At 66.4% G+C, this 55420-nt stretch carries 56 protein-coding genes (2 of these 56 running past the window's edge); 34 read left to right on the top strand and 22 right to left on the bottom strand.

The genetic code is table 11. From position 1 onward, the window contains the following. A protein-coding gene (locus ACPTTF_RS20925) for a patatin-like phospholipase family protein (RefSeq protein ID WP_423368033.1) crosses the window boundary here: on the top strand, positions 1–774 show its 3' end. It extends 1620 nt beyond the left edge of the window; the window shows 774 of its 2394 coding nt (coding positions 1621–2394); the start codon falls outside the window, past its left edge; its stop codon occupies positions 772–774. Positions 775–831: 57 nt separating this feature from the next. Here ACPTTF_RS20925 and ACPTTF_RS20920 read toward each other — a convergent pair whose 3' ends face one another. The 3 genes from ACPTTF_RS20920 to ACPTTF_RS20910 all read right to left on the bottom strand — a co-directional run bounded on the left by ACPTTF_RS20920 (position 832) and on the right by ACPTTF_RS20910 (position 3681). Beyond that, positions 832–1467 carry an FMN-dependent NADH-azoreductase gene (locus ACPTTF_RS20920; RefSeq protein ID WP_423368032.1) on the bottom strand — a complete coding sequence of 212 codons (636 nt, stop codon included), beginning with the start codon at positions 1465–1467 and terminating at the stop codon, positions 832–834. A gap of 308 nt (positions 1468–1775) precedes the next feature. Continuing rightward, positions 1776–2906, bottom strand: a complete 1131-nt coding sequence (locus tag ACPTTF_RS20915) for an ATP-binding protein (RefSeq protein WP_423368031.1) — start codon at positions 2904–2906, stop codon at positions 1776–1778. A gap of 64 nt (positions 2907–2970) precedes the next feature. Continuing rightward, a complete protein-coding gene (locus tag ACPTTF_RS20910) occupies positions 2971–3681 on the bottom strand; it encodes a response regulator (RefSeq protein WP_166961862.1) in 711 nt (236 codons plus the stop codon). Between the two features lie 218 nt (positions 3682–3899). Between ACPTTF_RS20910 and ACPTTF_RS20905 the strand changes: the two genes are divergently transcribed. From ACPTTF_RS20905 to ACPTTF_RS20885, 5 genes are all read left to right on the top strand, one after another. Continuing rightward, positions 3900–4814: a glutaminase gene (locus ACPTTF_RS20905; RefSeq protein ID WP_423368030.1), complete on the top strand. Its 915-nt coding sequence runs from the start codon at positions 3900–3902 to the stop codon at positions 4812–4814. A gap of 304 nt (positions 4815–5118) precedes the next feature. Continuing rightward, positions 5119–5925, top strand: coding sequence for a hypothetical protein (locus tag ACPTTF_RS20900; protein WP_423368029.1), 807 nt, complete (start codon positions 5119–5121; stop codon positions 5923–5925). Between the two features lie 557 nt (positions 5926–6482). Then, complete coding sequence (locus ACPTTF_RS20895; protein ID WP_423368028.1) at positions 6483–7613, top strand: DegT/DnrJ/EryC1/StrS family aminotransferase; 1131 nt, start codon at positions 6483–6485, stop codon at positions 7611–7613. 159 nt (positions 7614–7772) lie between these two features. Further along, complete coding sequence (locus tag ACPTTF_RS20890) at positions 7773–8588, top strand: hypothetical protein (RefSeq protein WP_423368027.1); 816 nt, start codon at positions 7773–7775, stop codon at positions 8586–8588. Positions 8589–8810: 222 nt separating this feature from the next. Further along, positions 8811–9341, top strand: coding sequence for a hypothetical protein (locus ACPTTF_RS20885; protein ID WP_423368026.1), 531 nt, complete (start codon positions 8811–8813; stop codon positions 9339–9341). 175 nt (positions 9342–9516) lie between these two features. Here the strand turns inward: ACPTTF_RS20885 and ACPTTF_RS20880 are convergent, their stop codons facing one another. Together ACPTTF_RS20880 and ACPTTF_RS20875 are read right to left on the bottom strand one after the other, a co-directional pair. Then, the gene (locus ACPTTF_RS20880; protein ID WP_166961845.1) at positions 9517–10026 is read right to left on the bottom strand and encodes an AAA family ATPase; all 510 of its coding nucleotides are present in this window, start codon (positions 10024–10026) and stop codon (positions 9517–9519) included. A 241-nt stretch (positions 10027–10267) separates the two neighbouring features. Further along, the gene (locus ACPTTF_RS20875) at positions 10268–10654 is read right to left on the bottom strand and encodes a VOC family protein (protein WP_423369852.1); all 387 of its coding nucleotides are present in this window, start codon (positions 10652–10654) and stop codon (positions 10268–10270) included. 340 nt (positions 10655–10994) lie between these two features. Between ACPTTF_RS20875 and ACPTTF_RS20870 the strand changes: the two genes are divergently transcribed. Continuing rightward, positions 10995–11630, top strand: coding sequence for an isochorismatase family cysteine hydrolase (locus ACPTTF_RS20870; RefSeq protein WP_423368025.1), 636 nt, complete (start codon positions 10995–10997; stop codon positions 11628–11630). A 139-nt stretch (positions 11631–11769) separates the two neighbouring features. Here ACPTTF_RS20870 and ACPTTF_RS20865 read toward each other — a convergent pair whose 3' ends face one another. From ACPTTF_RS20865 to ACPTTF_RS20855, 3 genes are all read right to left on the bottom strand, one after another. After that, positions 11770–12501: a ribonuclease T2 gene (locus ACPTTF_RS20865; protein ID WP_423368024.1), complete on the bottom strand. Its 732-nt coding sequence runs from the start codon at positions 12499–12501 to the stop codon at positions 11770–11772. Between the two features lie 204 nt (positions 12502–12705). Then, on the bottom strand, positions 12706–13284 hold the full coding sequence (locus tag ACPTTF_RS20860; RefSeq protein WP_166961836.1) for a hypothetical protein: 579 nt from the start codon (positions 13282–13284) through the stop codon (positions 12706–12708). A gap of 96 nt (positions 13285–13380) precedes the next feature. Further along, positions 13381–14784: an HdeD family acid-resistance protein gene (locus ACPTTF_RS20855; protein WP_423368023.1), complete on the bottom strand. Its 1404-nt coding sequence runs from the start codon at positions 14782–14784 to the stop codon at positions 13381–13383. 360 nt (positions 14785–15144) lie between these two features. Between ACPTTF_RS20855 and ACPTTF_RS20850 the strand changes: the two genes are divergently transcribed. From ACPTTF_RS20850 to ACPTTF_RS20815, 8 genes are all read left to right on the top strand, one after another. After that, complete coding sequence (locus ACPTTF_RS20850) at positions 15145–15783, top strand: hypothetical protein (protein WP_423368022.1); 639 nt, start codon at positions 15145–15147, stop codon at positions 15781–15783. Positions 15784–15867: 84 nt separating this feature from the next. After that, a complete protein-coding gene (locus ACPTTF_RS20845) occupies positions 15868–16434 on the top strand; it encodes a helix-turn-helix domain-containing protein (RefSeq protein WP_423368021.1) in 567 nt (188 codons plus the stop codon). 117 nt (positions 16435–16551) lie between these two features. After that, a complete protein-coding gene (locus ACPTTF_RS20840) occupies positions 16552–16761 on the top strand; it encodes a hypothetical protein (RefSeq protein ID WP_423368020.1) in 210 nt (69 codons plus the stop codon). Positions 16762–16870: 109 nt separating this feature from the next. Beyond that, entirely contained in the window at positions 16871–17452 is a 582-nt protein-coding gene (locus ACPTTF_RS20835; RefSeq protein ID WP_423368019.1) for an HD domain-containing protein, read from the top strand. Positions 17453–17507: 55 nt separating this feature from the next. Then, positions 17508–18236 carry a class I SAM-dependent methyltransferase gene (locus tag ACPTTF_RS20830; RefSeq protein WP_423368018.1) on the top strand — a complete coding sequence of 243 codons (729 nt, stop codon included), beginning with the start codon at positions 17508–17510 and terminating at the stop codon, positions 18234–18236. 286 nt (positions 18237–18522) lie between these two features. Next, positions 18523–19716: an efflux RND transporter periplasmic adaptor subunit gene (locus ACPTTF_RS20825; protein WP_423368017.1), complete on the top strand. Its 1194-nt coding sequence runs from the start codon at positions 18523–18525 to the stop codon at positions 19714–19716. 2 nt (positions 19717–19718) lie between these two features. Continuing rightward, on the top strand, positions 19719–21776 hold the full coding sequence (locus ACPTTF_RS20820; protein WP_423368016.1) for a MacB family efflux pump subunit: 2058 nt from the start codon (positions 19719–19721) through the stop codon (positions 21774–21776). 13 nt (positions 21777–21789) lie between these two features. Then, entirely contained in the window at positions 21790–23163 is a 1374-nt protein-coding gene (locus ACPTTF_RS20815; RefSeq protein ID WP_423368015.1) for an efflux transporter outer membrane subunit, read from the top strand. 51 nt (positions 23164–23214) lie between these two features. Here the strand turns inward: ACPTTF_RS20815 and ACPTTF_RS20810 are convergent, their stop codons facing one another. Further along, complete coding sequence (locus tag ACPTTF_RS20810; RefSeq protein WP_423368014.1) at positions 23215–24753, bottom strand: MFS transporter; 1539 nt, start codon at positions 24751–24753, stop codon at positions 23215–23217. A gap of 178 nt (positions 24754–24931) precedes the next feature. Between ACPTTF_RS20810 and ACPTTF_RS20805 the strand changes: the two genes are divergently transcribed. Further along, on the top strand, positions 24932–25837 hold the full coding sequence (locus ACPTTF_RS20805; protein WP_166961804.1) for a LysR family transcriptional regulator: 906 nt from the start codon (positions 24932–24934) through the stop codon (positions 25835–25837). 163 nt (positions 25838–26000) lie between these two features. Here ACPTTF_RS20805 and ACPTTF_RS20800 read toward each other — a convergent pair whose 3' ends face one another. The 7 genes from ACPTTF_RS20800 to ACPTTF_RS20770 form a co-directional block, all read right to left on the bottom strand. Continuing rightward, positions 26001–27044, bottom strand: a complete 1044-nt coding sequence (locus ACPTTF_RS20800) for an AbrB family transcriptional regulator (RefSeq protein ID WP_423368013.1) — start codon at positions 27042–27044, stop codon at positions 26001–26003. Positions 27045–27069: 25 nt separating this feature from the next. Further along, complete coding sequence (locus ACPTTF_RS20795; protein WP_423368012.1) at positions 27070–28209, bottom strand: enoyl-CoA hydratase/isomerase family protein; 1140 nt, start codon at positions 28207–28209, stop codon at positions 27070–27072. Continuing rightward, positions 28206–28997, bottom strand: a complete 792-nt coding sequence (locus tag ACPTTF_RS20790; RefSeq protein ID WP_423368011.1) for an enoyl-CoA hydratase — start codon at positions 28995–28997, stop codon at positions 28206–28208. The genes ACPTTF_RS20795 and ACPTTF_RS20790 overlap by 4 nt, the downstream gene beginning before the upstream one ends. Next, on the bottom strand, positions 28994–29896 hold the full coding sequence (mmsB, locus tag ACPTTF_RS20785) for a 3-hydroxyisobutyrate dehydrogenase (protein WP_089475353.1): 903 nt from the start codon (positions 29894–29896) through the stop codon (positions 28994–28996). The genes ACPTTF_RS20790 and mmsB overlap by 4 nt, the downstream gene beginning before the upstream one ends. Positions 29897–29914: 18 nt before the next feature. Beyond that, positions 29915–31429, bottom strand: coding sequence for a CoA-acylating methylmalonate-semialdehyde dehydrogenase (locus ACPTTF_RS20780; RefSeq protein ID WP_166961792.1), 1515 nt, complete (start codon positions 31427–31429; stop codon positions 29915–29917). Between the two features lie 110 nt (positions 31430–31539). Beyond that, on the bottom strand, positions 31540–33246 hold the full coding sequence (locus tag ACPTTF_RS20775) for an AMP-binding protein (protein WP_423368010.1): 1707 nt from the start codon (positions 33244–33246) through the stop codon (positions 31540–31542). Between the two features lie 160 nt (positions 33247–33406). After that, the gene (locus tag ACPTTF_RS20770) at positions 33407–34540 is read right to left on the bottom strand and encodes an acyl-CoA dehydrogenase family protein (protein ID WP_423368009.1); all 1134 of its coding nucleotides are present in this window, start codon (positions 34538–34540) and stop codon (positions 33407–33409) included. A gap of 137 nt (positions 34541–34677) precedes the next feature. Here ACPTTF_RS20770 and ACPTTF_RS20765 point away from each other — a divergent pair, with 137 nt between their 5' ends. The 3 genes from ACPTTF_RS20765 (at position 34678) to ACPTTF_RS20755 (ending at position 38169) form a co-directional block, all read left to right on the top strand. After that, complete coding sequence (locus ACPTTF_RS20765; protein WP_166961785.1) at positions 34678–35712, top strand: AraC family transcriptional regulator; 1035 nt, start codon at positions 34678–34680, stop codon at positions 35710–35712. A gap of 121 nt (positions 35713–35833) precedes the next feature. After that, positions 35834–37399 carry an NfeD family protein gene (locus ACPTTF_RS20760; protein WP_423368008.1) on the top strand — a complete coding sequence of 522 codons (1566 nt, stop codon included), beginning with the start codon at positions 35834–35836 and terminating at the stop codon, positions 37397–37399. Continuing rightward, entirely contained in the window at positions 37396–38169 is a 774-nt protein-coding gene (locus tag ACPTTF_RS20755) for a slipin family protein (protein ID WP_176048263.1), read from the top strand. Before ACPTTF_RS20760 ends, ACPTTF_RS20755 begins: the two co-directional genes overlap by 4 nt. A 683-nt stretch (positions 38170–38852) precedes the next feature. Here the strand turns inward: ACPTTF_RS20755 and ACPTTF_RS20750 are convergent. Together ACPTTF_RS20750 and ACPTTF_RS20745 are read right to left on the bottom strand one after the other, a co-directional pair. After that, positions 38853–39083: a hypothetical protein gene (locus tag ACPTTF_RS20750; protein ID WP_423368007.1), complete on the bottom strand. Its 231-nt coding sequence runs from the start codon at positions 39081–39083 to the stop codon at positions 38853–38855. An 8-nt stretch (positions 39084–39091) separates the two neighbouring features. Then, positions 39092–39856: a hypothetical protein gene (locus ACPTTF_RS20745; protein ID WP_423368006.1), complete on the bottom strand. Its 765-nt coding sequence runs from the start codon at positions 39854–39856 to the stop codon at positions 39092–39094. 467 nt (positions 39857–40323) lie between these two features. Here ACPTTF_RS20745 and ACPTTF_RS20740 point away from each other — a divergent pair, with 467 nt between their 5' ends. From ACPTTF_RS20740 to ACPTTF_RS20715, 6 genes are all read left to right on the top strand, one after another. Next, the gene (locus ACPTTF_RS20740; protein WP_423368005.1) at positions 40324–41220 is read left to right on the top strand and encodes a M24 family metallopeptidase; all 897 of its coding nucleotides are present in this window, start codon (positions 40324–40326) and stop codon (positions 41218–41220) included. A 45-nt stretch (positions 41221–41265) separates the two neighbouring features. Next, positions 41266–43053: an SDR family oxidoreductase gene (locus ACPTTF_RS20735; protein ID WP_423368004.1), complete on the top strand. Its 1788-nt coding sequence runs from the start codon at positions 41266–41268 to the stop codon at positions 43051–43053. 30 nt (positions 43054–43083) lie between these two features. Further along, positions 43084–43989 (top strand): metal-dependent hydrolase, encoded by a 906-nt coding sequence (locus ACPTTF_RS20730; protein WP_166961765.1) that lies wholly within the window; start codon positions 43084–43086, stop codon positions 43987–43989. A gap of 79 nt (positions 43990–44068) precedes the next feature. Continuing rightward, positions 44069–44356 (top strand): hypothetical protein, encoded by a 288-nt coding sequence (locus tag ACPTTF_RS20725; protein ID WP_166961762.1) that lies wholly within the window; start codon positions 44069–44071, stop codon positions 44354–44356. Positions 44357–44607: 251 nt separating this feature from the next. Further along, on the top strand, positions 44608–44985 hold the full coding sequence (locus ACPTTF_RS20720; RefSeq protein ID WP_423368003.1) for a DUF2917 domain-containing protein: 378 nt from the start codon (positions 44608–44610) through the stop codon (positions 44983–44985). A 317-nt stretch (positions 44986–45302) separates the two neighbouring features. Further along, positions 45303–45677, top strand: coding sequence for a DUF2917 domain-containing protein (locus ACPTTF_RS20715; RefSeq protein ID WP_166961756.1), 375 nt, complete (start codon positions 45303–45305; stop codon positions 45675–45677). 149 nt (positions 45678–45826) lie between these two features. Here ACPTTF_RS20715 and ACPTTF_RS20710 read toward each other — a convergent pair whose 3' ends face one another. Next, entirely contained in the window at positions 45827–46105 is a 279-nt protein-coding gene (locus tag ACPTTF_RS20710) for a hypothetical protein (protein WP_129515545.1), read from the bottom strand. Positions 46106–46903: 798 nt separating this feature from the next. Here ACPTTF_RS20710 and ACPTTF_RS20705 point away from each other — a divergent pair. Next, positions 46904–48205: an NCS2 family permease gene (locus ACPTTF_RS20705; protein WP_166961753.1), complete on the top strand. Its 1302-nt coding sequence runs from the start codon at positions 46904–46906 to the stop codon at positions 48203–48205. Positions 48206–48448: 243 nt separating this feature from the next. On the opposite strand, the gene ACPTTF_RS20700 is transcribed toward ACPTTF_RS20705, so the two are convergent. Together ACPTTF_RS20700 and ACPTTF_RS20695 are read right to left on the bottom strand one after the other, a co-directional pair. Then, on the bottom strand, positions 48449–48736 hold the full coding sequence (locus tag ACPTTF_RS20700) for a DUF1488 domain-containing protein (RefSeq protein WP_166961748.1): 288 nt from the start codon (positions 48734–48736) through the stop codon (positions 48449–48451). A 226-nt stretch (positions 48737–48962) separates the two neighbouring features. Continuing rightward, a complete protein-coding gene (locus tag ACPTTF_RS20695; protein WP_240674446.1) occupies positions 48963–49238 on the bottom strand; it encodes a DUF2964 family protein in 276 nt (91 codons plus the stop codon). A 336-nt stretch (positions 49239–49574) separates the two neighbouring features. Between ACPTTF_RS20695 and ACPTTF_RS20690 the strand changes: the two genes are divergently transcribed. The 8 genes from ACPTTF_RS20690 (at position 49575) to ACPTTF_RS20655 (ending at position 55014) form a co-directional block, all read left to right on the top strand. Next, on the top strand, positions 49575–51485 hold the full coding sequence (locus ACPTTF_RS20690; RefSeq protein ID WP_423368002.1) for a sigma-54-dependent Fis family transcriptional regulator: 1911 nt from the start codon (positions 49575–49577) through the stop codon (positions 51483–51485). Positions 51486–51567: 82 nt separating this feature from the next. Beyond that, on the top strand, positions 51568–51870 hold the full coding sequence (locus ACPTTF_RS20685; RefSeq protein ID WP_423368001.1) for a 2Fe-2S iron-sulfur cluster-binding protein: 303 nt from the start codon (positions 51568–51570) through the stop codon (positions 51868–51870). A 58-nt stretch (positions 51871–51928) separates the two neighbouring features. Continuing rightward, complete coding sequence (locus ACPTTF_RS20680) at positions 51929–52423, top strand: SRPBCC family protein (RefSeq protein ID WP_423368000.1); 495 nt, start codon at positions 51929–51931, stop codon at positions 52421–52423. A 92-nt stretch (positions 52424–52515) separates the two neighbouring features. Then, positions 52516–52893 (top strand): DUF2946 domain-containing protein, encoded by a 378-nt coding sequence (locus ACPTTF_RS20675; RefSeq protein WP_423367999.1) that lies wholly within the window; start codon positions 52516–52518, stop codon positions 52891–52893. Positions 52894–53195: 302 nt separating this feature from the next. Then, positions 53196–53561: a copper homeostasis periplasmic binding protein CopC gene (gene copC / locus ACPTTF_RS20670; RefSeq protein ID WP_423367998.1), complete on the top strand. Its 366-nt coding sequence runs from the start codon at positions 53196–53198 to the stop codon at positions 53559–53561. A gap of 81 nt (positions 53562–53642) precedes the next feature. Further along, on the top strand, positions 53643–54089 hold the full coding sequence (locus ACPTTF_RS20665; RefSeq protein WP_423367997.1) for a copper chaperone PCu(A)C: 447 nt from the start codon (positions 53643–53645) through the stop codon (positions 54087–54089). Between the two features lie 32 nt (positions 54090–54121). Beyond that, the gene (locus ACPTTF_RS20660) at positions 54122–54295 is read left to right on the top strand and encodes a hypothetical protein (protein ID WP_423367996.1); all 174 of its coding nucleotides are present in this window, start codon (positions 54122–54124) and stop codon (positions 54293–54295) included. Positions 54296–54384: 89 nt separating this feature from the next. Beyond that, complete coding sequence (locus ACPTTF_RS20655) at positions 54385–55014, top strand: LysE family translocator (RefSeq protein WP_166961729.1); 630 nt, start codon at positions 54385–54387, stop codon at positions 55012–55014. A gap of 39 nt (positions 55015–55053) precedes the next feature. Here the strand turns inward: ACPTTF_RS20655 and ACPTTF_RS20650 are convergent, their stop codons facing one another. Continuing rightward, a protein-coding gene (locus tag ACPTTF_RS20650) for a leucine-rich repeat-containing protein kinase family protein (protein WP_423367995.1) crosses the window boundary here: on the bottom strand, positions 55054–55420 show its 3' end. 968 nt of this gene lie beyond the right edge of the window; only the last 367 of its 1335 coding nucleotides appear in the window; its start codon lies off the right edge, out of view — the gene reads right to left on this strand; the stop codon is at positions 55054–55056.

The raw sequence follows: 55420 nt of genomic DNA, 5'->3' as shown, positions 1-55420 counted from the left end.
ATCACGCAGTACCTGATGCAGACCGCACGCGCCGGGCTCGATCTCGGCCTGCCGCTCGCGCGGCTCGGCGATTTCCGGATCGGCGTCGGGTACGTGACCGGGCACGGCTCGCCGACCTACAACCTGCCGTTCGACGACGGCAGCGGCCAGACGCTGCTGTGGTCGAGCTTCACGTCGCAGGCGCTGATCGCGCGTGCGCGGCTCGTCATCGACCAGCTCGACGATCCGCTGTTCCCGCGCAAGGGCTATTTCACCGAGTTGCGCGTCGAGCGCTCGCTGGTATCGCGCAACGGGGGCTCGGCGAACCAATTCGACGACAGCATCAACAACGCGCCCTACACCGAGATCTACGGCAAGGCGATGGTGGCGCAGCAGTTCGGCCGCCACAGCATCAGCGCGACGATCGAAGGCGGCAAGAGCATCGGTGGCACCAACCTGATCAACGCGTTCAACTTCACGCTCGGCGGCTTCCAGCACCTGTCCGCGTATGCGGCCGACCAGTTGAACGGCAACGAGCTCGCGTACGCGCAGGTGACCTACATGAACCAGTTGATGACGTTCAACGCGTCGCCGATCAAGGCGCTGTCGGTGGGTGCCAGCGCGGAAGTCGGCAACGTCTGGTCGAGCGGGCAGCAGATCGGTGGCGGCGCGCTCAAGCAGAGCTATACGTTCTTCACGAGCCTGTCGACCGCGTTCGGGCCCGTCTACATCGGCGTGGCGCTCGCGCCCAGCGGCCGTCGCAACTTCTACCTGCAGCTCGGCCGCACCTACTGAGCGTGCGCGGGTGCCGCTTCGGCGGCATCCGCGACTCCGTCGCGCCGCACGCCCGGATCAGAACGCCGCGGCCATCGCGACCGCCCGGGCTTGCGCCCGCTCGATGCTGTCGCTCGCCCGCGCACCCCACGTGTGTTCGACGGTCAGGCTCCTGACGTCGCTCACGCCAATGAACCGCAACCAGAATTCGAGGTAGTCGGCCTGATGCCGGAACCCCGGATTGTCGGCGCCCGCGCCGGTCTCCCGGCTCTGTCCGCGAACATGGATGACCAGCGCGCGCGGAATCTCCAGCAACGGGGCGTAGGCCTTCCCGTCGAACGTGAACAGCATGTTCCGCTGGCTGACGAGATCGATCAGTTGCTTGAGCTTGTACGGATAGCCGAAATTCCACATCGGCACGCCTACGACGATCCGGTCCGCGTCCTGAAAGCGCTTCACGAGCGACTGGATGCGCCGCCAGACCGACTGCTCCGCGTCATCCATCGGCGCGTTCGCGACGCCTTTGTACTTCGCGCCGATCGCGTCGCTGCCGAAGTCCGGCAAGTCTTCTTCCCAGACATTCAGCGTATCGACGTCGATCGTTACGCCCGAAGTTACGCCCGAATCCCGGAGCGCATCGACAAAGGCATTGGCGACCGCGATCGACGCCGACCTCGCGCCGCGGGGAGAAGACACGATATTCAAAAGCCGCATGTTGTATGACCCGGACAGGAATGCATGAACAAGGGGGCGGCCATCGCGGCTGCCCCGGCTTCACTGCTGCGTCGCGGGCCGCCCGCCTCCGCTGTCACGACTCGACCCGCCCACATAGTTGCAATTGCAATCGTAATGCAAAGCGCGCACGCGCGGCAAACGAATCGTCATGCGATTGCGGTGCGAGGAGGCATCGAAACGGGAAAGGTACGGCATGAAAAGCCGGCGACGCGCTCGAATCCGGCGCGCGCGGCTGTCGTTTGATCGTGTTGGGTTGCTGTCGAGGCCGGGGCCCGTGTTGCGGATCGCTAGACCGGCCAGCTGATCTCGAAGCGTGCGCCGCCGAGTTCGACCGGATCGACGACCGCGATCCGGCCGTTGTGCGCATGGAGCACCTGCCGCGTGATCGACAGGCCGAGGCCATAGCCGCCGGTGCGGCGGTCGAGACGCACGAATGCGTCGAAGATCCGCTCGCGCTCGCTCTCCGGCACGCCGGGGCCGTCGTCCTCGACGAAGATCCCGATATTGCCGTGCACGAGCGAGATCCCGACGACGATCTGCGATTTCGCGTACTTGCTCGCGTTGCGCAACAGGTTTCGCATTGCGTACGACATCAGCCGCCGGTCCATCTTCACCCGCAGGTCCGACGCGATCGCGATGCGCGACTCGATCGCGCGCTCCGGATACAGCAGCTGCGCATCGCTGACCTGATGTTCGAACCACGCGACGGGGGCCGTCATCTCGAGGTTCGACTGCAGCGAGCTGTATTCGAGCCGCGCGAACGTCAGGCTCATGTCGATCAATTCCTCGAGCTCGGTCACGTCCTGCGCGATGCTCTCGAGCGCGCTCTGGTATTCGGCCGCGGAACCCGGCTCGCGCAGCATTTCGAGTGCGAAACGCACGCGCGCGAGCGGCGTGCGCAATTCGTGCGAGATGCCGTTCGTCAAGTCGCGCTGCGCGGCGATCAGCCGTTCCATCCGCATCGCGAGCGCATTCAGCGTCCGTGCGAGCGGGCCGATGATCACGCTGTGCGATTCGCGCGCGCGCGTGTTGAAGCGCCCGCCCGTGAAGTCGATCGCGCGCTCGCGCACCATCACGAGATCCGACCACACCGGCCGCATCCACCGGTACGCCGCGAGCGCGGGTGCGGCGAACACGAGCGCGAGCACGATCCAGATGTCGCCGGGCAGCGAGTCGAACGCATGCCACACGACCTGCGGCGACAATTCGACGCACAGCGCCAGCGCCGGCACGAGCGCGGTCAGCAGCACGAGGCCGAGCAGATGCAGGTAGGTGCGCACATAAAGGCGCGACCAGCTCGGAATGCGGTCGGCGCGCGTATCGGTCCAGGCGCGGCGGAAATGCAGCCAGCGCCATTTGACGTAGCGCAGCGTCGGCAGCGGCGGTGCATCGGGGTGCGAACGGGTTCGTCGGATCATCTCGGCTCCCGGCCGGCGGGTGGAATGCCCGCGCGGAACGTGACGACGTCGCCCGAAGGCCGCGTCATTCCCACGCGTGCTTGCTGAATTGATAACCCTTGCTGCGGATCGTCTTGATCCGCTGCGGGTTGCTCGCGTCGTCGCGCAGCTTGCGGCGCAGCTTCGAGATGCGCCCGTCGATCGTGCGGTCGAGGCCGTCGAATTCGACGCCGCGCAACTGCAGCATCAGGTCGTCGCGGCTGACGACTTCGCCCGCATGGCACACGAGCGCCCACAGCAGGTCGAATTCGGCCGACGTCAGGTCGGGCGTGCTGCCGTCGGGAAGCACGACCGAGCGGTCGGTGCGGTCGATCGAGAATTTGCCGAACGCGTAGCGCTCGGGCTGCGGCGCGGTGCTCTCGGCCGCACGCGCGGGCGCGCGGCGCAGCTGGGCCTTGATCCGTGCGAGCAGGATGCGCGGCTCGACCGGCTTGTGCACGTAGTCGTCCGCGCCGAATTCCAGGCCGAGCAGTTCGTCGAACGGCTCGTCGCGGGCCGTCACCATGATGATCACGCCATCGTACTGCTTGCGCGCCTCCCGGCAGATTTCGAAGCCGTCCTTGCCTGGCAGGTTCACGTCGAGAATGACGAGATCGGGACGAATGGACAGGATCGCCGGCACCGCGGCGTCGCCATGCAGCACAGTGTCGACTTCATAGTCGTTCTTGCGCAGGTAGCCGGCGATCAGCGTGGACAGGCGGGTGTCGTCTTCGACGAGCAGGATGCGAAAAGACATGGGCAGCGGTCGGATCATCAGGATGGCCGCGGCGGCGCCGGCCGGTGCCGGACGCCGGCCATCGGCCGAAACGTACCGCATGATACTGCGCCAGCCGATTGCCTGTTTAGAGGTCTTGAAAATAAGGGAGCGATATCGACCGCGCTTGACGAATCGGCGCCGGGACGGTTCCATACGGGCTCGCCTGAATCCGGGCCATGCCCTGCCCGCCTGACTTGATGAATTATCAAACGATCCTCGAACGCATCCACACCGAACTCGCCCCCTGGATCGGCCAGGGGCGGGTTGCCGATTACATTCCCGAGCTCGCGAAAGTGCCCGCCGACAAGTTCGGGATGGCCGTCGTCACGCTCGACGGAAACGTTTGCACGGTCGGGGATGCGCACGAGCGCTTCTCGATCCAGAGCATCTCGAAGCTGTTCGCGTGCACGCTCGCGTTCCAGTTGCTGGGCGACGCACTGTGGGAACGGGTCGGCCGCGAGCCGTCCGGCAACGCTTTCAATTCGCTTGTCCAGCTCGAGAGCGAGCGCGGCAAGCCGCGCAACCCGTTCATCAATGCGGGGGCGCTGGTCGTCACCGACGTGCTGTGCCGCCGTTTCGTGAAAGCCGAGACGGCGCTCGTCGAATTCGTGCGGCGAATGATCGGCACGAACGACATCGACTACGATTCGCGCGTCGCGCAGTCGGAGCTGCAGCACGCGGAGCGCAACCGCGCGATGGCGCACTTCATGGCGAGCTTCGGCAACATGCAGATGCCGCCCGATACGGTGATCGATGCGTATTGCCGCCAGTGCGCGATCACGATGAACTGTGTCGAGCTTGCCAGCGCGGCGCTGTTTCTTGCGAACGGCGGTGTCGCGCCGGTGACCGGCGAGCGGATCGTCGATTCGAGTTCCGCGAAGCGGCTGTCGGCGTTGATGCTGACTTGCGGTACTTATGATGCGGCGGGGGATTTTGTGTATCGCGTCGGGTTGCCGGCGAAAAGCGGGGTTGGCGGCGGGATCGTCGCGGTGTTGCCTGGAGAGATGGCCGTTTGTGTGTGGGCGCCGGGGTTGGATGCTAATGGGAATTCGTTGGCAGGGACGCTGGCGTTGGAGTGGTTGACGACTTATTCAGGGCGGTCGATTTTTTGAAGCGGCGAAGTTGAGCGTGCCTCATCTGGCGCAATGGCGGCGGGCGAATATCAGCGCACTCAACGGAGAATTCGTCATTTGGCGGCAATCGACCCGAAGCGGCCCTCCAGAAATGGACCGAAAAGCAGTCATTCAGCGTCTCCGCGCTCATGCGATAGGGCCGTGCGGTCCCCAGCTACAATGTTTGTAGCAACCGTGCTGACAGCTTTGTCCAGTATCGGTCTTGCAAAGCAGGGACCCAGGTATGTTCTCTGAGTTGTCGCGGCCCTGATTACGTCGAGCCTCTTGATGCGAGTATTTCTATATGTCATTTCGAGCCCTTCATGACGAGCTACTCGCATACCGAGGCCAGGCGGCTTTCGTCGATGTGCTGATTCCTTGGATAGAGGAGAATCCTGCCGAAATCGAACGGCTCCGATCCATACGCTTAAGAAGCGGTAGGCCTATCCCGAATGTACCCGAAGACGAACGCTGGTTGCTTTACGCAGCTAGCCGCGCTTTCGAGCTTCTGGTGCTTTGTTTCCAGAGTGGACGAGCCGATGGAACTGAGTGGCGTGGCCCCGCCATCTCGGAGGATGAGCTTGTGTGCTTCTCCGAACGCATCGGCTTGGATGTCGTGCGTCCCGATCGATATTCGCCTTTCCATCACGAGATCGCCGCTCTATCTTGCTCTGCCGAGGCGGCTCAATTACCTCAAATTGCCAAATATCACTGGCCATGCCTGATGCTCGGCCCTCTTCTCTTGATGCGGGCAGGCGTCACTCTATCTGCAAACGCCAGTGTCATGCGCCCAGAGGTCGCTGACGCTTCTACTCTTTATTGGGCTTTTCGCAGAAAGACACGACCGCACCACGACCTCGCCCACGGGTGGGGGCACAACTCATCATGGCGAACTTCTTTCAGGCGCGATTACCACCTGGGCGACACCTTCCACTTTAATGTCGACGGCACGGTTGATCTTTTGGAACTTCATGCAGAATCGCGCAACGATGAAGGACTGTCGCCGAAGGAGCGCATGGAACTCCTCGCGAACCGCTGTTTTGTTACCGTTACCAAGGATAGCGTCGATCACTTTCCCTATGACGATCGGTTTTCAATGAAAGCTATGTAGCAGATGTCGGCGGCCCGGCCTTTTCATCGAAGGAATCCCCTCAGAGAAATTCGGCTGCTTACAGTCACCACTCATATGACCGCTTCTTCGTCCTGCCAGCGGCAGCTTCTGGCCGAACGCGGTGGTCGAAGGCGTCACGGCACTTGCCCGTGCAGCCTGTCCCGGAGGGATTACCTGTCAGTTTGTATTGCCGGAGTGCCGGCACGCTGGCGCTGGAGTGGTGGACGACTTATTCGGGAAGGTCGATTTTTGAAGCGTCGGAATTAAGCGCATCTCATCTGGCACAACAGCGGCAAATTCATATCGGCATGCGCCGGCGCGCTCGATGGGAAATTCGGTCATCGGAAGCAATCGACCCGCAACGGACATAGGCCTCGCCCCGAAGCGATTCTCCAATCGTCATGTCTCGTCGCCGCCGTGGCGATTCTGCTACCCACAATTACACCGTGGGCCTGAAGGGCCGACGACAGGAAAATGGACGCCGTGATGCGATAATCCATCGCATATTAACGGCGGACGCGTGCCCTTACGCGTCGCTCATTATCCTCATCGAATTCATGACCGATTCCCTCACTCCCATTAAATTTGCACAGCCGGAGCTTGATGAGCTCACCATTGAAGCTGTCGCTGACGTGCTTCGGTCACGCCATCTGACGAGCGGCCCCAAAACACAAGCCTTTGAAGACGCACTCTCCGCGACTTTCGGAGGACGACCGACACGCGTTGTCACATCGGCGACGGCGGCAATTGAGCTGGCATTGCAGATTTGTGGTGTCGGTCCCGGCGACGAGGTCATTACCTCGGCTCAAAGCTTCTTCTCCACGATGAACATGATCGTCAAATGTGGAGCGGTTCCGACATTTGTCGACTGCGATCTCGAGTCGCGCGCGATCGATCTGGAACAGGTGGAGCGCGCGATCACAGCGCGAACCAAGGCGATCATGCCGACGCACTTCCCCGGCTCTCTCGTGGACATGGATGCGCTTATGGCGCTCGCCAACAAGTACGGCTTGCGAGTCGTCGAAGATGCGGCGCTGGTCCAGGGTTCGCATTGGCAGGGACGACCGATCGGTAGCTTTGGCGACGTGACCACGTTCAGTTTCCATCCGAACAAGAACATGACGACCATCGAAGGCGGTGCGATTGTCGTCAATTCGGAGGAGGAAGCGAAACGCATCGACACCCTCCGGTTCCACGGCATACGTCGCTTGCCTGACGGCACCCGGGATGTGGAAAGTGCCGCCGGCAAATTCAACATGTCGGACGTATCGGCGGCCATCGGCCTGCGACAGCTGCAGCAGCTCGAAGGGTTTCTGGAAAAGCGGGAGGCGCTTGTTTCGCGATATTTTCAGAAGTTTCCGGAAATCGCGGGGGCGGTCCTGCCCCCTCGGGCGGTGCCGCGGCAAAGCTGGAACATGTTCTGCGTGCTGTTCCCATTTTCCGCAACGCGATTCAGCCGCCATGCGTTCCGCAACGAACTGGAGCGCCGCGGCATCTTGTCCGGCGTTTCATACGAGGCGCTCCATACGACTTCGCTTGGCCGGAAACTGGGTTATGCCGAAGGCCAGTTCCCTAATGCCGAGCGCATCGCACGCGAGACTGTTACCTTGCCGCTACACGTCGGGATGACTGAGGAAAATGTCGATCGCGTCTGCCGTACCGTAGCCGAGGTCTGGCACACGCTTTAATGCTTCACATGCCGCCTTACCTCCCCGACGCATAAGCAATGCTCGCGGCACATCTGTCCGACACCAATGCCTGGGCGGTATCGACAGCAGTTCAACGTGGATCGCGGCGAAAACTGATCAAACGGAGACTCGATAATGGCGTTGTATGGAATATCGGATTTGGCGATCCTGCTTCTTTTGACGCTTGCCGTCACCATACCGCTTACGTTGATCGTCGCGGCCTTCGGGTTGATCGGTAGCGTCCGCGCGCATAAGGCCTGGAGACGCGGCGTCGTCTTTCTCTGCTGTCTGGTGTTCGTGCAGGCTCTCGCACTTCTCAACAATCGTTCAATTGCTGACAGCTATGACCAAGCAATAAGCGCCTGGTACACCCACCACGTCACACGGGCAACGGTATTTGACGGAATGACGTTTCCGCCTGGCTCGACGGTTGTCCTCGAAGTGTATTCACCACATTCGGTCAAAAGCGGCACCGTCCCGTCGAACACGCCGCTTCTGGGGCTGAACGTGAGCGGAGACTTCGGAGTGTTTCGTTCCGACGACAATACGAGTTACGTTGCTTACGGGACGCTTGCGAAGCCGGCATCGATCGGCGGGATCGAGTGTGCACCCGGCCCATTTACACACCACAAGGAGCGTGCCTCCTTCGACTACCAAAAGCATTTGGACACAGTGGACTGCACGCTTGCCTCCGAGTTTCAAGACCACGAACTCGATCTCCCTGCTGGAACCCACGTCAAGGCGTTCGCTTTCGACGGCATCGTCGCAGACTCGATTTCAGGAGAACTACCTCACTCGTGGAAAGTTTTCGGCATTGAGTGTGCCGCAGGGGCATTTGAATTCGACACATACGAACGGTTGACCTGTATCTCCGCCGTAGATCAACATGTGGGTGGTTACGAGCTACCCCGCGGGAAAGAGATTACGGTATTGAGGGAGCAGGACGGCAGTCTCAGGCTCTTTGGGACGTATTGAGAAATCGGTGAGCGGTACTCGCCCGTCGGTTCATATTGCCGGTGTGCCAGCACGTTCGCACCGGAATGGTTGACGACCTATTCGGGGCGGTCGATTTTCCGACGCATCAGCGCTACGCACGACTGCCCCGAGGCAACGGCGACCAACCGATATCGGCATGTACCGACATGCTCAATGCGGGCATTGCCCGTCAATCGCCCGCTCTTATGCCGCATCGCACCCATGGATAGCCTGAACACGCATTCGAACCTGCTTACCCTGACTCCCGGCATCCACGCCGGCGTACGGATCCAGCCGCGCTGGCCAGCACGACACGTCCACGTGGAAGCCCGCGTCCTGGGCAAACTGCAGACGATCCAGCCCGCGTTGCCCGCCGGGATCAGCCTGATCCTGACGCGCGGCTACGAGCCGCGAGCGTCCGGCCTCGGTTTTGCCCGTCGTCAGTTTCGCGCGCTGGGAATCGGCACGTTCCGCCTGCTCTACCCCGCCCGCCGCGACGAACTGGCCGATATCTTCGGCAGCAACGGACACGATGTCGACGGAACGCATATCGACGTTTCATTCAGCCTGAACGGTCGCCGCGTCCGAATGTTGCCGCTGGGCGTATTCACGCCGCCTTTCTGGCAGCGGCGCCGCGTGCGGCGATGTGCGTCGGCCCTCGCGCAGATCCAGGCCGCGCTGATGCAGCACGGGTTTCAGATTCACCGCAACGCAACGGAAAGCCTGCAGATTCATTGTGATCTGGTGCGCTAGCGGAGATGATCGTCGGCACCATCGCAAACGTTCTGCAATACGATCGAACTGCCGACCTTCCGTGAATCGGGCACTCGAAAACTCAAGCACCGCCTTCAAGCACAGGAGCCGAGCGGTCAAGCGCCTGCCGCCCCACTACCTGTGCCGACAATCAAGCGCCAACCCGATCACACGATCACGCGGCCGGAACATGAGAATCGAACACGGTTGCCGATGCGAGTTCGAGCGACGTCGGCGCTTCGAATTCCTTTTCCATGAAATCGAACATCGCAGGCGAAACCTCGAACGAAAACGTCTCGCCCTTTTCTGAATTCCTCGTCAGAACACGGCCGCGGCGGATGTCATGCGGTGCGGTGACAAAGTGCAGTTCACTCGCAATACCGGCGTCCCTGGCTCGATCGGCAAACGCCGAACGATTTCGCGCCTTCATGAAACCGAGATCGAGAATGACGTTCCCGCCATTTTTCGCGATCTGCTCGGCAGTGCGCCAGATTTGACTCTCGCAGCGCTGCACTCGCTCCATGAGCCAGCTCAATTGAAGCGGCTCCGGAAGATCCGGCCCGTACAGCTGTGCCATCCACTCATCGATCGAGAAACGCGTCGCGCCGGACGAGGCTGCGAGCGTACGCGCGTAAGTCGACTTGCCGGCACCTTGCGGCCCAAAAACGATATGTACCACTCCCATGAAATCCCCTTCCTCCAAGTCGAGCGCCAAAGTGGCGTCTGGTTATTGTGTCCGGCGTTGTCGAGGCAGCGCGACCCGACCGCCGGATGTCATTGATTCCGATGCCGCCGTCTAACCATCCGCATCGACTCCGGATTCGAGCCGCCGCCGAAAATGGTGAAGCGATCGGTCTTCCGAAACGATCAGCCCCGACGCGAACCCAATGAGGCACGCGTCGCTTGAACGCAAACGCCCTGCGCACTCATTCAGCTTGCGCGAAGTTCAACTCGACGCCGTTGCCGCACGGATCGTTGAAGAAAATCTGCACCTGGCCCGTGAGCGGAACGTACTCGCGTGTGAATTCCACGTTGGCGTCGGTCAGGTGACGCTCCATTTCGTGGGCATCCGCGCAGGAAAACGCAACGTGATCGAACGTATTGGCAACGTTCGACGGGCGCGACTCGTCCGGCCGCGCTTCCGTCAGATGCAGCACGTCCTGCGTGCCCGCATACAACCAATACCCGAAGCTCTTGAACGGCGGACGAAACCCTTGCTGCAAGCCGACGATGTCGACATAGAAATCGCGGAGCACATCGAGTGTCGATCGATCCGCCCGCAGATTGTAGTGATTGAATCCGGTAACTGGCATGACGTGTAGCTCGTGTTGGCGCAACGTGACATGAAATGGCATCGCGCCGGGCCTTGCCTCTTCGGACACGATCCACTCGAAAACAGCGAACCGGCAGCGGCGAACGGTTGCAGCCGACCATCGACATCGACATCGGCATCGCCCTGCCGCGACCGACCGTTGGTCGATCAAGCGCTCGCCAGTATATTGCGGCCGCGCGCAAACGCGGCGTCGGTGTGACGAAAACTGCCGCGCGACGCGGCAACATGCCCCTACGAAAATCGCATCGGCAGCCGACCCGATTTTCCGGTACAAATTGGGGACGCTGAAATTCCCCGCGGGCTATCGGAGACCCTCACTCATGACTCGGCAAAACGCACCGGATATCGCAACGACACCCCGCACGAACCCCGGCGACAACCCATCCGCGCCGATTCCCGCCATCGTGCCGTCAAGCACGGCGCTGCTCGTCATGCATTACCAGACCGACATCCTCGGCCTCTTTCCGACGGTCGCGCCCGGGCTGCTCGCCAATACGCGCCGGCTCTGCGATGCCGCGCGGGCAAGCGGCATCGGCGTCTGGTTCGCGAACCTCCGGTTCAGCCCCGGCTATCCGGAAGTCAGCCCGCGCAACAAGAACGGCCAGGGGATCAAGCAGCTCGGCCTCTTCATCGACGACGGCCCATGCCCGGAGCTCGGCCGGCAAGCCGACGAGCCGCTGATCGTCGCGCATCGCGCCAGCGTGTTCTTCGGCACCGATCTTCAAGCGCGGCTGGTTGAGCAAGGCGTCGATTCGCTGATCATGGTCGGCATCGCGTCGACGGGCGTGATGCTGTCGTCGATCGCCCACGCGAGCGACGCGGACTTCCGCCTGTATACGGTCAAGGATTGCTGCTACGACCCGGACCCTGTGGTGCACGACCACTTGTTCTCCACCGCCTTCGAATCGCGCACGACGGTGCTGTCGCTCGAGGACGCGTTGCGGCTGCTCGCGTAAGCGCACGTGTACGCGTATGCGCATACGAGCCGAGCCGCAGCGCGACGTACCGGAACCGGCCCGGCTGCTGTGGCCGGGCATCCCGTCGAAGGCGTAACGGGCGACGGCGTGCGCGATGGCGCGCGCCGCCCCTTCCTCGTTACTTCGCGATATACACACCCGACGTCGGGCACGTGCCCTGCGTATTGCCGTCCGTCACGAGCGACGCGGCGCTCGGGAACTGCGTGGCCGCAGTGGTCTTCACCGCGATCCACGCCTCGGTGAAATAGCTGACGCCATTCGTCTTCGTGCACTTCAGCGACACCGCGCTGCGCGTATTGCTGCCGAACGCACCTTCGAACGCCGACAGCAACTGGTTGCGCGTGACCGTCTTGCCCGCGTTCGCCTGCAGGAACGTGTTGAACGACGTATTGCCGAGCCGGCTGATCATGCCGGACGCCTGGTTCCAGTAGGCATCGGGCGACGCCGAGTTCGAGCAGGTGCCGTGCTTGAACCATTCGTGCTTGTCGAGGCACGACGCAACGCCCGGCATGTACGTCGACAGCGTGTTGCGGGTCGCGCTGCTGATCGGGTAGGCGTCCATGCTGCACCACTGGTGCGCGTTGTCGAGGTCGATGTCGTTCTGCGGCACGCCGCAGTAGAACGGCTGGTTGCCGTCGTAGTTGTTCGGCCACAGGCCATGCAGCGACAGGCTTGTCGCCGCATACGTGCCGGCGAGGTTCGTGCATTCGGGCGTGTCGTGCGATGCGCAGAAGCCGGGCTCCCACGACGCGGCGAGCAACAGGTAGTCGTAGCTGGTCTGCGCGGTGGCGTGCAGTGAAACGGAAGCGACGGCGAGTGCGGCAGCGGCGCGGGCGAGCGTCTTGAGCATGGCGTTTCCTCGGAAAAGGCTTGCGGTCGCGGGATGCGCCGCAAGATTGTCGAATGTCTGCCCGCGATTGTTGCCGACGCAACATGGCACGAATGTGAAGGTGGACGAATGATGTCCCGCGGCGCGGGTGCGGGCACGCGCCGCCGCGCCGCGCGCTGCGTCACACGGTCGACGCGTACCACCATGCCGATGGCACGCCGCCGCTCACGATCCCGCGCCCAGCTGCGTGCACGCGCGCGCGGCCGATGCGGGGCCTTCGAGCGCGAGGATCTGCCACACGCCGATGCTGACGCGCTGGCGCGCCGCCGTCGACGCATCGGCCAGCAACGCCTCGACGCGTGGTGCCGCATCCGGCGCCTGCTGCTTCAACGCCGCGTGATGCCGCGCGCGCGAGGCCGGTTCGGATTCGTACACGTCGCACAGGCGCACCATGCCCGCGAGACCGGCGAGGTCGTCGTCCTTGTCGATCGCGCCCGGCTCGACAGGCGCGAGCCCCTTGCGCTCCGCCGCCGGCAGCTTGTTGCGCGCGCCTTCGTCGATCGACGTGGCGGATGCCGGCGGCAGGCCGCCGATCGCCGCGACGATCCGGCTGCCCGCGGCGATCATGTCGCCCTGGCACTCGATCTTCTCGGCAGCCGCGACGTTCGAGCAGAACGACACCGAGGTGCGGTACACGTCGTTGCTCATGCGCGGCACTTCGTCCGCGCTCGCCTGCGCGAAGCCGGCGCTCGTCAACGCCAGCGCGGCGGGGATCAGGATGCGGAATGCTCTCGTCTTGTTCATTGTTGTTTGTATCTGTGGGTTCTTGTGGCGGGCAACATCGCCGGGCCGCACGATCGCGGCCTCTGTGACGCCGGGCCCTCATCCGACGGCACGCGATCACTTCAACGACGCAGCCTCCGATCCGCCCGGCGACATCGCTGCGTTGTCCTGCTCACGCCACGTTCGGCGCGACACCATGATCGCCTTCACGGCCGAGCGCGCGACCTTCCACCACGCGAACGGCCGCGGATCGGCCAGCATGCTGAGCGCACGCGCATAGTCGAGCGTGAGCCCGGGCGTCCACGCCATCGTCACCGCGCGCTTGCGGATCTGCGCGGCAACCCACAGCTCGGGCGTGAGCAGCAGCCGCACGAACGCGCTCCACCCGGCACGCGCGCCCTTCAGCCGCCACACCGCGCCGTCGAGCGCGGCTTCGAGTGCGTTCGACACGGTGCTCGAGCAGTTGCGGTGCGTGAGGTTGTACGTCACGTTCTGCCGGTACGACAACCAGAAGGCGTCCAGCTTCGCCGGATCGTAGTTGCGGATCCGCACGCGCACGGTCGACGGGCACCACGCCTTCGACTCGGTCGCGTAGTCGGGCTGGAACAGGCCCGGCACGTCGTTTTCGCGGGTCGCACGCAGGATGCGCGTGAATTCGTCCGGAGAACGATCGATTTCGACGCCCGGATACAGGCTGATATAGATGCCCTCCGGCGACTCCAGCGCCGCGTGCCCGGTCGAGATCACGCCGTTGACGTCCACCGCCGCGATATAGCGGTCGATCACGGGGTAGCGCTGCGCTTCGGCCTTCGACGTGCCGGTCGGCGTCCACACGTGTACGGTGAGCGCATGCTCGCCGTCGGCCGGCGGGCCGTCCCATTCGGATTGGGCGAAATGCGGCAGGTCGCGCGCATCGTCGAGGTCCGGCGCGAGCGCCGGTGCCGGCGAGGTCGCGAACGCCGGATTGCGCGTCAGTCGCCGCACGCGTGCGGCGAGGCTCAGCATGTGCATCCCGCCGAACATCAGCAGCAGGCCGAGGCAGTACGGCACGGTGCCGACGTAGTGGGTCGGGTACGGCTGGTAGAAGAAGATCGCCAGCAGGATCTCGACGACGCCCCATGCGAAGGCGACGTTCCAGCGGCGATAGCGCACCATCCACGCGGCGGTGCACTGCAGCACCCCGTCGACGAGGAACAGCGTGCCGAAGATCATCGACAGCAGGAAATGGCCGTGGTGATGCCCGGCGAACACGAGCCCGGCTGCCACCACGACCACGATCCCCTTCACGTAGCGCAGGATGCGCTGCCCGCCGACGCCGCTGCCGGCCACCGCGAGCGTCGCGAGCCCCTCGATCAGGAACAGCCACGCAAAGATCTGGATCGGAAAGTGCAGCGCGCCGTCGAGCGCATCGACGAAGATCACGACGCCCGCGACGACCCACACCCAGCCGAGCACGGTCAGCCCGCGCCAGCGGGTGCGCAAGTATTCGATGCCCAGCAGCAGCAAGACCAGTCGTACCATCGCGCCCTCTCGTGATTTTTTCGGGAAACGCGCTGGCCATGCGTTTCCTGTCGTTTCGACCGCGCGCCGTGCGACGCACCGGCCGAAAGGCGGTAACTCATACCGGCGCGTCATGCCTCGACATGACCGTTGGCGGCCGGTACGCCTCCGCACTGGCCGAATAATAAGATATGGCGAAGGCGGTTGAAAGCGTGACGGAAACGTTGTCGGCAGGCCCTGGAGGGCCGGCATGCGCCGGATGCCGCGGGATCGGCAGCGCTGCCCAGGCAGATTTCCCGTTCGACAACGCGCGGCGGATACGCGAGAATCCGGCTTCCGAGGGCGCAAGCCGCCGAACCGCACCAGACGGGACAACAATCCATGAAAACATCGATCACGCGCCGGCGCCTGCTGGCCGCCGGCGTGGCCGCGAGCAGCCTCGCGCTGTCGGGCTGCTTCACGCCGAAGCTGTACAAGGACAACGCATACCGCGAATACGTCTCGGGCTTCATGATCACCCAGGACGGCAAGAAGCTGGTCGTCCTCGGCACGGACTACCATTACATCTTCGATCTGCCGGCGCAATTGCGGCCGGTGCTGCTGTCCGGCTACCGGAAATCGCTGCATACGACGTTTGCCGACTTTCATGCGCGCGGCGGCAGCATCACCGGGCACTACCGGATCGTATTGCCGAAGGACGCGCCGGACGACGCCCGGCAGGCCGCGAGCGCCGACGGATTCACCGCCGAGCCGGCCGGCCTCGTGCTCGAAGGCGACATCGACGGCAAGCGCTATTCGACGGAAGGTTTCGCCGAGAAGGACAAGGGCACCGCGCAACCGTTCAACCAGCGGTACTCGGTGTACATCAGGGAATCGCCGTCCGTCGTCGGCATGGGCCTGCGGATCCTCGCCACGCCGATCACGGTGGCCGCCGACGGCGTGCTCGTGCTGGGCGGCATCGTGCTCGTGCCGTTCGCGGCCATCGCGCTCGAAGCGAACGGCGGCCTCAGGATCATGTAACGGCACGTTCATCGCCGCCGTTGCGCCGGTGACGGCAGACCGCCGCACGCGAGCGCACCCGACGACCGCAACCGGAGCATCGCCATGACCGCGTCACCGCTACACACGCCGCCGCTAGGCCCGCAGCTCAAGCGCTGGCGGGCGCTGCACCGCGTGAAGCAGAGCCACGCGGCGGAACTGTTCGGCGTGGCGCAATCGACGATCTCGCGCTGGGAAGCCGGCCTGCAGCAGATGTCGCCCGACGAGCGCGCGACGGCCGAGCGGCTGCTCGCCGCGCGCCTCGATTCCGCGGGCAATCACGCGCTCGCGCGGCTCGTCGCGGGCAGCGCGGGCCGCATGCATCTCGTGTGCGACCTCACGCACCGCCTGCTCGCCTGTTCGCCCGCGCGTGCGGCCGAATTCACGCAGCCGCTGTCGATGCTGCGCGGCACGTCGCTGTGGCGCTATGCGACGCCGGAAATCGTCCGCATGGAAACCGCGCTCGATACGCTCGGCTGGCATGATCGAGCGGGGCCGCCGAGCGTCGAATTCGACACCGGCGCGAACGCGTCGCGCGTCGTGCCGATCCGCGGCAGCATGTGCCGGTGGACACGGATGACGTTGTCGGATGGGGCGGCCGCGCGGCTCGTCGAGACGCTCCAGGAGGCGTAAGCGCCGGTCCGCAACGAAGCACCGCATGCGGGCAACGGCGCGGCGTACTTCGACGGATCCGGCACGCCACGCAAAAGATGCCAACGTGAATGGCAGCACGCCCAGGGGAAATGCCACATGTCGAGGCTTGTGTTGCGGGAACTCGTGATCGTCGCGTTCATTCTCTATCTGGGCGCCGCCGTGCTGATCGCGCTTCGCTCGGGCGTGGCCAACGCCGGCGGCAGGCGCGTGACACGCCGCAGCCACCCCTACCTGTTCAGCCTGATCGTCGTTGTGCAGACGGGCTTCTTCGCGCTGTTCTGCTGGGCCGGACTTTTCGTGAAGTAGGCGCCCGACAAGGCGCCCCCCCTCAATCCCGCCACCACGCATATTTCATGCGTGGACGAACCGTGCGTGCCCGCATTACGCTGGACGGCTCATCGCACGGACACCAACCATGAACCCCGATACGATCCACGCGAGGCTCGCTTTCCTGCGCGAAGCCGAACGCCTGAAGGATGTGCTGCGCAGCGGCTACACGTCGGGCGGGCGCGCGGAGAGCACGGCCGAGCACAGCTGGCGGCTGTGCCTGATGGCGCTCGTGTTCGCCGACGCGCTGCCCGGCCCCGACACGCTGAAGCTGTTGAAGCTGTGCGTCGTCCACGATCTCGGCGAGGCGCTGCACGGCGACATCCCCGCGATCGAACAGGCCGCGCACCCCGGCAAAAGCGCGCACGAACGCGACGACCTGCTGACGCTCACCGCGCCGCTCGATCGCGTGCTGCGCGACGAGATCGTCGCGCTGTGGGATGAATATGAAGCGGCCGCGTCGCCGGAAGCGCGCGCGGCGAAGGCGCTCGACAAGCTGGAGACGATCCTGCAGCACAACCAGGGCAGCAATCCTCCCGATTTCGACTACGCGTTCAATCTCGGCTACGGCCGCCGCTATACCGACGCCGCGCCGCTGTTCAGTGCGATCCGCGACATCGTCGACGCCGATACGCAACGCCGGATCGACGCGGGCGGGCAGCACGCGTAAGCTCGCGGGACCGGGCGCGCGGCAACGCGCACCCCGCCCGCACGAGGCCCTACGCATGACGCAGAACATCTACGACGACCCGGCCTTCTTCGAAGGCTACAGCCGCCTGCACCGCTCGGTCCACGGACTCGACGGCGCACCCGAATGGCCCGCGCTGCGTGCGCAACTGCCTGACCTGCGCGGCCGCCACGTGCTCGACCTCGGCTGCGGCTACGGCTGGTTCAGCCGCTGGGCGGCCGATCAGGGCGCGGCAAGCGTGCTCGGCGTCGACGTGTCCGAACGCATGCTCGAACGCGCGGCGTCGACCGCATCGCACCCGGCGATCACGTACCGCCGCGCCGACCTCGAAACGCTCGCGCTGCCCGACGCCGCGTTCGATCTCGCGTACAGCTCGCTCGCGTTCCACTACATCGCGCACCTCGACACGCTGCTGCGCACGATCCATCGCGCGCTGGTGCCGGGCGGGCGGCTCGTGTTCTCGATCGAGCATCCGGTCTACACGGCGCCGCGCCGGCCCGGCTTCGTCATCGATGCGCAGGGCAACCGCTCGTGGCCGCTCGACGGCTACCAGCGCGAAGGCGAACGCGTGACCGACTGGCTCGCGCCGGGCGTCGTCAAGCAGCACCGCACGCTCGGCACGCTCGTGAACCTGCTGATCGGCAGAGGCTTCACGCTCACGCATCTCGACGAATGGGGGCCGACGCAGGAGCAGGTCGATACGCTGCCCGCACTCGACGAGGAACGCGACCGGCCGATGATGGCACTCGTCGCCGCGCAGCGATAACGCAGGCCGCAACGCGCGCACGGGGCTTCGCCCGTCGCGCTGACAGATTGCAACAATGACGCCGCCCGGCATCCGCTCCCGCGCGGCGTTCGCACAATTCAGCACAATTTCCACACGATTTGTCGTGATTTCCTCGCTTACCATGAGCGGCTGATTCGACCCGGCACGTCCGTGCGATGCGTACGCGGATGCCGTCGCGGGCAACACGCCCGGCAAGCGACGCCGACCGGATCGTCCTGCGCAGCCGCACGCATCGCCGGCATCGCTTCATCCTCGCCGCACGCTCATGACTCAGAAGACCCATCGCCGCCGGCGCATCGTGCTGGCTACCATTGCCATCGTCGCGATCGCCACCGGCGTCACGCTGAAGGCGTGCGCGCCCGACAAGCATCCGCAATACCTGTCCGCGCCCGTCTCGCGCGGCGATCTCGAGAACGCGGTGCTGGCCACCGGTGCGCTGCAGGCATTCAGGCAGGTCGACGTCGGTGCGCAAGTCTCGGGGCAGTTGAAGTCGCTGAAGGTCAAGCTCGGCGACAAGGTCACGAAGGGCCAGTGGCTCGCCGAGATCGATCCCGTGCTCTCGGAAAACGCGCTGCGCCAGGCACGCGCCAGTGAAGAAAGCCTGCGTGCGCAGCAGCAATCAACCACCGCGCAACTCAAGCAGGCGGAACTCGCGTTCCGGCGCCAGCAGGCGATGCTGCCCGACGATGCCACGTCGCGCGAATCGTTCGAGGCGGCGCGCGCGACGCTCGACGTGCAGCGCGCAACCCTCGCGTCGCTCGCCGCACAGATCCGCTCGGCCCGCATCCAGATCGAGACCGCACAGGCCAACCTCGGCTACACGCGCATCGTCGCACCGATCGACGGCCAGGTCGTCGCGATCGTCACGCAGGAAGGCCAGACCGTGATCGCGCAACAGCAGGCACCAGTGATCCTGAAGCTCGCCGATCTCGACACGATGACCGTGAAGGCGCAGGTATCGGAAGCCGACGTGATCCGCGTGAGCGCCGGCCAGACCGCGTATTTCACGATCCTCGGCGAACCGGACAAGCGCCACTACGGCAAGCTGCGCGCGATCGAGCCGGCGCCGCAGAACTACGCCGAAGCGCAAAGCGCGCTCGGCGGCGGCGCGGGCGGCGGCGCGAAGCCGAATTCGGCCGTGTTCTACAACGCGCTGTTCGAAGTGCCGAATCCCGAGCACCGGCTGCGCATCTCGATGACCGCGCAGGTCAACATCGTGCTCGGCAATGCACGCAACGCGCTCAGCATTCCGGCCGCGGCCCTCGGCGAGAAACGCAAGGACGGCACCTACGCGGTGCGCGTGCAGCGCGCCGACGGCAGCACGGAAACGCGCAACATCCGCATCGGCATCAACAACAACGTGCGCGTCGAAGTGCTGGCCGGCCTGAAGGACGGCGAACGCGTCGTGATCGGTGAGGCGTCGGCTGACGACCACGCGCCGCTGGCGGACGTGGTGTGACGATGAGCCAGCCCCTGCTGAAACTCGCTGCCGTCACACGACGCTTTCCGGCCGGCGACAAGGACGTCGTTGTACTGAACAACGTCAACCTGTCGATCCACGCGGGCGAGATCGTCGCGATCGTCGGCGCGTCGGGCTCCGGGAAGTCGACGCTGATGAACATCCTCGGCTGCCTCGACCACCCGAGCGAAGGCACCTACACGGTCGGCGGCCGCGACACGCACATGCTCGACAGCGACGAGCTCGCGCAACTGCGCCGCGAGCACTTCGGCTTCGTGTTCCAGCGCTATCACCTGCTGCCGCACGTCGATGCGGTCGCGAACCTCGAAATGCCCGCGATCTATGCCGGCACACCACGGGCAGAGCGGCACGCACGCGCACGCGAGCTGCTCGCGCGCCTCGGGCTCGCGGATCGCGCGCACCATCGCCCCGGGCAACTGTCCGGCGGCCAGCAGCAGCGCGTGAGCATCGCGCGCGCGCTGATGAACGGCGGCCAGGTGATCCTCGCCGACGAACCGACCGGCGCGCTCGACACGAAAAGCGGCCAGGACGTGATCCGCATCCTGCACGAACTGAACGCGCTCGGCCATACGATCGTCATCGTCACGCACGACAAGGCCGTCGCGCGCCATGCGCGGCGCATCATCGAGATCAGCGACGGCGAGATCGTCGCCGACCGGCCGAATCGGCACTATGCGGAAGCCCTCGCGGAAGTAGACGCGGGCGCAGATACAGCGGAAACGAGCGAAGCGGCAGCCGGCACACCATCCTCCCGCGATCGTCACGACACGCCGCCGCCCGCAGCAGCCGGCCCCGATGCGCATGCCGATCCCGCCCCCCGCGCGCGACGCTTCGCGGCCGGCTCCGGGCGCTTCGCCGAGGCCTGCCGGATGGCGTGGATCGCACTCGTATCGCACCGGTTACGCACGCTGCTGACGATGCTCGGCATCATCATCGGCATCACGTCGGTCGTGTCGATCGTCGCGGTCGGCGAAGGCGCGAAGCGCTACATGCTCGACGAGATCGGCAGCATCGGCACGAACACGATCAACATCTATCCGGGCACCGACTGGGGCGACAGCCGCGCCGACACGATCCAGACGCTCGTGCCCGCCGATGTCGCCGCGCTCGCCGAGCAGCCGTACGTCGACAGCGCGACGCCCGAAACGTCGCGCACGCTGCTGCTGCGCTATCGCAATGTCGACGTGAACGCGCTCGTGAGCGGCGTCGGCGACCGCTTCTTCCAGGCGCGCGGGATGCGCTTCGCGCTGGGCGTCGCATTCGACGAGGACGCGGTGCGCCGCCAGGTGCAGGTGGCCGTGATCGACCAGAACACGCGCCGCAAGCTGTTCGGCGCGACGCGCAACCCGATCGGCGAAGTGATCCTGGTCGACAACGTGCCGTGCGTCGTGATCGGCGTGACGGCGGACAAGAAGAGCGCGTTCGGCAGCGTGAAGAGCCTGAACGTATGGGTGCCGTACACGACCGCGAGCGGGCGCCTCTTCGGGCAGCGCCATCTCGACAGCATCACCGTGCGCGTGCGCGACGGGCAGCCGAGCGCCGCGGCCGAGAAAAGCCTCGAAAAGCTGATGACGCAGCGCCATGGCCGCAAGGACTTCTTCACGTACAACATGGACAGCGTGGTGAAGACCGTCGAGAAGACCGGCCAGTCGCTCACGCTGCTGCTGTCGCTGATCGCCGTGATCTCGCTCGTCGTCGGCGGGATCGGCGTGATGAACATCATGCTGGTGTCGGTCACCGAGCGCACGCGCGAAATCGGCATCCGGATGGCGGTCGGCGCGCGCCAGTCCGACATCCTGCAGCAGTTTCTCGTCGAAGCCGTGCTGGTCTGCCTGCTCGGCGGCACGATCGGCATCGCGCTGTCGTTCGGGCTCGGCGCGCTGTTCTCGATGTTCGTCGCGCAATGGAAGATGGTGTTCTCGGCCGGCGCGATCGTGACCGCGTTCGTCTGCTCGACGCTCACCGGTGTGATATTCGGCTTCATGCCCGCACGCAACGCGTCGCGGCTCGATCCGATCGATGCGCTCGCGCGCGACTGACGCAAGGCCCGCCATGACGCATTCCTCACCGCTTCAGCGCCTCGGCGCATTCGCGTGCGCAGCCGCGCTGCTCGCCGGCTGCGCGGGCGCGCGCCATGAACCGCTGCCCGCCGTCGCGATGCCCGCGAACTGGACGGCGCCGGTTGCCGCCGACGCGCCGGCCACATCGCGCGACTGGTGGCGCAGCTTCGGCGATCCGCAACTCGACGCGCTGATCGACGGCGCGCTGGGTGCCAACAACGACCTCGCAATCGCGGCGATCCGCGTGTACCGCGCGCAACTGCAGGCCGGGCTCGCGAATACGAACCTGACGCCCAACGTATCGCTCGGCGCGAACGGTAACGTGTCGCGCACGCTCGACACGCACCAGATGAGCCGGTCGAGCAACACGAACGCGTCGCTCAGCTATGAAATCGACCTGTGGGGCCGGCTGGCCGCGCTGCGCGACGCCGCGCGCTGGGAAGCCGACGCGACGGCCGCCGATCTCGAAGCCGCGCGGCTGTCGCTGATCGGCACGACCGCGTCGCTGTACTGGCAGATCGGCTACCTGAACCGGCAGATCGCGCTCGGCGACGCGAACATCGCGTATGCGGTACGCACGCTCGCGGTCGTCCGGTCGCGGCACACGGCCGGTGCCGTGTCGGGGCTCGACCTGGCGCAAGCCGAACAGAACCTCGCCACGCAACGCGCCGCGCAGACCCGCCTGATCCAGCAGCGCACCGTGAACCGTCACGCCCTCGCGATCCTGTTCGACCGGCCGCCGCAGCAGCGCGCGGTCGAACCGTCGGCGCTGCCCGACGCGCCGCCGCCGGAGGTCGCGGCCGGCCTGCCGGCCAGCCTGCTCGGCCGGCGCCCCGACTTGCGCGCGGCGGAATTCCGGCTGCGCGAGTCGCTCGCGCAGGTCGACGCGACGCGTACCAGCTTCTATCCGACCTTCACGCTGACCGGCGCGGCCGGCACGTCGAGCACGAGCCTCGAGCGCGTGCTCGCGAATCCGGTCGGTACGCTCGGGCTCGGCCTGGCCCTGCCGTTCATCCAGTGGAACACGATGCAGCTGCAGATCAAGGTGTCGAAGTCGCAGTACGAGGAAGCCGTCGTCGGGTTCCGGCAGAAGCTCTACACCGCGCTCGCGGAAGTCGAGAACGCACTGTCGGCACGCGTACAGCTCGAACGCGAGGCCGAACAGCGCGCGCTGTCGCTGGCGCAGGCGCAGCGCGCCGAGCGGCTTGCTGCCGCGCAGTTCGCGGCCGGCGCGACCGCCGTGCAACCGTGGCTCGACCAGCAGCAGCGGCTGCGCGACGCACAAAGCGCCGACGAACAGACGCGCCTGGACCGGCTCAACAACCAGATGACGCTGTACCGCGCGCTCGGCGGCGGGATGTCCTGACCGGCGCACGCACCGGGCCGGCCGGGCCTGCCCCGCCGGCCACGCGCCGCGTCATTCGCACACGGCCGCCCCGCGTCGCGCCGGCGCGAACGCCACCGCGCTCGCCGTCGCGAGCACGGCCACGCCCGCCGCGCCATACACCATCACCCAGCCGAACCCGTGCACGAGCGCCGCATGCAACGCCGCGCCGGTCGGGTCGGCCTGCGCGAGCGCCGGTGCGATCTCGTGCAGCCCGTCGGTCCGCCCGGATGCAATCTCCTGCGCGAGCCGGCGCAGCGCCGCATCGCCGATCGCGCCCGCGACCCCGCCCTTCAGGCTCGCGACGATCCCCGCGACCAGCACGAAGCCCATCGCCGCGATATTCAGCGCGAGCGAAATCATCCGCGCGCTCATGTCGATGCCCGACGCCATCCCGGCCCGCGCGCTCGGCACCGCGCCCGTCGTCGTGTTGGTCACGGGCGTGTTCGTGAGCCCGAGCCCGATGCCGGCGATCACGCAGCCAGGCAGCATCGTCACCCAGCTTGCATGCTCGGCCGCGCTGCCGAGCCGCATCAGCGCGAAACCGGCGGCGATCGTGAACAAGCCGCCCGGGATCACGACGCCCGGCCCGTAGCGCAGCGCGAGCCGTTCGCCGAACGGCGGCGCGACCAGCGTCGGCAGTGTGTACGCGAGCAACGCGAGACCGGCCGTCACGCTGTCGTAGCCGAGCGCGACCTGGAACCAGATCGGCAGGTAGATCATGAACGGCCAGAAGCTGAAGTTCATCCCCATCGAGCCGAAGATCGCGCCGGTGAACGCGCGAATCCGGAACACCGAGAAGTCGAACATCGGCCGTGCGCTCGCGCGTTCCGCAATGAAGAAACCGATCACCGCGAGCACGGTTGCGCCGAGCACGCCGAGACCGGCCGCGCTCGCGAGCCCCAGCTCGGCACTTTGCGTGATGTAGAACGCGAGGCCGAGCACCGCGAGCGACAGCGTGACGATGCCCGCCACGTCCAGCCTGCCCGCGTGCGGATCGCGCGACTCCTGCACCGCGCCGCCGATCAGCACGAGCGCGACGGCCGCGAGCGGCGCATGGACGAGGAACACCCACGGCCAGCTCGCCAGTGCGACGATCGCGCCGCCGACGATCGGCCCGAAACCGAGCCCGATGCCGAACACGATCCCCCAGATCCCGAACGCGCGGCCGCGCTCGCGGCCCTCGCGGAACTGGTGCGACAGCACCGCAATCTGGCAGATCAGCATCGCGCCACCGCTGGCGCCCTGCAACAGCCGGCCCGCGACGAGCACCGGCACGTTCGGCGCGAGCCCGCACAGCAGCGACGTCGCGCCGAACAGCACGGTACCGATCACGTACACGCGCTTGCGGCCGAACCGGTCGGCGAGCGTGCCGGCCGCCATCAGCACGGTCGTACACGCGATCGTGTATGCATTCATGATCCACTGCATGCCGTTGAAATCGCCATGCAGCACGTGTTCGAGCGTCGGCAGGATCACCGGCACGCTCGAGATTTCGAGGCCGAACATCAGCGACGTGAGACAGACGGCCGCGAGCGCGACCGCATTCCTGCGGGAGTCGGATAGTGTCATGCGAATTGCGCGGCGGCCCGGCAACGGGCCGCGTGCCTCCAGGAGAGAAGGATGGGTCGCGTGCGGCCGGCAACGCACGCTGGACCGGAATCGGTACTATAGTGAGAATTTCCATCCCCATTGATGCATGCATTTCTCCAGACTGGGGAACTACAGGACTCAATCAGCACACCCTCCCATGACCGACAGACTCGACGGCGTGACGACCTTCGTCCAGGTAGTGGAATCGGGCAGCTTCGCGCTCGCCGCGGAGCGGCTCGACATGACGCGTTCGGCCGTCGGCAAGGCGGTCGCGCGGCTCGAGAAGCGGCTCGGTGCGCGGCTGCTGCAACGCACGACGCGCAGCCAGAGCCTGACCGACGACGGCCAGGCGTACTACGACCGTTGCGTGCGCGCGCTGGCGGAACTGGAAGCGGCGGAGGCCGACCTCGACTGCGGCCGCAACGAGCCGCGCGGCAAGCTGCGCCTGAGCGTGCCGCTCGCGTTCGGGCATCACTGCGTGACGCCCGTCGTACTCGATCTCGCGCGCACCTATCCGCATCTGCGGATCGACGTGTCGATCACCGACCGCTTCGTCGATCTCGTCGAGGAAGGCATCGACCTCGCGGTGCGGATCGGCACGCTCGCGGACAGCACGAGCCTCGCGGTGCGGCGGCTCGGCACGCAATACGGCAGCCTCGGCGCGGCGCCGTCGTATCTCGCCCGCCACGGAATGCCGAAAACGCTCGACGACCTGAAGCACCACCGGACGATCGCGTATTCACGCTCGGGCGTGGTTCAACCATGGGACTTGCGCGCGCCGGACGGCTCGACGGTCCGTATCGACATGCCGCACCAGCTCAGTTTCGACGACGTGCAGGCGATCGCGGCAGCCGGCGCATCGGGGTTCGGGATCGCCTGGCTGCCGAGCTGGCTGCTCGATCACTACGTGAAGCGCGGCGAGATGACGATCGTGCTCGACCGCTGCTTCGTCTGCGAAGGCGACATCCATGCGATCTGGCCGAAGACGCGTTATCTGCCGCGCAAGACGCGCTGCGTGATCGACGCGTTCGCGCAGGCGATTCCGCCGATGATCGAGCGGTGACGGTGCTTGACGGTGCTTGACGGTGCTTGACGGTGCTCGACGGCGCTTGACGGCGCGCGACGGTGCTCGACGGTGCTCGACGGTGCTCGACGGTGCTCGACGGTGCTCGACGGCGCACGACGGGCCGCATGCCGGCATGGCCCGTCCGCCCGCTGTCGTGCGTCTATTCGCCGGCTCCGCTCCCGATCGCCGGCATGCGTCGGCGGCGCGCACGGACGAGCACCGCCGGCGCGAAGTGCAGCACGACCAGGCGCGTCAGATGATGCATCAACACGAACACGACGCTCAGGCCGCCGCCATACGCGACGATCGTGATCGTCTCGATGGCCCCCGGCGCATACGAAAGCCAAAGCGGCAGCACGCCGTAGCCGGACAAGCGCGCCGTCACCGCCGCAAACGCCCCGGCGATCATCAGCATCAGCGCGATGCACACGAGGCCGGTCCGGCCGTAGCGCAGCGCGTCCGCAATGCTGATCTGCCTGAATTGCGCGCCGATCAGCGCCCCGAGGATGACCGACGCCGCATCGACGCTCCACGCCGGCATCTCGAACGCATGCAGCCAGCCCGCCTTCACGAAGACGCCCGTCAGCACGATCGCGGTGATCATGAACGGCGCGGGGACGCCGAGCCCGAGCAGCGCGCGCCCGACCAGCACGCATAGCGCCACCAGCACCGCCAGCGCCAGCAGCGCCGCTGCCGGCAGCACGGCGCCGGTCGCCGGCAGCGGTGCGCCGCCGTGCGCCGGAATGAAGAAACTCACGAGCATGGTGATCGAGATGAGCCGCACCAGATGCACGACGATCACCTTGCTCGATGCGCGCTCGGACTCCAGCAGGTCGAATACCGCAGCAAGCGCGCCAGGATAGACGGCCAGCAGCGCGTCGGTCCGGTTCCAGCGCCCTACACGGGACAGCCAGAGGCTGCCGACCGCGACCTGCGCCGCCAGACAGACGAGCAAGACGCCGAGGCTCGGCACGATCGAGACGACCATCTGCGTGTCCCACGACTTGAACAGCAAGCCGGTCGCCATCCCGAGCACGATCTGCACGTACTCCAGCCCGAAGCGCAACCCGGGCGCGAAGCCGAACCGGCTGGTCGCGATCGATGCGGCAAGGATCGAGCCGAGCAGCAGGCCATGCGGGAGGCCCGCATACTGCAGCGCCATGCCGACCACGGCCAGACAGGCAAGATAGGCGAGTGTCTTCATCGGGCAGCGGCCCGGTGCAAGCAGTTCAATCCTCCCCCAGCGCCGCGAGCGGATGCGCGAACAGCTTCCACGGCGACGTCAGGAAATGCCGCACGCGTTCGGCGCGCACTTCGACGAGCGACGCGGGCGCCCAGCGCGGCTTGCGATCCTTGTCCACGAGATGCGCGCGTACGCCTTCGCAGAAGTCGCCTTCCTCGATCGCACGCGCGACGATGCCGAGTTCCATCCGGAACGATTCGGCCAGCGTCATCTGGCGGCCGCGCAGCAGCGCCTCGCGCGTCACGGAGAGCATCGTCGGCGAATGGCCCGTGAGCGCATCGAGCGTCGCCTGCAGCCATTGACGGTGCTCGCGCGACAGTTCCTCGCGCGCGAGATCCTGCATCAGCGTCGCAACGATCCGCTCGACGGTCGAGCGCTTGTCGAAATGACGCACGATCCACGGCATCTGGCCGTCGAGCGCCGCATGCGGCACGACGTTGCACGGCGGCTCGAACACCTTGCGCAGCAACGGCAACGCGTCGCCTTCCCACTTGACGCTTTCGATGCGCGTCTCGAACGTGTCGAGCCAAGCGGACGGCACGCACAGATCCGCGAGCTTCGCGGTCAGCGCGTCGGCGCCCGACAGCATCGCGCCGGTCAGCCCGACGTACAGCTCGAGTTCGACCGGCATGCGCGACAGGAAATGCGTCGCGCCGACATCGGGCACGAGGCCGATGCGCGTCTCCGGCATCGCGATCTTGCTGCGCTCGGTCGCGACGCGCAGTGCCGCGCCCTGCGCAAGGCCCATGCCGCCGCCCATCGTCACGCCGTCCATCAGCGCGACCACCGGCTTCGGGAACGTATGGATCGCGTAGTCGAGCCGGTACTCGTCGACGAAGAACGGCAGCCAGGTTTCGCGCTGCGCGACCATTTTGTACAACGCGCGCACGTCGCCGCCCGCGCAGAAGCCCTTCTCGCCCGCACCGCGCAGCACGACCGCGACGATCTGGTCGTCGTCGCGGCAGCGTTCGAGGAGCGCGGCCAGCTCGCCGATCATCGCGTACGACAGCGCGTTGAGCGCGGCCGGACGGTTCAGCGTGATCAGCGCCACGCGATTCACCACGCGGAACAGCACCTCGGGCGCGTGCTCCGCGAACGTGTCCTGATTCGTGACCGGCGTGCTCATCGTTGCGGCTCTCCATCGGTGTGCCACTGCGGCGCGCGCTTGCCGAGGAACGCAGCCACGCCCTCGCGCGGATCGTTCGTCTCGAACAGGTCGACGAAGCGTTCGCGCTCGACCGCGAGCGCCGCGCTGCGCGGCACGCCGCGGCCCGCGAGGCCGATCAGCTCCTTGCTGTACGCGACCGCGTGCGGGCTCTGCCGCGCGACGTTGCGCGCCAGCGCCAGCGCTGCATCGCGCGATGCGCCCGACTCCACGACGTCCTCGACGAGGCCGATCCTGAGCGCCGTGGCCGCATCGACACGCGCGCCGGTCAGGATGATCTTCTTCGCCCAGCCTTCACCGACGAGCCAGGGCAGCGTCTGCGTGCCGAGCCCGCACGGCAGCAGGCCGACCGACGGCTCGGGCAGCGCCATCTGCGCATGCGTCTCCGCGATCCGCAGGTCGCACGCGAGCGCGCATTCGAGCCCGCCGCCCATCGCATAGCCGTTGATCGCCGCGATCGTCACGACACGCGCGTCATGCAGCGCCTCGAACGCCGCGCCGAAACGCGACGCCATCGCACGCGCGACCGCGCGGTCGCCGTCGGCGAACGTGTTGAGGTCGGCACCCGCGCTGAAGAACTTCGGGCCGTCGCCGGTGATCACCAGCGCACGCACGCGCGGGTTCGCATTCAGCTCGGCGACGGTTTCCTGCAGTTGCTGCAGCCCGTCGGCGGTAAAGGCGTTCGCGGGCGGACGCTTGAGCGTCGCGCACGCGATCGCGCCGTCGTCGACGTAGTCCAGTTCGATCATGAGGCGTCCTTCTTCGTGGCCGGTTGGTACAGGCGGATCACCGCCGAGAAATCGAGTTGCCCGTCGCCGCGGCTGCTCATCGTCTGGTACAGCTGCTGCGCGAGCGCGCCGAGATAGACCGGCTGGCGCGCCTGCTTCGCGGCGTCGTTCGCGAGGCCGAGATCCTTCAGCATCAGGTCGGTGCCGAAGCCGCCCGAGTAGCCGCGCGACGACGGCGCGGTCTCGATCACGCCCGGATACGGGTTGTAGGTATCCGAGCTCCAGCAACGGCCCGTCGACGTGTTGACGATGCCGGCCAGCACCTTCGGGTCGATGCCGAGCGCGACGCCGAGCGACATCGCCTCCGACACGGCCGCCATCGAGATGCCGAGCACGAGGTTGTTGCAGACCTTCGCGACCTGCCCCATGCCCGTCGCGCCGCAATGGACGATGTTCTTGCCCATGCCGGCGAGCACGGGCTTCACGCGCTCGAAATCCGCATCGCTGCCGCCGACCATGAAGGTCAAGGTGCCTGCCGCTGCGCCGCCGGTGCCGCCCGACACCGGCGCATCGACGAACGCGCCGCCGTGTTCGCGCACGAGCGCGCCGAATGCCTGTGCGCTGGCCGGGTCGATCGTGCTCGAGTCGATCACGGTCGCGCCCGCGCCGAGGCCGGCCAGCACGCCGTTTTCGCCAGACAACACCGAACGCACGTGCGGTGCGGCCGGCAGCATCGTGATGACGAACGTCGCGCCCGATGCGGCATCGCGCGGCGACGCGGCCACCTGTGCGCCGGCATCCTGCAGCGCGCGCAATGCATCGGCGCTCAGGTCGAACGCATGCACTTCATGGCCGGCTTTCAGCAGATTCAGCGCCATCGGCGCGCCCATGTGGCCGAGGCCGATAAATCCGATTTTCATTTTGGAGTCCTCCGCCGCTCAATGCAGCCGGATCGTCGTGTTCACCGGGCCGGCCGTCGTGTCGTCGTCGAACCAGCGCGCGGTGACCGTCTTCGTCTGCGTGTAGAACTGCACGACCTGCTTGCCATACGGGCCGAGATCGCCGAGCTTCGAGCCGCGCGAACCGGTGAAGCTGAAGAACGGCACCGGCACCGGGATCGGGATGTTGATGCCGACCTGGCCGATGTCGATTTCGCTCTGGAACTTGCGTGCGGCCGCACCGCTCTGCGTGAACAGGCCGACGCCGTTGCCGAACGGGTTTGCGTTGACGAGCGCGATCGCGTCGTCGAGCGAGTCGGCTTCGAGCACCACGAGCACCGGGCCGAAGATTTCGTGCGTGTAGATCGACATGCCGGTCTTCACGCCCGAGAAGATCGTCGGGCCGATGAAGTTGCCGCTTTCGTAGCCGGCCACCTTCACGTCGCGGCCGTCCAGCTCGAGCTTCGCGCCTTCGTTCACACCCGCTTCGATCAGCGACAGGATGCGCTCCTTCGCGGTTTTCGACACGACCGGGCCGACGTCGGTGCCGGCTTCCGCGCCCGAATTCACCTTCAGAAGCTTCGCCTTTGCGACGAGATCGGGCAGCCAGTCGCGCGCTTCGCCAACCAGCACCGCGACCGACGTCGCCATGCAGCGCTGCCCTGCCGCACCGAAGCCGGCGCCGACGAGCGCGTTGATCGTCTGCTCGCGGTTCGCATCGGGCAACACCACCGCATGGTTCTTCGCGCCCATCATCGACTGCACGCGCTTGCCGTGCGCGCTGCCGAGGTTGTACACGTGCGTGCCGACTGCCGTCGATCCGACGAACGAGATGGCCTTCACGAGCGGATGCGTACAGATTGCATCGACCACTTCCTTGCCGCCGTGCACGACGTTCAGTACGCCTTTCGGTACGCCGGCCTCGATCGCGAGCTCGACGAGCTCCATCGTCGACATCGGATCCTGTTCCGACGGCTTCAGCACGAACGTGTTGCCGCAGACGATCGCCATCGGGAACATCCACAGCGGGATCATCGCGGGGAAGTTGAACGGCGTGATGCCCGCGCACACGCCGAGCGGTTGGCGCAGCGTGTAGGTGTCGACGCCGCCCGCGACGTTCTCCGCGAATTCGCCGAGCTGCAGCGAACCGATCGAGCATGCGTGCTCGACGACTTCGAGGCCGCGGAAGATGTCGCCTTCGGCGTCGGGAATCGTCTTGCCCTGCTCGGCCGTCAGCGTCTTCGCGATGCGCTGCTGGTTCGTGCGCACGAGATCCTGGAACTTCAGCATGATGCGCATGCGCGCGGCGATCGGCGTGTTCTTCCACGTCGCGTACGCGGTGTGCGCGGCCTGCACGGCCGCGTCGACTTCCGCGACGGTTGCGAACGGCACGCGCGCGAGCACCTGTTGCGTCGCCGGGTTGACGATGTCGCGCCACTCGTTCGTGGCGGACTCGACGAAGGTACCGTCGATCAGTAGCTTGACCGTCGGCACGTCTTTCGAATTCGCGTTCATCGATCCAATCTCCTTGCAGAGGGCCGCGAAGCGCGATATCGCCGTGCGGCCGGTTCAATTCGGTTGCGGGCGGCGGCCGCGAATTGCGGCGCGCGCGGCCCGCGGTCACGTCACTTCAATTCAGCAGCGAAATCTTCTTCCCAGTATTCGCCGGGCATGCGCGCGCTTGCGTCGTCGCCACGCTCGATCTCGCGGCGGCGCAGCTCGACGCGGCGAATCTTCCCCGAGATCGTCTTCGGCAGATCGGCGAACTGCAGGCGGCGGATGCGCTTGTACGGCGCGAGCTTCTCGCGCGAGAAACGGAAGATCTCCAGCGCGAGCTCGGGGCTTTCCTCGTAGCCCTGCCGCAGCGTGATGAAGGTCTTCGGCACCGACAGCCGCACGGGGTCGGGGCTCGGCACGACGGCCGCCTCGGCGATCGCCGGATGCTCGATCAGCACGCTCTCGAGTTCGAACGGGCTCAGCCGGTAGTCGGACGACTTGAACACGTCGTCCGCGCGGCCGATGTACACGTAGTAGCCGTCGTCGCCGCGCATCGCGATGTCCGACGTGCGGTAGTGGCCGTCGCGCATCGCATGGGCCGTCGCATCGGGATTGTTTGCGTAGCCGGTCATCAGCCCGACCGGGCGCGTGACGTCCGCGCCGATCGGCAGCGCGACTTCACCTTCGGTCACGGGCGCGCCGTCCGGGTCGAGCAGCGCGATCCGGTAGCCGGGCAGCGGCCGGCCCATCGAGCCCGCGACCACCGGCTGGCCCGGCGAATTGCCGATCAGGCAGGTCGTTTCGGTCTGGCCGTAGCCGTCGCGAATTGCGATGTTCCACGCCTTCTTCACGCGCTCGATGATCTCGGGATTCAGCGGCTCGCCCGCGCCGACGATCTCGCGCAGCTTCACGTCGAACGACGCGAGCGGCTGCTGCACGAGCATGCGCCACACGGTCGGCGGCGCACATAGCGTCGTCACCTGGTATTTGACGAGCGCATCGAGCACGACCTTCGGCTCGAAGCGCGCGTAGTTGAATGCGAACACGCAGGCCTGCGCATTCCACGGCGCGAAGAAGCAGCTCCACGCGTGCTTCGCCCAGCCCGGCGAGCTGATGTTCCAGTGGATGTCGCCCGGCTGCAGGCCGACCCAGTACATCGTCGACAGGTGCCCGACCGGATAGGTGCGGTGCGTATGCTCGACGAGCTTCGGCTTCGACGTCGTGCCCGACGTGAAGTACAGCAGCATCGGATCGTTCGCGTGCGTGACGGCGTCCGGCTCGAATTCGGCGCTCGCCGCATAGCCGTCGTTCATCGCGAGCCAGCCCGCGCGCGGCGCGCCCGCGACGATCTTCTGCGTGAGTCCGAGGTCGGGCTGTTCGAATTTGGCGGTTTCGTTCTCGTCGACGATCACGTATTTCGCGCCGCCGATCTGCACGCGGTCGCGCACGTCGTCGGGCGACAGTTGCGTGGTGGCAGGCAGCACGATCGCGCCGAGCTTCATCGCGGCAAGCATCGCGTCCCACAGCTCGACACGGTTCGGCAGCATCAGCAGGATGCGGTCGCCGCGCACGACGCCGATCGAGCGCAGCCAGTTCGCGATCCGCGACGAACGTTCGGACATCTGCGCGAACGAATACGGATCGCCCGTGCCGGTCGCCGCGTCGACGATCCACAGTGCGGGCTGGTCGTTGCCGCGCGCCATCGGGTCGAAGTAGTCGAGCGCCCAGTTGAACGCATCGAGCACCGGCCATTCGAACTCGCGATACGCGGTGTCGTAGTCGGTGCGATGGCGCAGCAGAAAGTCGCGTGCGTTCAGGAATGCCTGTACCGTCATCGTTTCCTCCAGTCTCCATGTCTCGCGGTCAACCGGCGCATGCGCTGCAGCCCATGCGCGGTTTCCCCTGGTGCGGCGCACGGTCACGTCGTTGCGTGCCGCGTTCGCCGCGCTGCCCTCGTGCCCTGCGTGATGTTTCGACCGGGGCGACCGTCGCGGCTCAAAGCTGCCGCGCGATCACCATCCGCTGCACTTCGCTGGTGCCTTCGTAAATCTGCGTGATGCGTGCGTCGCGATAGTGACGCTCGACTTCGTAATCGACCAGGTAGCCGTAGCCGCCGTGGATCTGGATCGCATCCGAACACACGCGCTCGGCCATCTCCGACGCGAACAGCTTCGCCTGCGACGCTTCCGACAGGCACGGCAAGCCGGCCGTGCGCAGCTTCGCCGCGTGATGCACGAGCAAGCGTGCGGCGTTGATCTGCACGGCCATGTCGGCGAGTTTCTGCTGGATCGCCTGATGCTCGGCGATCGGCTTGCCGAACTGCACGCGCTCGCCCGCATAACGGCGCGCCTTGTCGAACGCGGCGCGCGCGATGCCGAGTGCCTGCGCGGCGATGCCGATGCGGCCGCCTTCGAGGTTCGACAGCGCGATCTTCAGCCCTTCGCCGCGGTTGCCGAGCAGGTTCTCTTCCGGAATCGCGCAGTTCTCGAACGTGATCGGGCACGTATCCGATGCGCGGATGCCCATCTTCTTCTCGGGCTTGCCGACGATGAAGCCCGGCGTGTCGGTCGGCACCAGGAACGCGGAGATGCCGCGCTTGCCGGCTTCCGGGTCGGTCATGGCAAAAACGATCGCCACACCGGCGCGCTGGCCGTTGGTCACGAACTGCTTCGCGCCGTTCAGCACCCATTTGCCGTCGCGCAGTTCCGCACGCGTGCGCAGGTTGTTCGCTTCGGAGCCGGCCTGCGGCTCGGTCAGGCAGAACGCGCCGATCACGCGGCCGGCCGCCATGTCGGCCAGCCAGCGATCTTTCTGCGCGGGCGTGCCGAAACCGAGGATCGGCCCGCAGCCGACCGAGTTGTGCACGCTCATCATCGTCGCGCACGCGGCGTCGCCGGCGGCGACCTCTTCCATCGCCAGCGCATAGGCCACGTAGTCCGTATACGAGCCGCCCAGCTCCTGCGGCACGATCATCCCGAGCAGGCCGAGTTCGCCGAGCTGCGCGACGATCGCGTCGGGCAGGTGCGCATCGTGGTCCCATTGCGCCGCGTTCGGCGCCAGCCTCTCGGTGGCAAAGGCGCGCGCGGCATCGCGGATCATCCGCTGGTCTTCGGTGTAAAGCTCGTCCATGGTGCTGCTGTCTCCCGCGGCCGCCGGGCGCGACCGTCCTTGCGTTTCGATGCAACAAGTGTAGGCAAGCAGGCGCGACTGTTCGATGCTCGCGTCGCTCATTTACACTGAGCGTTTTTGCCACACCGGCGGCACGGATGAAGCAGGAAGACAAGGGAACCGTCGCGATCAGCCTCGTCGCTTACAGCGTCGCGCTCGCCACGCGGCGCGGCGTCGCGGCCGAGCCGCTGCTCGCGCAGGCCGGCATCGCACCCGCGCTGCTCGGGCAGCCGCGCGCACGCGTGAGCGCGCAGCAATACGGCGCGCTGTGGAACGCGATCGCACGCACGCTCGACGACGAGTTTTTCGGGCAGGATCGCCACCCGATGCGCAGCGGCAGCTTCATCGCGATGAGCCAGTCCGCGCTGTCCGCGAAAGACGGGCTGCACGCGATGGCGCGCGCGGTGAATTTCATGCACTGCGTGCTCGACGACCTGCACGCGGAACTCGACGCGAACCCGCAACGCGTGCGGCTGCGCTTCGTGCACCGCAACAACGGCGCGACGCCCGCGATGTTCACGTACGCGACCTATTTCATCATCGTCTACGGGCTCACCTGCTGGCTGATCGGGCGCCGCATCCCGCTGCTGCATGCGAGCTTCCGCTGCGACACGCCGCCCGCCGACCACGAATACCCGTCGATGTTCTGCGACGACATGCGGTTCAACGAACCCGATTCGTATGTCGATTTCGATCCCGAATTCGCGACACTGCCGGTCGTGCAGAACGCGAAGACGCTGAAGACGTTCCTGCGCAACGCGCCGGCAAGCTTCATCGTCAAGTACCGCAACCCGAACGCACTCGCGCAGCGCGTGCGCGCGGTGCTGCGCGGGATGCCGCCCGCCGCGTGGCCGGGCGCGGGCGGGATGGCCGCGCGGCTGCACGTGGCCGAGGCCACGCTGCGCCGCAAGCTGCACCAGGAAGGCCAGGCCTACCAGTCGATCAAGGACACGCTGCGGCGCGATCTCGCGTTCGAGGCGCTGGCCGACCCCGCGCGCACGATCGCCGACGTCGCGGCTGCAACCGGTTTCGCGGAACCGAGCGCGTTCTACCGCGCGTTCCGCAAATGGAGCGGGCGCAGCCCGGCCGACTATCGCGACGAAGTGCTCGCGCGGGGCGGCGGCGCGGTCTGAAGCTGGCCGGCACGGCCGTCGCTTCGCGCTTTCCGCCGAAACCGCCTAATCTTTAAGCATCGGGCCCACGCCCTTTCCGCAAGCCGGACCGCGCGCAGCCGCGCGCCGCCCGGACGTCCCGATGCAATTTCACCGTCACGAGCCGTCGCCGGCGCCTGCCACGCCCGGCGGCCACTCTCGTCACCCGCTGTCCGCGCGGGTCGCGCGCGCCGCGCTGTTCGCGGCGCTGCTCGTCGTGTGTGCCGCGGTCGCCGCGCCGCCCTCCGCCGAAGCACCCGCCACCGCCCGCCCGGTCATCGTGATCCCGATCAACGGCGCGATCGGGCCGGCCAGCGCCGATTTCATCGTGCGCTCGCTCGACCGCGCGGCACGCCAGCACGCGCCGCTCGCGATCCTGCAACTCGACACGCCCGGTGGCCTCGACACGTCGATGCGGCAGATCATCAAGGCCATCCTCGGCTCGCCCGTGCCGGTCGCCGCGTTCGTCGCGCCGGGCGGCGCGCGGGCCGCCAGCGCGGGCACCTACATCGTCTATGCCAGCCACTTCGCGGCGATGGCGCCCGGCACCAATCTCGGCGCGGCGTCGCCCGTGCAGTTCGGCATCGGCGGCGCCGCGCCGCCGGGCGGAAACCCCGTTGCACCGCGGGCGCCGGCCGGAACCCCGGGTGCGTCAGCGGCGTCCGATGCGGCCGCCACGCCCGCCGCACTGCCGACCGACACGCAATCGACCGAGATCCGCAAGGCGATGCAGGACGCATCGGCCTATATCCGCGGCCTCGCACAGCTGCGCGGGCGCAATGCCGCCTGGGGCGAGCGTGCGGTGCGCGAAGCCGTCAGCCTGTCGGCAGACGAGGCACGCGCGCAGCACGTCGTCGACCTGATCGCGCAGGATCCCGCCGATCTCGCACGCCAGCTCGACGGCCATACAGTGACGACCACCGCCGGCACGGTGCGGCTCGCGACCGCGCATGCGCCGCTCGTCGTGGTCGAGCCCGACTGGCGCAGCCGCTTCCTGTCGATCATCACCGACCCGAACGTCGCACTGATCCTGTTGACGATCGGCATCTACGGCCTCTTCTTCGAGTTCGCGAACCCCGGCTTCGTGCTGCCTGGCGTCGTCGGCACGATCTGCCTGCTGGTCGGGCTGTTCGCGATGCAGTTGCTGCCGATCAGCTATGCGGGCCTCGGCCTCGTGCTGCTCGGCCTCGGTTGCCTCGTCGCCGAGGCGTTCCTGCCGACCTTCGGCGTGCTCGGCTTCGGCGGAATCGTGTCGTTCACGATCGGCGCGCTGATGCTGATCGACACCGACGTGCCCGGCTACGGGATTCCGTGGCCCGTGATCGCGAGCCTGGCGCTCGGCGGCGGGCTGCTCGTCGCGGGCGTGTCGAGCGTCGCGCTGCGCGCGCGGCGGCGCCCGGTCGTGACGGGCGCCGAGGCGATGGTCGGCAGCATCGGCGAGGTGCTCGACGACGGCCTGCAGGCCGACCAGCCGCATGGCGCGGCCGGCGCCGCGCCGTCCGCCGCCGGCTGGGCGCGCGTGCGCGGCGAGCGCTGGCGCGTGGCCAGCAGCGCGCCGCTCGCCGCCGGCTGCCGCGTGCGCGTCACCGGCCGCCACGGGCTGCTGCTCACCGTCGCCCCGCTCTACGACATACCGGCGCAAGAACAACATCAAGGAGAGCCGTCATGATCGGCTACACATTCGGCTTCAGCAGCGTCCTGATCGTCTTCGTCGTGGTGCTCGTCGCGTCGTCGATCCGCATCTTCCGCGAGTACGAGCGCGGCGTGGTGTTCATGCTCGGCCGCTTCTGGAAGGTGAAGGGGCCGGGGCTCGTGCTGATCATCCCGATCGTCCAGCAGGTCGTGCGGATCGACCTGCGCACCGTCGTGTTCGACGTGCCGCCGCAGGACGTGATCACCCGCGACAACGTGTCGGTGAAGGTCAACGCGGTCGTGTATTTCCGTGTGGTCGATCCGGAGAAGGCCGTGATCCAGGTCGCGCGCTTTTTCGACGCGACGAGCCAGCTGTCGCAGACGACGCTGCGCTCGGTGCTCGGCAAGCACGACCTCGACGCGCTGCTCGCCGAGCGCGAGCAGTTGAACGCCGACATCCAGAAGACACTCGACGCGCAGACCGATGCATGGGGGATCAAGGTATCGACGGTCGAGATCAAGCACGTCGACCTGAACGAGACGATGATCCGCGCGATCGCGCGTCAGGCCGAGGCCGAACGCGAGCGGCGCGCGAAGGTGATTCATGCGGAGGGCGAACTGCAGGCGTCGGAGAAACTGCTGCAGGCCGCGCAACGGCTCGCGCTGCAGCCGCAGGCGATGCAGCTGCGCTACCTGCAGACGCTGACAACGATCGCCGCGGACAAGAACTCGACGATCGTGTTCCCGCTGCCGATCGATCTGATCGGCGCGTTGCTGGAGCGGCTGGGGGGGAAGCGGGAGGGGTGATGCCGACATTCGGATTCGCACCGGATTCGGCGGACTCGGTCATGGGGCCGAATGGCGCGAAGCCTTGCGAGCGACGTTGACGGGGTGTTAGCACGTGGACGCGGCGACCCATCTCGGCTTCACGACCGACTGACATGCGACGCCGGCGTGGCAGGGAGTTCAGAGCGGATACAACGGAACGCGCAGCAAGATGCCCGTCACGCTTCGTTTTCGACGCGATGCATTTTGATATCTCGTCGATACTTCGCTAGTATTGTCGATGAAAACGCTGGGGACGCCTCTCGACGATGCGCAACACTTCAGACGGCAAAAGGACGCGCAAGCGTCCTTTTTTATTGCCTGGCTCCGGCTCCTCCGTTGTGAGCTCGATCCACTCCCCGCTCCGGATTCGGTGCCGTTCCCACACCCGATCGATCGCCCCGCGCCCTCCTCGTTTCCGGCCTCCGGTCCAGAGCTTCTCCTTCATTCCCCCCTTCGCCAGCTCGCTCAGCCGCCGCAGGCGAAGCAGCCGCGCTACCTGCAGACGCCGACGACGATCGCGGCGGACAAGAACTCGACGAGCGTGGTTCCGCTGACGATCGATTTGCTGGGGATCTTGCTGGAGCCGTTGGGGGAAGCCGGAGCGGTGAATGCACGCAGCCACCAGATCGACCCGCGTGCCCTTGCATACGTCGATCGCCGTCCTAACCCGCTGACGCCACGATGGAATCGATCAATTCAACGCCACCTTCAATGTCCTCGTTACCCATGAATCGAGACACCTCCATGTGTCCGTCGTCGAACACGTCGATCTCGACACGTTGTCCGACGACCGTCACGGAAACGAGAATGGAGTCTGGTCGATGGCGGCTGAGTGCATAAGCTACATGTGCACCATCCAGCTTCGCCAGCAAGTCAAAAATCGGATGAGTCATGCCGGATCCTATTTCTTGAATCGGTTGTCGTTGAGCAGTTTAAGCGCTTTGCGCGCGTCCTTGCCCCCAGCGCGCGCATCGCTCTGAATATCGTCCAGCGTCACGCCAAGATACTGGCTCGGAAACTCGCGCAATACGGACCCTTTGCATTCCGCGGAAATGACATCGCAGGCGAGCATTTCTCCACGATTGACCGCGGCGATCTCCATCGTGTCGCCAATTGCATTGCCTGGCACATACGGAAACGGTTGCGCATCGCCAAGTGCCGTGGCGATCGTGCCATCGGGCAACACATCCCCCGGATTCGCAAACCAGACTGCAATCCCACTCTCCTCCGGCAATTTTCGCCTCGCACGAACGGACGCAAATCGATTGACCGTGGCCTTGGTGACGCGCCCAAACAGTTGAGAAGGCGTAAGCGTGATCGATCTCGGTCGCGGTCGCCCCTCGAGTTCAGAGCCCGCCACGCCGGTTGAGCGCAACGGCTCAACCACGGCAACAACATCGCCAGCGCTTACGGCACGTTGCAATCCATGCAGAAGCCTCATCGGCTCGGCACTATTTGCATCGGACGTGACGCGACAATCGCGCAGGAAACGACCCAGGAACGACAGTTGCGCTTTATTTCGCGCCAAATCGCTCGCGACTGCGGATCCGACGAGCGCCTTTCCCGTTTTTTCACCCGGCGTGCCGAGCGGAAAACGTGCGCGATATTCACTGGGTGAATACAGCGTGCAACGTCGACCCACCCCTATTTCAAGTTCAAAAGACATCGCGTCTCCGTTTGGAGAGCGCTCAATGGACATTCCGGGAACCATGATCGTGCCCCGGACGTCACGCCCTCGACGGATGCATCGTAGAGACAGACCGTCCACGACGCGGACATTTGCGATGTCGTGCGCCACGAACCTAGCGGCGACGAGACTCATGAAACAGCGTGGCGGCGCGGATGCAGGTCGGTTCTTCGTGTTCCTTGCAACGCGCCAGAACCATTGGCAAGTGTTATCGGCGCATCGCGTGCTTCACCCAATTGGCCGGCATCATGGCTCCCCACCTCTAGAGGCTCCCCTCCATTTCGGCCCTTCATTAGGACAAATCCTCACTCCCGGGGGCTGGCGCGTGACGCCGAACCGGCTATGATTATTACATTGCTCAATGGCACATTAAATGCTGACTGAATAATTCGCGGCGCCCCACGCCGGGGACGCATTCCGGATCAGCACCTCTTTGGAGACGCATCATGGCCGACCACTCGCTGCCGGAAGTCCACCTCGACGAGCTGCCGCAATTCCGCGCGGTCCAGCAGCTTGCCTACCGCTGTGTCGAGACCGTCGGCGCGATGCTCTACCCCGGCATCACCGAGAAGGAAGCCGCGCGCCTCCTGACCGAATGGCTGCAGGACAACGGCGTGCACGACTGGCTGCACAAGCCGTTCGCGTGGTTCGGCGACCGCACCGCGTTCGAGGGCTTCTCGGGACTCAAGCACATGGGCGGCTTCAATCTCGCGTTCTTCCCGAGCAACCGGCAGCTCGAGACCGACATGCCGGTGATCCTCGACGTCGCGCCGGTGCTCGACGGCATCGTGGCCGACGTCGGCTACGCGCACTGCCTCGGCGAGAACCCGATCCTCGAACAGTTGCAGGACGACCTGATGGACCATCGCGACATGATCGTGCGGCTCGTGAAGGAGCGCCGGTCGATGGCCGAGGTCGCTCAGGCAGTCGACGCGCTGTGCCGCCGCCAGGGCGTCGAGCCGCGCCACAAGGCCTATCCGTTCAAGGTGCTCGCGCATCGCGTCGCGAAGATCCACAAGCTGTCGAAGCCGCGCTTCGTCGCTCGCTTCGGGCTGAACGCGACGCGCAACCTGCTGCTCGACCAGGGGCGCGCGGCGAAACAACAGGGCTGGTCGCCGCTGTGGTCGATCGACCGCCGCTCCGAGCATGCGCCCGTGCCGGGCCTGTGGGCCGTCGAGCCGCATCTCGGCTTCGCCGGCGTCGGCGCGAAATTCGAAGAGCTGCTCGTCATCACCGAAGACGACGCGTACTGGCTCGACGAAGACCTGCCGCACGTGCGCCGCTGGCAGCGCCGCCAGGCCGAGCGTGCGCAGGCCGTCGCGACCGTGCCGGCCGCCGCCTGACGCGCACCCGCCCTTCCTCCCGAATCCCTGAACGACGGACTCACGATGCAGCCTCTTTCCGACGAAGCGCCGCTGGCCCTGTTCGAATCGGTTCATAGCGAAACCGCGGTCGCCTCCGGCGACCTGACGCTCGCGGTCAGGACCTGGGGCGACCCGGCCCGCTCGCCGGTCGTGCTCGTGCACGGCTATCCCGACGACAGCAGCGTCTGGCAGCACGTCGCGCCGCTGCTCGCGCGCAAGCACTACGTGATCGCCTACGACGTGCGCGGCGCGGGCCTGTCCGGCGCGCCGAAGCGTACGGCCGACTACCACCTCGCGAAGCTGACCGACGACTTCGTCGCGGTGATCGACGCGCTCTGCCCCGGCCGCGCCGTGCATCTGATCGCGCACGACTGGGGCTCGATCCAGGGCTGGGAATTCGTCACCGATCCGCGCCTTTCCGGCCGCATCGCGTCATACACGTCGTGCTCGGGACCGTGCCTCGACCACGTCGGCTTCTGGCTACGCGAACGCGTGCTGCGCCCGACGCCCGCGTCGTTGGCCAAGCTCGGCGGCCAGCTCGTGCGATCGTGGTACGTGTACCTGTTCCACCTGCCGTTCATCCCCGAGCTCGGCTGGCGGCTGTGGCTCGGCCGCGCGTGGCCGCGCCTGCTGCGCCGGCTCGAGAAAACGCCCGTCGCGCCGCGCCCGACGCAAGCCGACGACGGCGCGCGCGGCGTGCGCCTCTATCGCGCGAACTTCATCCGCTGCCTGTTCGCGCCGCGCGAACGCTACGCGCATGCGCCGGTGCAGACGATCGTGCCGCTCGGCGACAAGTACGTGAGCCCCGCGCTGTCCGAGAACCTGTCGCGCTGGGTGCCGCAGTACTACCGGCGTGAGGTCGCGGCCGGCCACTGGCTGCCGCTCGCCGACCCGGCGCGCTTCGCGGATCTCGCCGGGCAACTGATCGACGCGGTCGAGTCGGGCAACGAACCGCCCGCGCTCGCGAACGCGCGCCGCCGCGCGACGAGCGGCCGCTTCAGCGGCAAGGTCGCGGTCGTCACCGGCGCGGGCAGCGGCATCGGCCGCTACGCGGCGCTCGCGTTCGCCCGCGAAGGCGCGACGATCGTCGCGTGCGACATCGATCTCGCGAGCGCCGAACGCACCGCGCTGCTGATCGGGCTGACCGGTGCGCAAGCCCATGCGAAACGCGTCGACGTCGGGTCCGCCGACGAAATGGAAGCGCTGGCGACGTGGGTCGGCAGCGCACTCGGCGGCGCGGACGTCGTGATCAACAACGCGGGCATCGGCATGGCCGGCGGCATCCTCGACACCAGCGCGCGGCACTGGGAGCGCATCCTGCACGTGAACCTGTGGGGCGTGATCCACGGCTCGCGGCTGTTCGCGCAGCAGATGGCCGCGCGCGGCACCGGCGGGCACATCGTCAACACCGCGTCGGCCGCCGCGTTCGGGCCGTCGCGCGACTTGCCCGCGTATGCGACGACGAAGGCCGCCGTGCTGATGCTCAGCGAATGCATGCGCGCGGAACTCGCGGAGCAAGGCATCGGCGTGACGGCCGTGTGCCCCGGCTTCGCGGAGACCGGAATCATGGCGTCGACGCAGTACGCGGGCGCCAATGCACAGGACGAAGCGCGGCTGCGCAAGCGCGCGACGAAGCTGTACCAGATGCGCGGCCTGAAACCCGAAACCGTCGCGCAGGCGATGGTCGACGGCGTGCTGCGCAACCGCCCCGTCGTCGCGGTCGGCGGCGAGGCGCATGCGATGCGCTTCGTCGGCCGCTTCATGCCGTGGCTCGGCCGGATGATCGCCCGCGTCAGCATGGCATCGCATTGACGGCGCACGACGCCGCACAGGGAGACAGAGATGACCGATACCGCCGACTATCACAAGATCAAGGCCCGGCACGTGAAGTTCGACTTCAGCGACACGCCGATCACCTGGGTGCCGAACGATCCGGGCAGCACGCACATCATCAACACGCTGAACCTGCTGTTCCCGGAAGGCGAGCTGTGGTTCTGCCGCGTGTACAACAAGGCGCTGCCGCTGATCACCGATGCGCGCCTGCGCGACGAGGCCGAAGGCTTCCTGCGCCAGGAAGCCGTGCATTCGCGTTCGCACGGCGGCGTGCTGAAGCACTACTACGACCGGCACGGCATCGACACGAAGCCGTTCACGCAAAAGCTCAACCGGCTGTTCACACGCGTGCTCGGAGAGCAGCCGCTCGGGCTGAAGATCGGCCACACGCGTTTCTGGCTGCGGCAGCAGCTCGCGGTGATCGCTTCGCTCGAGCATTTCTTCGGCTATCTCGGCAACTGGGTGCTCAACGCGCACGGGCTCGACGAAGGCCGTGCCGACCCGACGATGGTCGACCTGCTGCGCTGGCACGGTGCGGAGGAAGTCGAGCACCGTACCGTCGCGTTCGACATCTACCGGCACCTGGGCGGCAGCTATCCGGAGCGCTGCGTGCACATGGCATTCGTGATCCTGCTGCTGCTCTACTACATCACGACCGGCGCAAAGTTCATGTACAAGCGCGACCCGGACGCCGGCCGCTACCCGGGTTTCGTGCTCGCGTGGTGGCAAGGCTCGCGGCGCGGGCACCTGCCGTCGTTCTGGAAGGTGATCGGCGCGGCACTGCGTTATTTCAAGCCGAGCTATACACCGCACCACGAAGGCTCGACCGAACAGGCGCTCGCCTACCTCGAGCGCTCGCCGGCCGCGCAGGCAGCCGCGCACGGCGGCAACTGGGGCACGACGAAGGGCGCCTGAGCGCGTTTCCGACCGGCTCGGCGGGCGGTGCCCGCCGAAATGCGTACAATCGCGGCTTCAATTTCCCGGAGGTGCCGCGATGGCCATGAAGAAAACCGATCTCGAAAAGAACAAGGCGCTCAAGCTGACGCAAGCGATGAAGCAGTCTGGCCCCGCGCGTTTCGGCAAGGGCGCCGACGAAGCCGCCAAGCTCGACCGCCGCGCGCAGCGCAAGCTCGACCAGGAACAGGGCCTCGTGCCGTTCGCGTGCAAGCTCAACGCCGAGCTCGTCGAACAGCTGAAGGCACGTGCGGCCACGCACCCGGAAGGGATGACGGGCCTGCTGTCCGAGCTGCTCGTGAACGGCCTCGCGCAACGCGACGCGTAACCGTCACGTATCTCGAAATTTCCGTTGACATTGCTGCGGTGCCACGACACACTCGTTCGCATGCCTATGCTCAAGCCCAACGCCATCGCGCATAAAACACCAGTGAACGCCCACCCGCGGCGATCACCGGAGGCGCTTGTGCGTTAGCATCGAGATTCAGTTACGCATGTCACAAGGCCTCGCCGGAAACGGATGAGGCCTTTTTGTTTTGGTGCGCGTCATCCCGCCCGGCCCAACGGATGGAGATGACGATGGACCAAGCAAGCCGGCTGGTTGTCTGCCCCGATCGGTGCCGCACCGATGCGATCGCATTGCCGCGGGTCGTGATGCAATTCACGGTCGCGCCGCGCAAGACGCTGGCGTGGCACGCACGAAACGATGCCGAGATCCGCGTGCACGACGCGGCGCTGTGGGTCACGCGGCTGGGCAGCGTCGACGACTACTGGATACGAACCGGCGACGTGCTGCACGTGCAGCGCGGCGATCGCATCTGGATGAGCACCGACGACGACCGTCCGGTCGAAGCATCGATCACGACCGCGTACGCGATGAGACGCGGCGCGTGGCTGGCACGTGCGCTCGCACGGATGCGCAGCTTGCTGCGCGAACGATGTCGAAGTCGCGAATGACGAACGCGTCGCAGCGCATGCGCTCATGGGTGCGCCGCGCACGCTCGCCAGGCAGCCGACGCATCACCCTCGCCTATCTTGAAAATTGTCGTTGACAACGCTGCTCCACGAAGACAAACTCGTTCGCATGCCTATGTACACGCTCATCCCCGTCGCGATTCATCGATCGATGAACATTCGAAAGAATGGTTCACGGGAGGCGCTTGTGCGTTAGCAATCGAGCAGTACCGCATGTCACACAAGGCCTCACCGGAAACGGATGAGGCCTTTTTGTTCTGGTGCGCGTCATCCATCCGGCTCACTCAATGGAGAAGACGATGGACCAGGCAAGCCCGCTGTTTGACCGTTCCGATCGGCGCTGTGCCGGCACGATCGCGTTACCGACTGTCGTGATCCGTTTCGCGGTCGCGCCACGCACGACGCTGACCTGGCGCGCGCCGCAGGATGCAGAGCTGCGCACGCATGGCGCGGCGCTGTGGGTTACGCGCCCGCCGAGCGTCGACGATTGCTGGGTGCAGCCCGGCGACGTGCTGCGCATCGCACGCGGCGAGCGCATCTGGCTCGGCACCGATGCCGACCGGTCGGCCGAAGCAACGCTCACGACCGCGTACGTGCGTCGGGGCGAGCGCTTCAGGCGCACGCTCGCGCAAGTGCAACGTTTGCTCTTCGGGATAGGGAGAAGGAGCGGATGAACGGCGCGCCGTCCAGGCACGCGAGACGCGGCACGGCCGCGACCGGAAACGGACGCACCCGCGGCGTCACGCGCCGCAGGTGCGCATCGAATGACGCGGCACGCCGGTGCGTGCCGCGAGCGATCGCGCGCCGCGATGCAGCAGGTGCATCAAGTGCTGGCGGCGAGACGCGGGCCCGTGCTTCGGGGAGTGGAATCGAGCTCGGGTCGTTGCGAAGCCTGCGAGGTCACCCACGGATCGATGCCCTGCTTCTGCACCTCTTCGAGGAATGACACACGTGTGCGCCAGTAATCCGCCTGTAATTTCGCATCGATGACGCGCTGTTCGGCTGAGAACAGTTCCATGCGCGCCGTCACGAGCATCGACGCAGCGGTTTTTTCCGGCGTGGGGGCGTGTCGCATCGCCCAACGGCTGATCCAGTTCAACATGCTGACCTCCGTGATTACGGACGAACCCGCATCGGGCAATCGCAATCGGCCGTGCCTGCCCGAACGCGCAACGGCCTTGACCGCACTTCACCGCCCGGCCTGCACGGACTGCGACTCCCCCGCGTCGGCAATTACCGGCCGGCGTGTGCATGCGCGGTGTATCTATCCTAGAAAGACTTGCCGGTTTATGCGATGGGGTCTTGCAATCTTTTACACAGAAACCACAGTCGCCCCCGCATCGCGAAATGACAGTTGCGGGCGGGACGGCTTCGGCGCACGATAGCCCGATATCTGCACCCGCCTGGACTGACGAATGGCCGCTGCACGCCGCTGCCGGGCATCCGCACCGGCCGCGCACGCGCTGCCTGCCCCGCGTTCGTGCAGCATGCGGGCGCTCCGTTTCAGTCGGATGTCATCCCGCACCCGCCGCGCGCGATACACCGCGCGTGTCGCTTTGCAGGCCCGCTTTGCACGCTGTTGCGCATGCATCGGCCGGCCTCGCTCGCTTGCCCTGCTTCCGTTTCTGCTCCCGGTTCCGCCATTTCTTCCGGTTCGTTCCGCCCGAACCGGTAAAATGCGCGCCTTCACCGCGCGGCCGGGCTGCCAGACCGTTCGCGCGCAGGCAGCCGATCGATCTTTCGATCGTGCCCTCCAACTATATCGTCCGAGCTATCCGCGCTATTACAATCCGCCGATAGCCGGGCAATAGTGGCTGGTTACAGTAAGCCGGCCGCGCGCTGCCTTTACAACAATTCGGCACAACAAGCAACACGACAACCCGACCGGAGAAACGCCTTCATGGAATCCATCAAGCGGTATTTCGGCTTCGCTGAAGCCGGCACCGACTTCCGCACCGAAATACTCGCGGGCGTCACCACGTTCCTGACGATGGCCTACATCATCTTCGTCAACCCCGCGATCCTCGGCGACGCCGGCATGCCGAAGGAATCCGTGTTCGTCGCGACCTGCCTCGTCGCGGCGCTGGCGTCCATCATCATGGGGCTGTACGCGAACTACCCGATCGCGTGCGCGCCCGGCATGGGCCTGAACGCGTATTTCGCGTACACGGTGGTCAAGGGGATGGGCTTCACGTGGCAGGCCGCGCTCGGCGCCGTATTCATCTCGGGCTGCCTGTTCCTGCTCGTCACGCTGTTCCGCGTGCGCGAGGCGATCGTCAACGGCATTCCGAAATCGCTGCGGATCTCGATCACGGCCGGTATCGGCCTGTTCCTCGGCATCATCTCGCTGAAGACGTCGGGCGTGATCGTCGGCAACCCGGCCACGCTCGTCACGCTCGGCGATCTCCACAAGCACGACACGATCCTCGCGATCATCGGCTTCTTCACGATCGTCACGCTCGACCACCTGCGCGTGCGCGGCGCGATCCTGATCGGGATCATCGGCGTCACGGTCCTGTCGTTCTTCTTCGGCGACAACCAGTTCCACGGCGTGTTCTCCGCGCCGCCGTCGATCGACGCGACGCTGTTCAAGCTCGACATCCGCGCCGCGCTGTCGACCGGCATCATCAACGTGATCCTCGTGTTCTTCCTCGTCGAGCTGTTCGACGCGACGGGCACGCTGATGGGCGTCGCGAACCGCGCGGGCCTGCTCGTCGAAGGCAAGATGAACCGCCTGAACAAGGCGCTGCTCGCCGACAGCACGGCGATCGTCGCGGGCTCGGTGCTCGGCACGTCGTCGACCACCGCGTATATCGAAAGCGCATCGGGCGTGCAGGCCGGCGGCCGCACGGGCGTGACGGCCATCACCGTCGCGGTGCTGTTCCTCGCGTGCCTGTTCATCGCGCCGCTCGCCGGCGTCGTGCCGGCGTATGCGACGGCGCCGGCACTGCTGTACGTGTCGTGCCTGATGCTGCGCGAGATGGTCGAGGTGCCGTGGGACGATGCAACGGAAGCCGTGCCGGCCGCGCTGACCGCGCTGCTGATGCCGTTCACGTACTCGATCGCGAACGGCGTCGCGTTCGGTTTCATCGCTTACGGCGGCCTCAAGCTGCTGACGGGCCAGGCCCGCTCGGTCAAGCCGATCGTGTGGATCATCGCCGCCGTGTTCCTGTTCCGCTTCTTCTATCTCGGCAGCGAGTGACGGTTGCGCTTCGGCGCGATGCACGATGAAAACACGCCACCTTCGGGTGGCGTTTTCGTTTTCACGGAATTTCCTCTGCGATCCTGATGAATCCGTGCGGCCGCTCATTCCGGCGAGCGAGCGTGCCGGTACGGCCCGCATACGAAAATGCCGCCCGGCCCCGCCGAACGGCATCGCATGAAAGGCAACGTCTTCGCGGGCGCGGCGTTCAGCGACGCGCGCAGCAAGACGAGCGTCGTGTCGTCAGCGCCAGTTGGCCTCGTAGAAACGCACATAGCCGCTGCGCAACGTCACGCATTGCGCGCGCGTCTCCGACAGCAGGCGCCGTGCGGCCGCCTCGATACGGTCGCGGTGCTGGTCGAATGCGCCGACCATGTCCTCGAAGCGCGGCGAAGCCGCGCCGAAGTGATCTTCCAGCGCCTCGGCGGTGATCTGACATTGGACGCGCTCGCCATTCACCAACGCCGTGAACGCAAGCATCAGGTCGCGCCCCGAATACTCGGGCTTATCGTTCGTGAAATGGATTTGCATAGGAGCCGCCTCGACCGGTAGAAAACGAATGACCGCGTCCGTCGTCCGCTACCGGCCGGACGATGATGTACGCGGGCTCGCCGGCGGGTGATGGCGCGAACAATGCATGCCGGTTGACTTCCACTTTAGACGGTTTCGCGCAGGAGACAAATATTCCGGCGTGCGTCGTTCCGACGCGCATTTCATCTGATCAGCGCGGCATCCGGCACCGTTTCGCAAACCGGCGTCAGTGCGGATCGGTCGGCCAGACGTTGAGCGCAATCGCAGCCGTCGTGGCGCCCACCGCAATCGCGGCCGCCCCGTATCGCACCGCATCGGTCAGATCGAACAGCAGCCCGTGGATCGCCACGGCAATGCCGCCCAGCATGATGAAGGTGGCGATGGCCGCCAGCACGACTCTCAGTTCCGTCCGAACCATGATGCGTCTCCCGAACGGATGCATGTCGCGTCGCATGCATGTTGCAATGCGGAACACGGCGCGTGCGTGCTCCATTTCCATCATTGCAGGCGGGCATTTAAAAGCAAGGGGATTTTGTTCGCGGTCGCGCATCGCACGCGGCGCTTGTATGATGATGCGTACCCGGATGGCCGGCGTTCGCACATCGATGGTGCGCCGCACGCGGAGGCCGGAATCGGTAGAGGATTTCGGCGAGTGCGCGTGCGCCGGATCGGCCAGATTCGAGGAGCATGGGGCCTGGGTGAGCGATGGAGCGCTGACTCGGGTCGACCGCGAAGCATGGGACCTGGGTAAGCGCTAAAGCGCCAACTCGGGTCGACCGCGAAGCATGGGACAGCAGTAAGCGCTGAAGCGCTAACTGCTGTCGACAGGAGACAAGTCATGCCGCAACCCTTCGTGCTGCCCGCCACCGCGGGTCGCACCGACCTGCTCGCGCAGGCGCATGCGCGTTCGACCGCGGTCGGCCTGCGCGCGCACGAACGCCCCGATTTCTCGCCGCTGTCGCGCATCGCGCTGCGCGAACTGCTCGACACGAATCACGCACTGTTCTCGCACGCGCGCCCGGTGATGGAGAACCTCCACGCGCAAATCGCCGACACGCAAAGCCTCGTGCTGCTGACCGACGCCGCCGGCGTCATCCTGCACAGCATCGGCGACGCGGACTTCATCGAGAAAGCCAACCGCGTTGCACTGTGTACGGGCGTCTCGTGGGCGGAAGGCGCGCGCGGCACCAACGCGATCGGCACCGCGCTCGCATCGGGCCAGGCCGTCGCAGTGCACGGCGCCGAACACTTCCTGCGCGCCAACCACATCCTCACCTGCTCGTGCGCGCCGATCTTCGACCCGTTCGGCCGCACGCTCGGCACGCTCGACGTCAGCGGCGATCCACGCGGCTCGAGCCCGCACACGCTCGCGCTCGTGCGGATGTCCGCGCAACTGATCGAAAACCACCTGTTCGCGAACCAGTGCGCGGAAGCCTTGCGGCTGCGCTTTCATGCGCACGAGGAATGCGTCGATTCGCTGTTCGCCGGGCTCGTCGCATTCGGCCCCGACGGCGGATTGATCGCTGCGAACCGCAGCGCACAATTCCAGCTCGGCGCGTCGTTCGACGCACTGCAGCATCAGGCCAGCGGCGCGCTGTTCGGCATGCGCTTCGGCCAGCTCGCGCAGCAGGCGGCACGCGCACCCGGCGCGATGTTCCGCCTCACGCTGTCGACCGGCGTACGCGTGCTGGCACGCTGCGAATTCGCGGAAGCGCACAAGACCACCGTCGCCGTCACGCCGCCCGCGCCCGCCGCACGCGCACGCACGCCGGACCCGGAACCGGACGCGATCACGTTCGCGACGCTCGACACGGGCGACGCACGCATGGCCGCCGTGCTCGAACGCGTCGCGAAGATCCGCGGGCGCGACCTGCCGCTGTTGATCCTCGGCCAGACCGGCACCGGCAAGGAATGGCTCGCCCGCGCACTGCACCAGGCATCGCCGCGCGCGGACGGTCCGTTCGTGGCAGTCAACTGCGCGGCGCTGCCCGATTCGCTGATCGAGGCCGAACTGTTCGGCTATGAGGACGGTGCGTTCACCGGCGCGCGCAAACGCGGCAGCCCCGGCAAGATCGTGCAGGCCGATGGCGGCACGCTGTTTCTCGACGAAATCGGCGACATGCCGCTCGCGCAGCAGGTCCGGCTGATGCGCGTGCTGCAGGAACGCGCGGTGATGCCGCTCGGCGGCGCGCGCGCGGTGCCGGTCGACGTGCGGGTGGTCTGCGCGACCCATCGCGACCTGCGCGCGATGATCGCGGAAGGCACGTTCCGCGAAGACCTGTTCTACCGGATCAACGGGCTCGCGGTCACGCTGCCGGCGCTTGCCGCACGCACCGACCTGCCCGCGCTCGTCGAGCGGATTCTCGCGCGGCTCGCGCGCAGCGAACCGATGCCGCGCTGCATCGCGGCCGACGTGCTCGACGCGTTCACGCGCCACCGTTGGCCCGGCAACCTGCGCCAGATGACCAACGTGTTGCGCACGGCCGGCATGCTGGCCGAAGACGAAGCCGAAATCACGCTCACCCATTTGCCCGACGATTTCTGGCTCGACTGCGACGACGCACCGGCGGCGCCGTCCACCGCAGCGCCGGCCGAATCGGCCGGCACGCGTGAAGGTACGACGCTGCAAAGCCATCAGGCCGCGGTAATCGACGCCGTGCTTGCGCGGCATGGCGGCAACGTGTCGGCGGCCGCGCGCGAACTTGGCCTCGCCCGCAATACCGTGTACCGGCACCTGCGCCGGCATTGACGCCAGCGGCCGGCCGACGCCGGCCGCCAGCACGTTCGGGTATGCTTGACGCGTTGCCGCCGAACCGCCGCCCGCCTCCGCCATGACCCATCCGGAACACCTTCCCCTCGTGCGCATCGAGCCGCTCGGCACGACCTTCGATGCGCCCGATTCGCTCACGCTGCTCGAAGCCGCCGCGTTCGCGCGCGTGTCGCTGCCGCGCTCGTGCCGCAACGGCACGTGCCGAAGCTGCCTTTGCCGGATCGTCAGCGGCAGCGTACGCTACACGATCGAATGGCCGGGGCTGAGCCGCGAGGAAAAGGCCGACGGCTATACGCTGCCATGCGTGGCCGTCGCGACGTCGGACCTCGTGCTCGACGTGCCCGACGCGGTCATGCTCGACTAGACGCGGCACGCGGTCGCGCGTGCCGTCCCGCAAAGGTTGATCCCGTGTGGAGAACGTCATGACCCAGCAAACCGATCGCATCGAAAAACAGGCCCTGCTCAACGCATCGCCCGACCGCGTGTGGGAAGCCGTCAGCAATTCCGGCGAATTCGGCCAGTGGTTCGGCGTAACGTTCGACGGACCGTTCACGGCCGGCCAGCCGCTGTTCGGCCGCATCACGCCGACCCGCGTCGACGACGATGTCGCCAAGACGCAGGAGCCCTATGCGGGTATGGTGTTCGAAATCGTCGTCGACCGCGTCGAGCCGAAGCAACTGTTCTCGTTTCGCTGGCATCCGTTCGCGATCGCCCCGAATATCGATTACGCCTCCGAGCCGATGACGCTCGTCACGTTCGCGCTCGCGGCACAGGCCGGCGGCACGCTGCTCACGGTCACCGAAACGGGCTTCGATCAGTTGATCGAAACGCGCCGCGCGAAGGCACGCGAGATGAACGATCAGGGCTGGGCCGCGCAGATGACGCTGGTCACGAAATATCTGGCAAAGCACGCATAGCGCGCCGCAACGCCGCACCGCCGTGTCGACATGCGAATCGACGTGCGTGGCATAATCCGCTCCATCGTCGCCCATACACCGCCGCGCATCGCATGCTGAGTCGTCGCCTCCGGAAGATCGGCAGTCTGATCGGGATGCTCGCCATCCTGATGACGGCGCTCGCGCCGACGATCTCGCAGGCACTGACGACGCAGCAGCGCGTCGATACGCTGCTGGCCGGCTACTGCACGGCAGCGCTGGCCACCGGCGAGCGCGCCGCCGATTCGTCGCGCAAGAGCCTGCAGGCTCACCTCCAGGCATGCGGCTATTGCAGCCTGCTTGCCCATACGCCCGCACTGCCCGCGCCCGAACTGACGTTCGCGGCCAACGTGCACGTCATTCAGCACCGCGAAGCGACCCGCTTCGAAAGCCTGCGCCGCGCGCTGCCGCTCACGGCCGCGCAACCGCGCGCCCCTCCGTTCGCGTCCTGATTCGTCGTCAACGCCCGTGATGCCGTAGCGCATCGCGTGGCTCGCGCACGCCGCCGGCGTGCGCGACGTGTCACGTTTCGAAGGACGATCATGTCTCACCGTATTGCGCGCAGCGTCGTGCCGTGCGTGCGGCTGGCTGCTCCCGGTCCGTTCTGTCGCGCCGACTTTCGCCTGCGGGCGAACGTCCGGCCGCGCACGTTCGCACTGACATCGGCCGCCATCGGCGCAGCTGCGACGGTGTGCGTGCACCCGTCCGTCGAATCCGTGTTGCTCCATCCGATTCGCCACTCGCACACTCAACCATGAAAACCGCTACTTTCATTCGCGGCGCACTCGCCGCCCTCGGCTTCGTCGTCATCCAGGCCGCCCAGGCCCACGCGCTCCCGAAGACGCAGGAACCGGCCGCCGACGCCACGCTTTCAACCGCGCCGCACGCGGTGTCGATCGGATTCAGCGAAGCGCTCGAGCCCGCTTTCAGCTCGATCGCCGTCACCGACAGCCACGGGCAATCGGTCGTCGACGGGAAATCGTCCGTCGACGCCGACAACCGGAAACGCATGCACGTCGCGCTGGCCAGCCTGAGCGCCGGCACGTACACGGTCGCGTGGATCGCGGTGGCCAGCGACGGCCATCGCACGCAAGGCCACTACACGTTCACGCTGAAATGATGTCCGCGACGCGCATCGGCGTTCCGCGCCGGTCGCGTCGCCGCCGATCCCCGCTGCATCCACCCATCAGGATAACCAACCATGAAACGCTCGATTCCGACCGGCCTGCTGTTCGCACTGCTGGCGCTGCAAGCCCCCGCCACGTTCGCCGCGCCGGCCGTACAGGCAGAAAACTGCTGGATCCGTTCAATGCCGGCGACGGTGCCGTCGTCCGGCTACTTCACGCTGAAGAACGACGGCGACGCGCCCGTCACGCTGACGGGCCTCGACACGCCCGCCTACGGGATGGCGATGCTGCATGAAACGCAGACGAACGGCAGCACCGCGAAGATGGTTCATGTCGAATCGGTCCAGGTGCCCGCGCACGGTTCGGTGACGTTCAAGCCGAAGAGCTATCACGTCATGCTCGAGGACCCGCGCCAGGCCGTCGTGCCCGGCGCCAAGGTGCCGTTCCGGCTGCATTTCGCGGACGGTTCGACGGTGTCCGTGACCTGCGACGCCAGAGCGCCGTCGTACGCCGGCCAGTAACGTTGCGTCCGCAACGAACGAAGGAGACGAACATGAAGAACCGCCAGCCGCTGGCCGACCTGATCGTCCGCTACCGGACGCCGCTGAACGTCGCCGTGCTGATCGTCTGCGGGATATGGGCCGGGTGGATCGCGTGGATGACGCGGCCCGCCGCGATCGATACGCCGCCGTCGATCCCCGCGTACTGCATGCGCGACGCACGCTGACGCGACGATTCCGGCGCACCCCTGCGCCATTTATTGGCGTGGCATCATCGTGTCATCCCGCACGCCGGAACCGCCTCTCGGAGCGCCGCATGTCCATTCAGACCTGGATGCTGTTTGCCGCAGCCTATCTCGCCACGACGCTGTCGCCGGGGCCCAACGTGCTGCTCGTCATCCGCAACACGGTGCGCTACGGCACGCACGGCACGGCCGCGACGATCGCGGGCAACCTCACGGCGCAAGGCGTGGTCGTGGTGCTCGTCGCGCTCGGCGTCGGCGCAGTGCTGGCCGCGATGCCGCCGCTGTTCGTCGCGATGAAGGTGGTCGGTGCCGCGTACCTGATGTTCCTGGGTGTCAGGCAACTGCGCGGCGAGCGCAAGGCCGCCGCGTCGACCGGCGCGGCGGACGTCGCCGTGCCCGACCGCAGGAAGCTGTTTCGCGAGGCGCTGTTCGTGTCGGGCAGCAATCCGAAGACGATGATCTTCCTGTCCGCGTTCATGCCGCAGTTCATCGTGCACGACCGCCCGCTCGCGCTGCAGTTCGTCGTGATGTACGCGACGATCGCGTGCACCGTCGTGGTCGTTCACAGCGTCTATTCGGCCGGCGTGCGCCGATTCCATCGCGGCTTCGGCATGAGCCGCGCGGTGCGTGCGCTCAAGCGCGCCAGCGGGCTGCTGTTCGTCGGGCTCGGGATCAAGCTGCTGACTGCGCGGCAGGCGTAAGCGCACGCATCTCGATATCGATCCTGCCGCGCAATCCCGTCAGCGTGTTTGCGCAACCAGCGCAGCCAGCGCGGCGGTGATCTCCACGAACGACGGCCGCGCGTCGACCGCCTCGTTCAAACAGGCTGCCGCCAGTGCGTCGAGCGCGTGCCTGCCGGCCCACGCTCGCGGCTCGCATCGATCGAGCAACTCGCCGAGCAGGTAACCGAACGCGCGCACTTCGAGCCGTTCGAACCGTGCGCCGCGCATGCGGTCGTTCACGTCGTAGAGCGATGCCGCACCGAAATCGCCGAGCAACGCGCCACCGGCGTCGTCGTGCAGGATGTTGTGCGCATACAGGTCGCCGTGCATGATGCCGCGTTCGTGCAGATGGCCCGCGACCGATGCGATGCCGTGTGCGATCCGC

Origin of the sequence: Burkholderia crassaminum, from assembly GCF_964265005.1 — a bacterium.
Lineage (GTDB): Bacteria > Pseudomonadota > Gammaproteobacteria > Burkholderiales > Burkholderiaceae > Burkholderia.
Note: the sequence above shows the minus strand (reverse complement) of the source record. Positions and strands in the feature narration are given on the sequence as shown.

Excerpts from the sequence above, each read along its gene's own strand:
- ACPTTF_RS20920 (WP_423368032.1), bottom strand. The coding sequence starts at position 1,467 with ATGCGGCTTTTGAATATCGTGTCTTCTCCCCGCGGCGCGAGGTCGGCG.
- ACPTTF_RS20915 (WP_423368031.1), bottom strand. The coding sequence starts at position 2,906 with ATGATCCGACGAACCCGTTCGCACCCCGATGCACCGCCGCTGCCGACG.
- ACPTTF_RS20910 (WP_166961862.1), bottom strand. The coding sequence starts at position 3,681 with ATGTCTTTTCGCATCCTGCTCGTCGAAGACGACACCCGCCTGTCCACG.
- ACPTTF_RS20905 (WP_423368030.1), top strand. The coding sequence starts at position 3,900 with ATGAATTATCAAACGATCCTCGAACGCATCCACACCGAACTCGCCCCC.
- ACPTTF_RS20900 (WP_423368029.1), top strand. The coding sequence starts at position 5,119 with ATGTCATTTCGAGCCCTTCATGACGAGCTACTCGCATACCGAGGCCAG.
- ACPTTF_RS20895 (WP_423368028.1), top strand. The coding sequence starts at position 6,483 with ATGACCGATTCCCTCACTCCCATTAAATTTGCACAGCCGGAGCTTGAT.
- ACPTTF_RS20885 (WP_423368026.1), top strand. The coding sequence starts at position 8,811 with ATGGATAGCCTGAACACGCATTCGAACCTGCTTACCCTGACTCCCGGC.
- ACPTTF_RS20880 (WP_166961845.1), bottom strand. The coding sequence starts at position 10,026 with ATGGGAGTGGTACATATCGTTTTTGGGCCGCAAGGTGCCGGCAAGTCG.
- ACPTTF_RS20875 (WP_423369852.1), bottom strand. The coding sequence starts at position 10,654 with ATGCCAGTTACCGGATTCAATCACTACAATCTGCGGGCGGATCGATCG.
- ACPTTF_RS20870 (WP_423368025.1), top strand. The coding sequence starts at position 10,995 with ATGACTCGGCAAAACGCACCGGATATCGCAACGACACCCCGCACGAAC.
- ACPTTF_RS20865 (WP_423368024.1), bottom strand. The coding sequence starts at position 12,501 with ATGCTCAAGACGCTCGCCCGCGCCGCTGCCGCACTCGCCGTCGCTTCC.
- ACPTTF_RS20860 (WP_166961836.1), bottom strand. The coding sequence starts at position 13,284 with ATGAACAAGACGAGAGCATTCCGCATCCTGATCCCCGCCGCGCTGGCG.
- ACPTTF_RS20855 (WP_423368023.1), bottom strand. The coding sequence starts at position 14,784 with ATGGTACGACTGGTCTTGCTGCTGCTGGGCATCGAATACTTGCGCACC.
- ACPTTF_RS20850 (WP_423368022.1), top strand. The coding sequence starts at position 15,145 with ATGAAAACATCGATCACGCGCCGGCGCCTGCTGGCCGCCGGCGTGGCC.
- ACPTTF_RS20845 (WP_423368021.1), top strand. The coding sequence starts at position 15,868 with ATGACCGCGTCACCGCTACACACGCCGCCGCTAGGCCCGCAGCTCAAG.
- ACPTTF_RS20840 (WP_423368020.1), top strand. The coding sequence starts at position 16,552 with ATGTCGAGGCTTGTGTTGCGGGAACTCGTGATCGTCGCGTTCATTCTC.
- ACPTTF_RS20835 (WP_423368019.1), top strand. The coding sequence starts at position 16,871 with ATGAACCCCGATACGATCCACGCGAGGCTCGCTTTCCTGCGCGAAGCC.
- ACPTTF_RS20830 (WP_423368018.1), top strand. The coding sequence starts at position 17,508 with ATGACGCAGAACATCTACGACGACCCGGCCTTCTTCGAAGGCTACAGC.
- ACPTTF_RS20825 (WP_423368017.1), top strand. The coding sequence starts at position 18,523 with ATGACTCAGAAGACCCATCGCCGCCGGCGCATCGTGCTGGCTACCATT.
- ACPTTF_RS20820 (WP_423368016.1), top strand. The coding sequence starts at position 19,719 with ATGAGCCAGCCCCTGCTGAAACTCGCTGCCGTCACACGACGCTTTCCG.
- ACPTTF_RS20815 (WP_423368015.1), top strand. The coding sequence starts at position 21,790 with ATGACGCATTCCTCACCGCTTCAGCGCCTCGGCGCATTCGCGTGCGCA.
- ACPTTF_RS20810 (WP_423368014.1), bottom strand. The coding sequence starts at position 24,753 with ATGACACTATCCGACTCCCGCAGGAATGCGGTCGCGCTCGCGGCCGTC.
- ACPTTF_RS20805 (WP_166961804.1), top strand. The coding sequence starts at position 24,932 with ATGACCGACAGACTCGACGGCGTGACGACCTTCGTCCAGGTAGTGGAA.
- ACPTTF_RS20800 (WP_423368013.1), bottom strand. The coding sequence starts at position 27,044 with ATGAAGACACTCGCCTATCTTGCCTGTCTGGCCGTGGTCGGCATGGCG.
- ACPTTF_RS20795 (WP_423368012.1), bottom strand. The coding sequence starts at position 28,209 with ATGAGCACGCCGGTCACGAATCAGGACACGTTCGCGGAGCACGCGCCC.
- ACPTTF_RS20790 (WP_423368011.1), bottom strand. The coding sequence starts at position 28,997 with ATGATCGAACTGGACTACGTCGACGACGGCGCGATCGCGTGCGCGACG.
- mmsB (WP_089475353.1), bottom strand. The coding sequence starts at position 29,896 with ATGAAAATCGGATTTATCGGCCTCGGCCACATGGGCGCGCCGATGGCG.
- ACPTTF_RS20780 (WP_166961792.1), bottom strand. The coding sequence starts at position 31,429 with ATGAACGCGAATTCGAAAGACGTGCCGACGGTCAAGCTACTGATCGAC.
- ACPTTF_RS20775 (WP_423368010.1), bottom strand. The coding sequence starts at position 33,246 with ATGACGGTACAGGCATTCCTGAACGCACGCGACTTTCTGCTGCGCCAT.
- ACPTTF_RS20770 (WP_423368009.1), bottom strand. The coding sequence starts at position 34,540 with ATGGACGAGCTTTACACCGAAGACCAGCGGATGATCCGCGATGCCGCG.
- ACPTTF_RS20765 (WP_166961785.1), top strand. The coding sequence starts at position 34,678 with ATGAAGCAGGAAGACAAGGGAACCGTCGCGATCAGCCTCGTCGCTTAC.
- ACPTTF_RS20760 (WP_423368008.1), top strand. The coding sequence starts at position 35,834 with ATGCAATTTCACCGTCACGAGCCGTCGCCGGCGCCTGCCACGCCCGGC.
- ACPTTF_RS20755 (WP_176048263.1), top strand. The coding sequence starts at position 37,396 with ATGATCGGCTACACATTCGGCTTCAGCAGCGTCCTGATCGTCTTCGTC.
- ACPTTF_RS20750 (WP_423368007.1), bottom strand. The coding sequence starts at position 39,083 with ATGACTCATCCGATTTTTGACTTGCTGGCGAAGCTGGATGGTGCACAT.
- ACPTTF_RS20745 (WP_423368006.1), bottom strand. The coding sequence starts at position 39,856 with ATGTCTTTTGAACTTGAAATAGGGGTGGGTCGACGTTGCACGCTGTAT.
- ACPTTF_RS20740 (WP_423368005.1), top strand. The coding sequence starts at position 40,324 with ATGGCCGACCACTCGCTGCCGGAAGTCCACCTCGACGAGCTGCCGCAA.
- ACPTTF_RS20735 (WP_423368004.1), top strand. The coding sequence starts at position 41,266 with ATGCAGCCTCTTTCCGACGAAGCGCCGCTGGCCCTGTTCGAATCGGTT.
- ACPTTF_RS20730 (WP_166961765.1), top strand. The coding sequence starts at position 43,084 with ATGACCGATACCGCCGACTATCACAAGATCAAGGCCCGGCACGTGAAG.
- ACPTTF_RS20725 (WP_166961762.1), top strand. The coding sequence starts at position 44,069 with ATGGCCATGAAGAAAACCGATCTCGAAAAGAACAAGGCGCTCAAGCTG.
- ACPTTF_RS20720 (WP_423368003.1), top strand. The coding sequence starts at position 44,608 with ATGGACCAAGCAAGCCGGCTGGTTGTCTGCCCCGATCGGTGCCGCACC.
- ACPTTF_RS20715 (WP_166961756.1), top strand. The coding sequence starts at position 45,303 with ATGGACCAGGCAAGCCCGCTGTTTGACCGTTCCGATCGGCGCTGTGCC.
- ACPTTF_RS20710 (WP_129515545.1), bottom strand. The coding sequence starts at position 46,105 with ATGTTGAACTGGATCAGCCGTTGGGCGATGCGACACGCCCCCACGCCG.
- ACPTTF_RS20705 (WP_166961753.1), top strand. The coding sequence starts at position 46,904 with ATGGAATCCATCAAGCGGTATTTCGGCTTCGCTGAAGCCGGCACCGAC.
- ACPTTF_RS20700 (WP_166961748.1), bottom strand. The coding sequence starts at position 48,736 with ATGCAAATCCATTTCACGAACGATAAGCCCGAGTATTCGGGGCGCGAC.
- ACPTTF_RS20695 (WP_240674446.1), bottom strand. The coding sequence starts at position 49,238 with ATGATGGAAATGGAGCACGCACGCGCCGTGTTCCGCATTGCAACATGC.
- ACPTTF_RS20690 (WP_423368002.1), top strand. The coding sequence starts at position 49,575 with ATGCCGCAACCCTTCGTGCTGCCCGCCACCGCGGGTCGCACCGACCTG.
- ACPTTF_RS20685 (WP_423368001.1), top strand. The coding sequence starts at position 51,568 with ATGACCCATCCGGAACACCTTCCCCTCGTGCGCATCGAGCCGCTCGGC.
- ACPTTF_RS20680 (WP_423368000.1), top strand. The coding sequence starts at position 51,929 with ATGACCCAGCAAACCGATCGCATCGAAAAACAGGCCCTGCTCAACGCA.
- ACPTTF_RS20675 (WP_423367999.1), top strand. The coding sequence starts at position 52,516 with ATGCTGAGTCGTCGCCTCCGGAAGATCGGCAGTCTGATCGGGATGCTC.
- copC (WP_423367998.1), top strand. The coding sequence starts at position 53,196 with ATGAAAACCGCTACTTTCATTCGCGGCGCACTCGCCGCCCTCGGCTTC.
- ACPTTF_RS20665 (WP_423367997.1), top strand. The coding sequence starts at position 53,643 with ATGAAACGCTCGATTCCGACCGGCCTGCTGTTCGCACTGCTGGCGCTG.
- ACPTTF_RS20660 (WP_423367996.1), top strand. The coding sequence starts at position 54,122 with ATGAAGAACCGCCAGCCGCTGGCCGACCTGATCGTCCGCTACCGGACG.
- ACPTTF_RS20655 (WP_166961729.1), top strand. The coding sequence starts at position 54,385 with ATGTCCATTCAGACCTGGATGCTGTTTGCCGCAGCCTATCTCGCCACG.